82 protein-coding genes (1 of these 82 only partly in view) are annotated in these 53,952 nt (G+C 35.1%); 69 read left to right on the forward strand and 13 right to left on the reverse strand.

The annotated features are described in order from the left end of the window. Nucleotides 1–263 precede the first annotated feature (263 nt). Nucleotides 264–1,085, reverse strand: coding sequence for a squalene/phytoene synthase family protein (locus tag JOD29_RS03815; protein ID WP_124763226.1), 822 nt, complete (start codon nt 1,083–1,085; stop codon nt 264–266). Nucleotides 1,086–1,367: 282 nt separating this feature from the next. Here JOD29_RS03815 and JOD29_RS03820 point away from each other — a divergent pair, with 282 nt between their 5' ends. From JOD29_RS03820 to JOD29_RS03830, 3 genes are all read left to right on the forward strand, one after another. Next, complete coding sequence (locus JOD29_RS03820; RefSeq protein ID WP_124763224.1) at nt 1,368–2,432, forward strand: 3'-5' exonuclease; 1,065 nt, start codon at nt 1,368–1,370, stop codon at nt 2,430–2,432. Nucleotides 2,433–2,563: 131 nt separating this feature from the next. Next, the gene (gene coaW / locus JOD29_RS03825) at nt 2,564–3,415 is read left to right on the forward strand and encodes a type II pantothenate kinase (RefSeq protein WP_124763222.1); all 852 of its coding nucleotides are present in this window, start codon (nt 2,564–2,566) and stop codon (nt 3,413–3,415) included. Between the two features lie 146 nt (nt 3,416–3,561). Further along, the gene (locus tag JOD29_RS03830; protein WP_239585555.1) at nt 3,562–4,755 is read left to right on the forward strand and encodes an MFS transporter; all 1,194 of its coding nucleotides are present in this window, start codon (nt 3,562–3,564) and stop codon (nt 4,753–4,755) included. Between the two features lie 27 nt (nt 4,756–4,782). On the opposite strand, the gene JOD29_RS03835 is transcribed toward JOD29_RS03830, so the two are convergent. Further along, complete coding sequence (locus JOD29_RS03835; RefSeq protein WP_124763220.1) at nt 4,783–5,175, reverse strand: ribonuclease HI family protein; 393 nt, start codon at nt 5,173–5,175, stop codon at nt 4,783–4,785. A gap of 195 nt (nt 5,176–5,370) precedes the next feature. Between JOD29_RS03835 and JOD29_RS03840 the strand changes: the two genes are divergently transcribed. After that, complete coding sequence (locus JOD29_RS03840) at nt 5,371–5,565, forward strand: zinc-finger domain-containing protein (protein WP_124763218.1); 195 nt, start codon at nt 5,371–5,373, stop codon at nt 5,563–5,565. A gap of 297 nt (nt 5,566–5,862) precedes the next feature. On the opposite strand, the gene JOD29_RS03845 is transcribed toward JOD29_RS03840, so the two are convergent. Further along, nucleotides 5,863–7,023: a tyrosine-type recombinase/integrase gene (locus JOD29_RS03845; protein WP_124763216.1), complete on the reverse strand. Its 1,161-nt coding sequence runs from the start codon at nt 7,021–7,023 to the stop codon at nt 5,863–5,865. 96 nt (nt 7,024–7,119) lie between these two features. After that, entirely contained in the window at nt 7,120–7,560 is a 441-nt protein-coding gene (locus JOD29_RS03850) for an ImmA/IrrE family metallo-endopeptidase (RefSeq protein ID WP_420844540.1), read from the reverse strand. A 93-nt stretch (nt 7,561–7,653) separates the two neighbouring features. Between JOD29_RS03850 and JOD29_RS03855 the strand changes: the two genes are divergently transcribed. Then, a complete protein-coding gene (locus JOD29_RS03855) occupies nt 7,654–7,851 on the forward strand; it encodes a hypothetical protein (RefSeq protein WP_124763214.1) in 198 nt (65 codons plus the stop codon). Here JOD29_RS03855 and JOD29_RS03860 read toward each other — a convergent pair. Both JOD29_RS03860 and JOD29_RS03865 read right to left on the reverse strand, forming a co-directional pair. Beyond that, complete coding sequence (locus tag JOD29_RS03860; protein ID WP_124763212.1) at nt 7,835–8,794, reverse strand: DUF6414 family protein; 960 nt, start codon at nt 8,792–8,794, stop codon at nt 7,835–7,837. The genes JOD29_RS03855 and JOD29_RS03860 overlap by 17 nt on opposite strands. A gap of 24 nt (nt 8,795–8,818) precedes the next feature. Next, on the reverse strand, nt 8,819–9,235 hold the full coding sequence (locus JOD29_RS03865; RefSeq protein WP_124763210.1) for a helix-turn-helix domain-containing protein: 417 nt from the start codon (nt 9,233–9,235) through the stop codon (nt 8,819–8,821). Between the two features lie 166 nt (nt 9,236–9,401). On the opposite strand from JOD29_RS03865, the gene JOD29_RS03870 reads away from it, so the two are divergent. The 46 genes from JOD29_RS03870 to JOD29_RS04090 all read left to right on the forward strand — a co-directional run bounded on the left by JOD29_RS03870 (nt 9,402) and on the right by JOD29_RS04090 (nt 35,670). Continuing rightward, entirely contained in the window at nt 9,402–9,647 is a 246-nt protein-coding gene (locus JOD29_RS03870; protein ID WP_239585556.1) for a helix-turn-helix transcriptional regulator, read from the forward strand. Between the two features lie 74 nt (nt 9,648–9,721). Beyond that, the gene (locus JOD29_RS03875) at nt 9,722–10,036 is read left to right on the forward strand and encodes a hypothetical protein (RefSeq protein WP_124763208.1); all 315 of its coding nucleotides are present in this window, start codon (nt 9,722–9,724) and stop codon (nt 10,034–10,036) included. Nucleotides 10,037–10,211: 175 nt separating this feature from the next. Further along, nucleotides 10,212–10,472 carry a helix-turn-helix domain-containing protein gene (locus tag JOD29_RS20575; protein ID WP_275579632.1) on the forward strand — a complete coding sequence of 87 codons (261 nt, stop codon included), beginning with the start codon at nt 10,212–10,214 and terminating at the stop codon, nt 10,470–10,472. Next, complete coding sequence (locus JOD29_RS03885) at nt 10,463–10,717, forward strand: hypothetical protein (protein ID WP_124763204.1); 255 nt, start codon at nt 10,463–10,465, stop codon at nt 10,715–10,717. The genes JOD29_RS20575 and JOD29_RS03885 overlap by 10 nt, the downstream gene beginning before the upstream one ends. After that, nucleotides 10,698–10,856, forward strand: a complete 159-nt coding sequence (locus JOD29_RS03890) for a hypothetical protein (RefSeq protein WP_158610518.1) — start codon at nt 10,698–10,700, stop codon at nt 10,854–10,856. Before JOD29_RS03885 ends, JOD29_RS03890 begins: the two co-directional genes overlap by 20 nt. 111 nt (nt 10,857–10,967) lie before the next feature. Next, nucleotides 10,968–11,825 carry a phage replisome organizer N-terminal domain-containing protein gene (locus JOD29_RS03895; protein ID WP_124763202.1) on the forward strand — a complete coding sequence of 286 codons (858 nt, stop codon included), beginning with the start codon at nt 10,968–10,970 and terminating at the stop codon, nt 11,823–11,825. A 34-nt stretch (nt 11,826–11,859) separates the two neighbouring features. After that, the gene (locus tag JOD29_RS20380) at nt 11,860–12,570 is read left to right on the forward strand and encodes an AAA family ATPase (protein ID WP_205101627.1); all 711 of its coding nucleotides are present in this window, start codon (nt 11,860–11,862) and stop codon (nt 12,568–12,570) included. Between the two features lie 12 nt (nt 12,571–12,582). Next, a complete protein-coding gene (locus JOD29_RS03905; protein WP_124763198.1) occupies nt 12,583–12,852 on the forward strand; it encodes a hypothetical protein in 270 nt (89 codons plus the stop codon). Continuing rightward, nucleotides 12,852–13,040, forward strand: coding sequence for a hypothetical protein (locus tag JOD29_RS03910; RefSeq protein ID WP_124763196.1), 189 nt, complete (start codon nt 12,852–12,854; stop codon nt 13,038–13,040). The genes JOD29_RS03905 and JOD29_RS03910 overlap by 1 nt, the downstream gene beginning before the upstream one ends. Nucleotides 13,041–13,065: 25 nt before the next feature. Then, nucleotides 13,066–13,503: a hypothetical protein gene (locus tag JOD29_RS03915; RefSeq protein ID WP_124763194.1), complete on the forward strand. Its 438-nt coding sequence runs from the start codon at nt 13,066–13,068 to the stop codon at nt 13,501–13,503. Continuing rightward, nucleotides 13,500–13,730, forward strand: a complete 231-nt coding sequence (locus JOD29_RS03920; protein WP_205101628.1) for a hypothetical protein — start codon at nt 13,500–13,502, stop codon at nt 13,728–13,730. Before JOD29_RS03915 ends, JOD29_RS03920 begins: the two co-directional genes overlap by 4 nt. Continuing rightward, on the forward strand, nt 13,727–14,200 hold the full coding sequence (gene ssb, locus JOD29_RS03925) for a single-stranded DNA-binding protein (protein WP_124763190.1): 474 nt from the start codon (nt 13,727–13,729) through the stop codon (nt 14,198–14,200). Before JOD29_RS03920 ends, ssb begins: the two co-directional genes overlap by 4 nt. 13 nt (nt 14,201–14,213) lie before the next feature. Further along, nucleotides 14,214–14,594 (forward strand): helix-turn-helix domain-containing protein, encoded by a 381-nt coding sequence (locus tag JOD29_RS03930; protein WP_124763188.1) that lies wholly within the window; start codon nt 14,214–14,216, stop codon nt 14,592–14,594. After that, entirely contained in the window at nt 14,572–14,979 is a 408-nt protein-coding gene (locus JOD29_RS03935) for a dUTP diphosphatase (protein WP_338088271.1), read from the forward strand. Before JOD29_RS03930 ends, JOD29_RS03935 begins: the two co-directional genes overlap by 23 nt. Continuing rightward, a complete protein-coding gene (locus JOD29_RS20710) occupies nt 14,948–15,067 on the forward strand; it encodes a dUTP diphosphatase (RefSeq protein WP_338088272.1) in 120 nt (39 codons plus the stop codon). Before JOD29_RS03935 ends, JOD29_RS20710 begins: the two co-directional genes overlap by 32 nt. Before the next feature lie 10 nt (nt 15,068–15,077). Next, nucleotides 15,078–15,320 (forward strand): hypothetical protein, encoded by a 243-nt coding sequence (locus JOD29_RS03940; RefSeq protein ID WP_124763186.1) that lies wholly within the window; start codon nt 15,078–15,080, stop codon nt 15,318–15,320. A gap of 39 nt (nt 15,321–15,359) precedes the next feature. After that, nucleotides 15,360–15,557, forward strand: coding sequence for a hypothetical protein (locus tag JOD29_RS03945; RefSeq protein WP_124763184.1), 198 nt, complete (start codon nt 15,360–15,362; stop codon nt 15,555–15,557). A gap of 55 nt (nt 15,558–15,612) precedes the next feature. Continuing rightward, entirely contained in the window at nt 15,613–15,828 is a 216-nt protein-coding gene (locus JOD29_RS03950) for a hypothetical protein (RefSeq protein WP_124763182.1), read from the forward strand. A gap of 268 nt (nt 15,829–16,096) precedes the next feature. Then, on the forward strand, nt 16,097–16,258 hold the full coding sequence (locus JOD29_RS03955; protein WP_124763180.1) for a DUF3954 domain-containing protein: 162 nt from the start codon (nt 16,097–16,099) through the stop codon (nt 16,256–16,258). A gap of 91 nt (nt 16,259–16,349) precedes the next feature. Continuing rightward, the gene (locus JOD29_RS03960) at nt 16,350–16,535 is read left to right on the forward strand and encodes a hypothetical protein (protein ID WP_124763178.1); all 186 of its coding nucleotides are present in this window, start codon (nt 16,350–16,352) and stop codon (nt 16,533–16,535) included. 31 nt (nt 16,536–16,566) lie between these two features. Next, nucleotides 16,567–17,019 (forward strand): ArpU family phage packaging/lysis transcriptional regulator, encoded by a 453-nt coding sequence (locus tag JOD29_RS03965; protein ID WP_124763176.1) that lies wholly within the window; start codon nt 16,567–16,569, stop codon nt 17,017–17,019. A gap of 41 nt (nt 17,020–17,060) precedes the next feature. Beyond that, entirely contained in the window at nt 17,061–17,558 is a 498-nt protein-coding gene (locus JOD29_RS03970; RefSeq protein ID WP_239585572.1) for a tyrosine-type recombinase/integrase, read from the forward strand. Between the two features lie 616 nt (nt 17,559–18,174). Further along, nucleotides 18,175–18,444, forward strand: coding sequence for a hypothetical protein (locus JOD29_RS03975; protein ID WP_124763172.1), 270 nt, complete (start codon nt 18,175–18,177; stop codon nt 18,442–18,444). 2 nt (nt 18,445–18,446) lie between these two features. Then, entirely contained in the window at nt 18,447–18,722 is a 276-nt protein-coding gene (locus JOD29_RS03980; protein ID WP_124763170.1) for a hypothetical protein, read from the forward strand. Further along, nucleotides 18,722–19,021: an HNH endonuclease gene (locus JOD29_RS03985; RefSeq protein ID WP_124763168.1), complete on the forward strand. Its 300-nt coding sequence runs from the start codon at nt 18,722–18,724 to the stop codon at nt 19,019–19,021. The genes JOD29_RS03980 and JOD29_RS03985 overlap by 1 nt, the downstream gene beginning before the upstream one ends. 113 nt (nt 19,022–19,134) lie before the next feature. Continuing rightward, the gene (locus JOD29_RS03990) at nt 19,135–19,503 is read left to right on the forward strand and encodes a hypothetical protein (RefSeq protein WP_124763166.1); all 369 of its coding nucleotides are present in this window, start codon (nt 19,135–19,137) and stop codon (nt 19,501–19,503) included. Further along, nucleotides 19,500–21,155, forward strand: coding sequence for a terminase large subunit (locus JOD29_RS03995; protein WP_124763164.1), 1,656 nt, complete (start codon nt 19,500–19,502; stop codon nt 21,153–21,155). The genes JOD29_RS03990 and JOD29_RS03995 overlap by 4 nt, the downstream gene beginning before the upstream one ends. Nucleotides 21,156–21,170: 15 nt before the next feature. Then, a complete protein-coding gene (locus tag JOD29_RS04000) occupies nt 21,171–22,388 on the forward strand; it encodes a phage portal protein (protein WP_124763162.1) in 1,218 nt (405 codons plus the stop codon). Beyond that, the gene (locus JOD29_RS04005) at nt 22,348–22,935 is read left to right on the forward strand and encodes an HK97 family phage prohead protease (RefSeq protein ID WP_124763160.1); all 588 of its coding nucleotides are present in this window, start codon (nt 22,348–22,350) and stop codon (nt 22,933–22,935) included. Before JOD29_RS04000 ends, JOD29_RS04005 begins: the two co-directional genes overlap by 41 nt. Before the next feature lie 13 nt (nt 22,936–22,948). Then, nucleotides 22,949–24,112, forward strand: a complete 1,164-nt coding sequence (locus JOD29_RS04010) for a phage major capsid protein (protein ID WP_124763158.1) — start codon at nt 22,949–22,951, stop codon at nt 24,110–24,112. A 17-nt stretch (nt 24,113–24,129) separates the two neighbouring features. After that, a complete protein-coding gene (locus tag JOD29_RS04015; RefSeq protein WP_124763156.1) occupies nt 24,130–24,420 on the forward strand; it encodes a hypothetical protein in 291 nt (96 codons plus the stop codon). Between the two features lie 2 nt (nt 24,421–24,422). Then, entirely contained in the window at nt 24,423–24,707 is a 285-nt protein-coding gene (locus JOD29_RS04020; RefSeq protein WP_124763154.1) for a head-tail connector protein, read from the forward strand. Continuing rightward, nucleotides 24,704–25,030 (forward strand): phage head closure protein, encoded by a 327-nt coding sequence (locus JOD29_RS04025; RefSeq protein WP_124763152.1) that lies wholly within the window; start codon nt 24,704–24,706, stop codon nt 25,028–25,030. The genes JOD29_RS04020 and JOD29_RS04025 overlap by 4 nt, the downstream gene beginning before the upstream one ends. Beyond that, nucleotides 25,030–25,464 (forward strand): HK97 gp10 family phage protein, encoded by a 435-nt coding sequence (locus tag JOD29_RS04030; protein WP_124763150.1) that lies wholly within the window; start codon nt 25,030–25,032, stop codon nt 25,462–25,464. The genes JOD29_RS04025 and JOD29_RS04030 overlap by 1 nt, the downstream gene beginning before the upstream one ends. Next, nucleotides 25,461–25,889, forward strand: a complete 429-nt coding sequence (locus tag JOD29_RS04035; RefSeq protein ID WP_124763148.1) for a phage tail terminator family protein — start codon at nt 25,461–25,463, stop codon at nt 25,887–25,889. The genes JOD29_RS04030 and JOD29_RS04035 overlap by 4 nt, the downstream gene beginning before the upstream one ends. A 5-nt stretch (nt 25,890–25,894) precedes the next feature. Next, a complete protein-coding gene (locus tag JOD29_RS04040; protein WP_124763146.1) occupies nt 25,895–26,965 on the forward strand; it encodes a phage tail sheath C-terminal domain-containing protein in 1,071 nt (356 codons plus the stop codon). Between the two features lie 15 nt (nt 26,966–26,980). Continuing rightward, nucleotides 26,981–27,415: a phage tail tube protein gene (locus JOD29_RS04045; RefSeq protein ID WP_124763144.1), complete on the forward strand. Its 435-nt coding sequence runs from the start codon at nt 26,981–26,983 to the stop codon at nt 27,413–27,415. 16 nt (nt 27,416–27,431) lie between these two features. After that, nucleotides 27,432–27,806 (forward strand): phage tail assembly chaperone, encoded by a 375-nt coding sequence (locus tag JOD29_RS04050; RefSeq protein ID WP_124763142.1) that lies wholly within the window; start codon nt 27,432–27,434, stop codon nt 27,804–27,806. Nucleotides 27,807–27,995: 189 nt separating this feature from the next. After that, the gene (locus JOD29_RS04055) at nt 27,996–30,086 is read left to right on the forward strand and encodes a phage tail tape measure protein (protein WP_124763140.1); all 2,091 of its coding nucleotides are present in this window, start codon (nt 27,996–27,998) and stop codon (nt 30,084–30,086) included. A gap of 10 nt (nt 30,087–30,096) precedes the next feature. Further along, nucleotides 30,097–30,504 (forward strand): phage portal protein, encoded by a 408-nt coding sequence (locus JOD29_RS04060; protein WP_124763138.1) that lies wholly within the window; start codon nt 30,097–30,099, stop codon nt 30,502–30,504. 5 nt (nt 30,505–30,509) lie between these two features. After that, a complete protein-coding gene (locus JOD29_RS04065) occupies nt 30,510–31,430 on the forward strand; it encodes an XkdQ/YqbQ family protein (protein WP_124763136.1) in 921 nt (306 codons plus the stop codon). Continuing rightward, nucleotides 31,430–31,681 carry a DUF2577 family protein gene (locus tag JOD29_RS04070; RefSeq protein ID WP_124763134.1) on the forward strand — a complete coding sequence of 84 codons (252 nt, stop codon included), beginning with the start codon at nt 31,430–31,432 and terminating at the stop codon, nt 31,679–31,681. Before JOD29_RS04065 ends, JOD29_RS04070 begins: the two co-directional genes overlap by 1 nt. Nucleotides 31,682–31,685: 4 nt before the next feature. Further along, nucleotides 31,686–32,111 carry a DUF2634 domain-containing protein gene (locus JOD29_RS04075; protein ID WP_124763132.1) on the forward strand — a complete coding sequence of 142 codons (426 nt, stop codon included), beginning with the start codon at nt 31,686–31,688 and terminating at the stop codon, nt 32,109–32,111. Next, nucleotides 32,111–33,148, forward strand: a complete 1,038-nt coding sequence (locus JOD29_RS04080; protein ID WP_124763130.1) for a baseplate J/gp47 family protein — start codon at nt 32,111–32,113, stop codon at nt 33,146–33,148. The genes JOD29_RS04075 and JOD29_RS04080 overlap by 1 nt, the downstream gene beginning before the upstream one ends. Then, entirely contained in the window at nt 33,145–33,768 is a 624-nt protein-coding gene (locus JOD29_RS04085; RefSeq protein WP_124763128.1) for a putative phage tail protein, read from the forward strand. Before JOD29_RS04080 ends, JOD29_RS04085 begins: the two co-directional genes overlap by 4 nt. A gap of 24 nt (nt 33,769–33,792) precedes the next feature. Further along, complete coding sequence (locus tag JOD29_RS04090; protein ID WP_124763126.1) at nt 33,793–35,670, forward strand: phage tail protein; 1,878 nt, start codon at nt 33,793–33,795, stop codon at nt 35,668–35,670. 50 nt (nt 35,671–35,720) lie between these two features. On the opposite strand, the gene JOD29_RS04095 is transcribed toward JOD29_RS04090, so the two are convergent. Continuing rightward, on the reverse strand, nt 35,721–36,788 hold the full coding sequence (locus JOD29_RS04095; protein WP_124763124.1) for an EpsG family protein: 1,068 nt from the start codon (nt 36,786–36,788) through the stop codon (nt 35,721–35,723). Between the two features lie 24 nt (nt 36,789–36,812). On the opposite strand from JOD29_RS04095, the gene JOD29_RS04100 reads away from it, so the two are divergent. From JOD29_RS04100 to JOD29_RS04125, 6 genes are all read left to right on the forward strand, one after another. Further along, on the forward strand, nt 36,813–36,989 hold the full coding sequence (locus JOD29_RS04100; protein ID WP_205101629.1) for a hypothetical protein: 177 nt from the start codon (nt 36,813–36,815) through the stop codon (nt 36,987–36,989). Between the two features lie 166 nt (nt 36,990–37,155). After that, complete coding sequence (locus JOD29_RS04105) at nt 37,156–37,386, forward strand: hypothetical protein (RefSeq protein ID WP_124763120.1); 231 nt, start codon at nt 37,156–37,158, stop codon at nt 37,384–37,386. Between the two features lie 108 nt (nt 37,387–37,494). Next, nucleotides 37,495–37,938, forward strand: coding sequence for a phage holin family protein (locus JOD29_RS04110; protein ID WP_124763118.1), 444 nt, complete (start codon nt 37,495–37,497; stop codon nt 37,936–37,938). Then, nucleotides 37,925–38,680: an N-acetylmuramoyl-L-alanine amidase gene (locus JOD29_RS04115; protein ID WP_124763116.1), complete on the forward strand. Its 756-nt coding sequence runs from the start codon at nt 37,925–37,927 to the stop codon at nt 38,678–38,680. Before JOD29_RS04110 ends, JOD29_RS04115 begins: the two co-directional genes overlap by 14 nt. Before the next feature lie 197 nt (nt 38,681–38,877). Continuing rightward, a complete protein-coding gene (locus JOD29_RS04120; RefSeq protein ID WP_124763114.1) occupies nt 38,878–39,099 on the forward strand; it encodes a transcriptional regulator in 222 nt (73 codons plus the stop codon). After that, entirely contained in the window at nt 39,096–39,473 is a 378-nt protein-coding gene (locus JOD29_RS04125) for a YhjD family protein (RefSeq protein ID WP_124763112.1), read from the forward strand. The genes JOD29_RS04120 and JOD29_RS04125 overlap by 4 nt, the downstream gene beginning before the upstream one ends. A gap of 58 nt (nt 39,474–39,531) precedes the next feature. Here JOD29_RS04125 and JOD29_RS20580 read toward each other — a convergent pair whose 3' ends face one another. The 4 genes from JOD29_RS20580 to JOD29_RS04140 form a co-directional block, all read right to left on the reverse strand. Beyond that, on the reverse strand, nt 39,532–39,663 hold the full coding sequence (locus tag JOD29_RS20580; RefSeq protein ID WP_275579631.1) for a hypothetical protein: 132 nt from the start codon (nt 39,661–39,663) through the stop codon (nt 39,532–39,534). Between the two features lie 14 nt (nt 39,664–39,677). Continuing rightward, nucleotides 39,678–39,902, reverse strand: a complete 225-nt coding sequence (locus JOD29_RS04130; protein WP_124763110.1) for a hypothetical protein — start codon at nt 39,900–39,902, stop codon at nt 39,678–39,680. A 65-nt stretch (nt 39,903–39,967) separates the two neighbouring features. Then, nucleotides 39,968–40,186: a hypothetical protein gene (locus tag JOD29_RS04135; RefSeq protein ID WP_124763108.1), complete on the reverse strand. Its 219-nt coding sequence runs from the start codon at nt 40,184–40,186 to the stop codon at nt 39,968–39,970. Then, entirely contained in the window at nt 40,183–41,043 is an 861-nt protein-coding gene (locus JOD29_RS04140) for a ParM/StbA family protein (protein WP_124763106.1), read from the reverse strand. Before JOD29_RS04140 ends, JOD29_RS04135 begins: the two co-directional genes overlap by 4 nt. Before the next feature lie 207 nt (nt 41,044–41,250). Between JOD29_RS04140 and JOD29_RS04145 the strand changes: the two genes are divergently transcribed. Both JOD29_RS04145 and JOD29_RS04150 read left to right on the forward strand, forming a co-directional pair. Continuing rightward, on the forward strand, nt 41,251–41,748 hold the full coding sequence (locus JOD29_RS04145) for a hypothetical protein (protein ID WP_124763104.1): 498 nt from the start codon (nt 41,251–41,253) through the stop codon (nt 41,746–41,748). 14 nt (nt 41,749–41,762) lie between these two features. Then, nucleotides 41,763–42,011 (forward strand): hypothetical protein, encoded by a 249-nt coding sequence (locus JOD29_RS04150; RefSeq protein WP_124763102.1) that lies wholly within the window; start codon nt 41,763–41,765, stop codon nt 42,009–42,011. Between the two features lie 441 nt (nt 42,012–42,452). On the opposite strand, the gene JOD29_RS04155 is transcribed toward JOD29_RS04150, so the two are convergent. Further along, on the reverse strand, nt 42,453–43,442 hold the full coding sequence (locus JOD29_RS04155; protein ID WP_124763100.1) for an SEC-C metal-binding domain-containing protein: 990 nt from the start codon (nt 43,440–43,442) through the stop codon (nt 42,453–42,455). 404 nt (nt 43,443–43,846) lie between these two features. On the opposite strand from JOD29_RS04155, the gene JOD29_RS04160 reads away from it, so the two are divergent. The 5 genes from JOD29_RS04160 to JOD29_RS04180 all read left to right on the forward strand — a co-directional run bounded on the left by JOD29_RS04160 (nt 43,847) and on the right by JOD29_RS04180 (nt 47,618). Continuing rightward, nucleotides 43,847–44,047: a LysR family transcriptional regulator substrate-binding protein gene (locus JOD29_RS04160; protein WP_205101630.1), complete on the forward strand. Its 201-nt coding sequence runs from the start codon at nt 43,847–43,849 to the stop codon at nt 44,045–44,047. Nucleotides 44,048–44,177: 130 nt separating this feature from the next. Further along, nucleotides 44,178–44,855, forward strand: a complete 678-nt coding sequence (locus JOD29_RS04165; RefSeq protein ID WP_240033587.1) for a phosphopantothenoylcysteine decarboxylase domain-containing protein — start codon at nt 44,178–44,180, stop codon at nt 44,853–44,855. 211 nt (nt 44,856–45,066) lie between these two features. Then, nucleotides 45,067–45,588: a YbaK/EbsC family protein gene (locus JOD29_RS04170; RefSeq protein ID WP_124763094.1), complete on the forward strand. Its 522-nt coding sequence runs from the start codon at nt 45,067–45,069 to the stop codon at nt 45,586–45,588. Nucleotides 45,589–45,664: 76 nt separating this feature from the next. Then, nucleotides 45,665–46,426, forward strand: coding sequence for a VOC family protein (locus JOD29_RS04175; protein ID WP_124763092.1), 762 nt, complete (start codon nt 45,665–45,667; stop codon nt 46,424–46,426). A 22-nt stretch (nt 46,427–46,448) separates the two neighbouring features. Continuing rightward, nucleotides 46,449–47,618 carry a PstS family phosphate ABC transporter substrate-binding protein gene (locus JOD29_RS04180; protein WP_124763090.1) on the forward strand — a complete coding sequence of 390 codons (1,170 nt, stop codon included), beginning with the start codon at nt 46,449–46,451 and terminating at the stop codon, nt 47,616–47,618. 121 nt (nt 47,619–47,739) lie between these two features. Here JOD29_RS04180 and JOD29_RS04185 read toward each other — a convergent pair whose 3' ends face one another. After that, complete coding sequence (locus JOD29_RS04185) at nt 47,740–47,940, reverse strand: cold-shock protein (protein WP_124763088.1); 201 nt, start codon at nt 47,938–47,940, stop codon at nt 47,740–47,742. Nucleotides 47,941–48,135: 195 nt separating this feature from the next. Here JOD29_RS04185 and JOD29_RS04190 point away from each other — a divergent pair, with 195 nt between their 5' ends. From JOD29_RS04190 to JOD29_RS04210, 5 genes are all read left to right on the forward strand, one after another. Beyond that, nucleotides 48,136–49,809 carry a formate--tetrahydrofolate ligase gene (locus JOD29_RS04190; RefSeq protein ID WP_124763086.1) on the forward strand — a complete coding sequence of 558 codons (1,674 nt, stop codon included), beginning with the start codon at nt 48,136–48,138 and terminating at the stop codon, nt 49,807–49,809. Nucleotides 49,810–50,278: 469 nt separating this feature from the next. Next, nucleotides 50,279–51,262, forward strand: coding sequence for a LacI family DNA-binding transcriptional regulator (locus JOD29_RS04195; protein ID WP_124763084.1), 984 nt, complete (start codon nt 50,279–50,281; stop codon nt 51,260–51,262). Continuing rightward, entirely contained in the window at nt 51,259–52,134 is an 876-nt protein-coding gene (gene rbsK, locus JOD29_RS04200; protein WP_124763082.1) for a ribokinase, read from the forward strand. The genes JOD29_RS04195 and rbsK overlap by 4 nt, the downstream gene beginning before the upstream one ends. Continuing rightward, nucleotides 52,135–52,524, forward strand: coding sequence for a D-ribose pyranase (rbsD, locus tag JOD29_RS04205; RefSeq protein WP_124763080.1), 390 nt, complete (start codon nt 52,135–52,137; stop codon nt 52,522–52,524). Between the two features lie 100 nt (nt 52,525–52,624). After that, nucleotides 52,625–53,952, forward strand: the 5' portion of a protein-coding gene (locus JOD29_RS04210) for a sugar ABC transporter ATP-binding protein (protein WP_124763078.1). Its footprint extends 169 nt past the window's final position; 1,328 of the gene's 1,497 nt are visible here — the first part of the coding sequence; its start codon is at nt 52,625–52,627; its stop codon lies beyond the right edge, outside the window.

Consider the following 53,952-nt stretch of genomic DNA (forward strand, 5'->3'; position numbering starts at 1 on the left):
GTTTAAAATAAGACTGAAAAATACCCGGAAAATCTCAAAAAGACAAAAGGCCTTCAGAATGAAACCATTCTGAAGGCCTTTTGTCGACAATCTGAAATGCTCTTCATAATATAGAAGAGCATTTTTTAAACTATTTAGAGTGAAGCTTTATGAATCTTTTGTAAGTCTTTTACTCCTGGGCAAATTTTCTTGTGGAGATTGCATGTTAGCAGTTCCTAAAAGAGTTTTGGCCCACATCCTGTCCACGGCTTAAATAAGTGAATCTAATCGACTTGAATTTCTTTTACTGTTTCTTCTACTTCATCACGTGTCATTTTTTCCTTACCATCTTTTAATGCATTTAGCGTTTTGTGGGCTAAAGCAAGTGGTAAACGACAGAATAATAAAATGGTTTTTTTATTAATATCTTTCATATAGCGGTCTGCTTTGTCCAAGTTTTCCTCAGCATAAGCAAATAAATCTTCACGAGTCCAACCATCTGGTACGAAACTTACACCACGCTCAGCTAGATCTTCTTTTTGATTACGTAAAATATTGACTGCTTGTAATCCTCGGCCATATCCGATTGCCAAATCTCGATTAGTTTTCATGCCAGTATTCCATTCCCATAAATTTGATAACATGACTCCAACGAGACCTGCAACGTAATATGTATATTCGTCTAAGTCTTCACGAGTATGAACTTGCCAATTTGCTTTTGCCCATTTTGCCATTCCAAAAGCCATTTCACTCGTTGCATTCGTGACAATTTTCTCTGCACCATCTGGAATTAAGCGAATCCAATCGCCTAAACGAAGAGTTACTTCAGGTAGGATATCTTTAATAGGCTCAAGTATTTTTAAATATTCATTTTCATCAAAGCTCGATGCTTTTAGTAGATTGCTTACTTCAGTTAATATGTCGAATTTAACATCATTACTTAATGTATCATGATCTTCTATTTCATCAATTGCCCTCATGGCTAAATAAGCGGTTGAAACAGCCATTTTTAGTTCTTTTTGTAAAAAGGTTATGGGGATATAAAAAGTTCGGCTTGTTTCTTTAAGAACTCGCATAGCGTCTTTTTGGAGATCTTTATTACTCATTAAATTTCTTCCTCCATTCATTCCATTACATATAATCGTACCTTAATTTGCAAAAAAATTAAAATAGAAACTACAGAAATGATCGGGAAGAATTTTTTTTAGCATTCTTCAGCAAAGGTGCATTTGATAAACAGTTTACTGTTTTTATGACATTCACGTGTTAATTAAGTCTAAAATTCGTTACAATGAGAGTAGTAGATTAAGAATGTCAGTCAAAGGCATTATTTAAGGACCGGAGAAGTTGGTGCTAAGGCTCATTTGATTAGGAAAGTAGTGGTGAAGATGTTGGTACGTAAGAAAACGTATATTTTTATAGATGTTGAAGCTGCGTTAATTCGAGGAAAACAGCAAATTATTGAAATCGGGGCTGTAAAATTGTTTCCAAACGGAACGATTGAAACGTTTTCACAACTAGTACAGCCGTATAAATTTAAAAAATTGAGTTCATTTATACATGAATTAACAGGAATTACGACAGAAGAGCTACAAGAAGCAGCATCTTTTAAAGAAGTGATCGCGATGTTTAAAAAATGGTGTGGGCACGATTCAATTTTTATTACTTTTGGTGACTTCGATCGAAAAGTAATGGAGGATGAATGCGCTCGTTATCGAATAAATAGCGAATTTTTATACCCGATGATAGATTTTCAACAGAAATATATGATTGAGTATCAATTAAAAAATCATCCTAGCTTATTAGGTTTATTAACTGAATTAGAAATAACAGTGAATACGCAACACCGTGCCCTAGCCGATGCTATTAGCCTATTAAAGATCTTTGAGGTATTAAATGGCGAAGAACTTATTGAAAAGCAAAAAACGAATAAATTTATTCTTCTTTTAAGTGAGTTTCGTCAAAGGGACAATGATTTTGAATTGTGTATTACTTATTTGAATGGTACTGTTGAACCATCAAATCTTTCTATCCAATCTACAAAAACAATGTATAAGTGTTTACCATTTGAAGTGCGTGAGGAAAATAAGGTTGCAGAGAATGGAGAAGAACAAATCATACAAAAAATAGTGATTGAGTCAGATCCTGAAGTGGAGAAATTTATCAAAGAATATGTAAGTCAACTAAATGAAAAAGTATTAATTACACGTTCTGGAATGCGTCAATTATCACGAATCCATCGACTACATCATTGTGTTATACCAAAAATAGAAGCAATGACATTGCAAAAACTACTAAATAGTGAAGAAGCGGTAAGTCTATTTACTTTGAATGGACAATCGGTTAATAGATATGAATCAAAAATACGTAAACTTCTACAAGAATTTAAGCATGATATTGTTGTAGAATTCGACAAACGAAATCTTTTTATAAAAGAAGAAGTCGGAGTATAATAGTTAGTGCAGATTATATGAGTTTGTAAAGATTTCCAAGTTTTAATAGTTTCTAAACTGATAATTTCGAAGTTGGTATAAAGAGTGAGTAAGAAATTGAAGTTTAGAATGGTAGATAAAGGAGACAGTTTATGCAAAATGTTATTGGTATTGATGCAGGGGGCACATTAACAAAACTGGTTTATTTAAATGACCAACAGGAATTTGAATTTAAACTTTTCCCTTCTAATAACTTTAATTTAGTAAAAGATTGGATTGAAAGTAATCCCCAAATAGAGGAGATTGGCTTAACAGGTGGACGTACAGAGCAGTTATTATCTGTACTGAAAACGATGAAATCCATTGAATATGTTGTAGAATTCGAAGCAACATTTAAAGGTGTTTGTCATTTGTTAAAGAAAGAAGGGTTCGATCTTCAAAGGGGCATTATTACGAATATCGGATCAGGTACATCGATTCATTACATGGAAGGCGATTCCTACGTGCGAGTTGGGGGTACAGGTATTGGAGGAGGGACGTTAACGGGTCTTTCTGCATTAATTACAGGCATTTTGGACTTCAATGAAATTACCGCTAAAGCGGCTTCTGGAGATCGTAATTCTATCGATCTTTTTGTAAAAGACATTTTTGAAGGCATTGATGTACCTATTGAACTTGAACCACACTTAACAGCTAGTAATTTCGGAATGGTTAGTATTTTAAAGGATCCTAAGAGATATGAAACAAATGATTTATTAGCGACGATTCAAGCTTTGGTTGGGGAAGTGATTTCAACTTTAAGTATTCAATTTGCTGAACACAACAATGCGGATCATATCGTATATATTGGTTCAACATTAACAAATAATGAACATTTAAAGAAAGTGATTGGAAACTATACACACCTAAAGAAACATAAACCGATTTTCTTGAAAAATAGTGGATTTTCAGGAGCTATTGGAGCTTTATTAAATAAAGTTGAACAAACTGAAATAAAAAAATAATGGTAAAAGTTACTAAAATAAATTTAATTTTAGTAACTTTTTTTCATGCAACAGACATTTACAATATTATCTAAAAGGAATATAATGAATCGTTGTTCAAAGATTAATATTATTCTATTTGAATTTTACTAGAAAGGTGGAGCATCTTGGATACGCATAAACAAATCTTTACTAAACGGTTTAATTGTTTATTTCTTATGAACATGGCCGTTTTTCTTTCATTTTATAGTTTAATGACAACGCTCCCTCTTTATGCAATTGGAGCTTTAAAACAGTCGGATCAAGAAGCGGGACTGTTAGCGACAGTATTCTTACTATCTGCTATAATCGTTCGCCCATTTAGTGGGAAAATGCTTGATATGTATGGTAAAAAGAGGTTGCTAATCATCAGCCTTGTTTTTTACTTTTTATGTTCAATACTATACATAATTGATTTACCCTTTGAGTTGCTTTTAGTTTTACGATTTTTCCATGGAATTTGGTTTAGCATTATTACAACGGCTGGGGGATCGTTGGCGGCAGATATTGTTCCTGTAAATCGAAAAGGAACGGGGCTTGGATATTATACAATGTCAAATAACTTAGCTGTAGTACTTGGCCCTTTTATTGGTATTCTTCTCATTCAGCATTTAAGTTTTGATGTATTATTTTCAGTTTTATGTATTGCAGTTTTTGTAGGAGGCATACTAGCTACTACTATTAAAACAGATGATTTAACTAAACCTGAAAAGGTAGAGCGTTCTTTTAAGTTTACATTTAATGATTTATTTGAGAAAAAGGCTCTGCCTATTGCAGGTATTGCAGGATTAGTTGGAATTTCTTATGCGAGTATCTTATCATTTTTATCCATTTATGCAGAAGAGCAAGGTCTACTAACCACTGCTAGTTGGTTTTACGTAGTTTATGCTGCGGCAATGCTAATTACACGACCTCTAATTGGCAAATTGTATGACCAAAAGGGTTCACAATATGTGATTGTGCCCGGGTTTTTATTTTATATTTTAGGATTAATTTGTATTGCATTAGCTAATGGTTCAGCTATATTATTTTTAAGCTCTGCCGTTTTAGTGGGGGCTGGATATGGTGCATTGACTACAAGTTTCCAATCCTTGGCAGTACAATCTGCAGAACATGTCCGAAGTGGTTATGCAACAGCAACATATTTTACGTTGTTTGACTTGGGAGTTGCACTTGGTTCTTATGTTTTAGGATTATTAGTTATTTGGGTGGATTATGATTCTATCTATTCCATCTCTGCTTTATTAATGGCTGTAACTGCATGTATTTATTTTGTCTTGTTTAAGAAAAGTAAAAGAAAACACATACAAAGTACAATTTAATTCTTAAAAAAGGAGTTGTGATGAAGATCACAACCCCTTTTTTTGAATGGCTTCTCGGGCAAGGGCATCGGCAGCTTTATTTTGGCTATCGGGAATCCATTTTATAAAAAACAAACTGAATTCTTCAGCTAATTTTAAAGCTTGTTCCAGATACGGCTTATACTCTTCACTCTTGACATACTGCTTGTCAACCGAAGTAACTACAATTTTAGAGTCAGAACGTATAGAAATTAAATTCGTGCTAAGCTTTTTTGCTTCTTCCAATGCTCGAATTAATGCAGTAAATTCTGCAATATGGTTATTTGTTTCACCAATGTATTCACTGATTTTCACAGAGTGGCCTTCGCCTTTAATAAAAATTCCTATTCCGCTTGGTCCTGGATTACCTGCACTTGCGCCATCAATATATACTTCCAACAAATTGCATCCCTACTTTAAAATAAAATTTGGTAGTTGTAAGCATATTATAACGTAATAACTATTTAAAAAAAGACACTAGGCTTATGTGTAGCTAATTTTCTTAAGAAATGAATTTTAGAATATTAGATAAATCACTTTGACAAATGAAAAAACGCGATAGTAAAATAGATAGATGTTGCGAAAAGGGGGAGCTTTGTGAACAAGAATGCTGTCATAAAAGATATAGATGAACTGACTGACACTTATTGTACTGATTGTCCAATAAAAAAAGTATTACGCTCAAACCGTGGCAAATCAGGAGCTCATCGTTTTTGTATTGAATCCTGTTCTATAGGAGAAAAGTTGCAGTTTCTTGGGAATGAGTTAATGAAAATGCATGAAAGACGTTAAAATTGACTACGTTTCCATATAAAGGTCGTCGTAAATCACTTTGGAATAGTTGAAAAGTATCAATAATTTGATATACTAATAATGTGTTATTAATGCTCATGAATAAAGTTCTACTTAAATGAGTAAACATCGTATGTGAGCTTTTTATACGAGATAATATTCCGATGAGGATTAATATACGTTGGTTGGTTACCATAGAAAGGGTTCCTCTAAACCTTATAAAGATAGAGGTTAAAAGGGGTGCATGAAATCATGTACCCCTTTTTGTACCCCAAATTTCAAAATCAAAAAAATTTCTTATTTTAAATTTGCGATGTTCCCCAAAATTTCTATTGCTTCTTTTTCTTTTCTTTCAAGTGAGTGCGAATACACCTCATTGACTACATTAATGGTATCTCCTAATATTTTAGCAACAGTTGGAACTGGTACACCGTTTCCGACTAAAATACTGGCAACTGTATGTCTCAAGGTATGAATAGTAATCTCACGGAAATTGTGCTTTTCAATGATTTTATTTAAAGCCCAATTTGGATAGTGATCGCAAACTGGTTCACCTGAACGAGATATAAATACATAATCCGATTCTTTTAGTTTATACCCATGCGTTAATTTAATTTCGATGCACCAAGAACGATATCTCCTTAATACTTTAGCTAATTCGTCATTCATATCAATCGTACGGATACTGTTTTTTGTTTTAGCAGACCGTGTACTTTGATAATCGCGCGTTCTTGAAATCGATATTTGGTTATTTTCAAAGTCTATATCTTTCCAACACAAAGCCAAAGATTCGCCTTTACGCATTCCAGTTTGAGCAATGGTTAGAAGTATTGTGTATTGAGAAATATTGCAGGTCGTTTTAGCTAGGATAATTAACTGTTTTAATTCTTCTTCTGTTAAAGTATCCATTTTTCGTATTGGTTTAGCGCCCCGGTAATCTAAACTTGTAAAGCGGCGACGATCTAGAAATTCTTCTTCGACAGCTGCAATAAGCGACGAATTTAAAGTAGTAACAGTATTCCGAATAGTTTTTTCAGACAATCCTCTGTCAATCATTTCATCAACTAAATCATGCTGCACAACCATTTTAGTTAAATGTTTTAGTTTGTGATGGCCAATAAGGGGATTTAAGTAAAGTCTAAAAAAAGATTCATATTGTGAATATGTTGATACTTTAATTTTTTTCTTTTTTAATTCTAACCAAATAGAGAACCATTCTGATAGGGTGATTTGCATTTTATCAAGTTGAGTTATGTTGCCGTTTAATACTGTTGCTTTAACTTCAATTAATGCACGTTCACACTCTTCAATCGAATTGAAGTTTCTGGATGACTTTTCACTACGTTTGCCGTGTTGATCATAAAATTTGTAACGGTAAGCGTATTTCTTTTTGCCTTCGTTGTCCTTATACCAGTAGATGCTATCTTTTTTTGTTTTGTTGTATTTCTCTCTTGCCATTACAATTGCTCCTTTATACACGGGCAGGTGCTTATCTAAGCAATCGTTTTTGCATCACCCCCTTCAAAATGCGAATATACGTTCTTTTTTAGTGTGTTAAAAAAGCTTCTCACGTTTTAATTGAACCAGTTCAACTGGTACGTTATGTAAAGAAGCTATTTCGTAAATGTTGTTTAATTCTCTGAAACTTTCATCAGGAATTAATAGTTCAGCAGCAAAGCGGTTGGCTTCACGTTCCACCTTATCAACTGAAAATAATGTGTTCTGTTGCATGAATGGGGTATTCAACCTTGTATGTAAAATTGCGTGCCCTAACTCATGAGCACAAACTGTTTTTTTCCACTCATCATCTAATTTTTGATTGATAACTATATACTTGTTACGTCGGTCATATTTGTAATAACCGTTAATTTCTTGATGTAAATCCCATTCGATAACATTTATATTTAACTGAGAGCAGAGTTCGAATGGGTTATTGCTTTGATACTTAGTAATTAAGTTTGTTACTTTGTTCTTTAACCACAATAATTTCACCACATTTCAAAAACAAACATTTTTCCAGTTATTTTCGATTAAAAGCCCATATGTTAGAATAAACTAAACATAATAAAGATAAGGAGAGGATTTGCTATGTTTAAAAGAACAATAAACACTATCAAAGATTCGGAAAGAACACTCTCTAAATTCCAAGCTGAATACAATGAAATCGCAGCCAGAAATAGTGTTAGATCAAATCTGGTTAGAAGTAAAATGGCAGCAAAATCAGATGAATTCATTAATGAAAAAAGTAAAAGAAGTAAACATTTCGATATTATTCGTAATAAATAGCAATAGGAGTAACCAAAACATCGTTCTTTTCTAGGATCTTAAATGAACCTAGAATAATGTCTAACATAATATTCGGAAACATATCAATGTCGTTTTCAGCAAATTTCATGACACTGTTGCCATCGAAAATATTATTCTTTTTACCAATTACACGTAAAAGCATTTTAGCATTTCGCGAATTATCTGTTCTAAACGATAAAGATTCAGCAGACTCTCTTAAACAATCTTTTTTCAATAATCCTATATTTTTATCTGCCTTAATTAAAGATAAATCTGTTAGAAGTTCTGATGCAAAATGACCCAAAGAATTTAGTTGATCAAATACATTAATAATAGGCGAAATAATTTGATGTGCTGTTACTATCTTTCTAGCTTCATCTAGTTTTTGTCTTTCTTGAGCATTGTGATTCTTTTTTCCCGTTATTCTTTTGGCTTCTTCAATACTCATTTTATTTTCGGGTGAAATTCCAAACAACATAAATTTTTCAAAAAAATCTGCGCTTAATGATTTTTTCATTAATTCAAAATCATAAAATTTAAATTGGGAATCTAGTAGAAATAAATCCCCCTCGTTTACATTAGTACCTCTTATAAGTAATTCATTATCCTCCAATTTACTAATCAGAATGTTTAAAGCATGATCGTGGAATGCTTTATTTAAAATATCTTTTTGACCTTCGAGAAAAGTTGTAGTATAGCTTTCAGATTCATTTCCTCCAGCATCTGATTTCCCTCCAAGTTGAAATGAACCTCCAGGTAAAAAACCACTTGAAACTTTAACTCCTGCGGTTAAACCTCCGCTAGAATGTCTAGTTGACTGTGTTGCCTCTCCAGTTGTTTCTTGATTTGAGCTTTCCATGGAAAAGTTATTAACTAACCCCTGATCCAATTGAGCGAGCATTGAATTCATTATTTCGGTATCTAAATAAATTATTTCTTTCATAGTATCCCACCCTAAAATTTTTCGTTATTTCTCCTCATCCCGATACTTCTTAGGTGTATATTTCTTGTTGATCCGTTGGGTTTGTCTGAATATATGTTCCATTGATTCAATCAGAGATTCCTTTGCTTCATCACTAATCGGTTCACCATTGAACGCTAGACCATCACTATTTTCAATTTCTTGTTTAAAAGCTTCAAGGCGTTTAGCTATATCTCGTTCTTCTTTTGATTGCACTAACTCAGAAGTCTTGTTTCTTCCTAATAAATAATCGGTTGAAACTTCAAAAAAATCAGCAAATTTTTGTAGGGTCTCAAAATCAGGTTGCCGAGTACCTTGTTCGTAATTTGATATTTGTCCTCTTGAAAATCCCATTCTTTCAGCCAAATCATATTGGCTTAGTTTACGATCTTTCCTTAATTTAGCTAAAATATCACCAAACATTTGTTTCACCTCACTACAAATTATTATATAAGTAGAAACTCTGCGTTTCCATATTGAGTACACTAAGGAAACAAAAAGTTTCCTAAAACGGTTGACAGAAACATAATGTTTCCGCTAATATATGTTTAAGAGGAAACATTATGTTTCTGGGAAGGGGTGAAATTTTTTGAAATCCTCGCACAACAGTAGAAATACTCTGATTGAACTTAGAGGTGAAGAATCAAGAAGTGATGTAGCTTCTAAACTAAATATTACACCTCAAATGTTAGGGGCTATAGAAAGAGGGGACCGAACACCATCTTTAAATTTAGCTAAGAAAATTGCTGATTATTACAAAAAAACAGTAGATGAAATTTTTTTTAGCCACAAAGGACACAAATTGTGTCTGTTGGATGAAAAACAGTTAGCTTAGGAGGTACGAAATGAATCAATTACAAATGAAGAGGAAGGCTGTTGGGCAAACAGCCTTTTGAAAGGAGGGGCCTCATGATTCAGCAACAACCATCTGAAAGTGTAGTAATTAAAACACTTCTCGAAATGTCTGGAATCACAAAAGAAAAAGTGGAGCAACAAATCGTGGAACTTATTCAGGAATCTTCAAGACCAAAAATTCTATTCTGGGAAATTGATGATATTCAACGAGCTACTACATTTAAAAAATCATTTCTGGAAGAAAATATACTCTGCGATCCACGGATTAAACGTTATCAACGTCAATTCGGACCAAGAGGGAAACGTGTTTGGCTAGCCGAACCGACTGCAAAAGTAATTCAAGAAATCATAATGAACGAATGGAAATAACAATAAGCACGGGCAGGTGCATTGTCGGGTTAATCAACTTTAGGAGGTTAGGCATTACCTCTATTAATATCTTAATCTCATTCAAGTTAACTTGCTATTCCAAGACGGAATATATTCTAATTTGGAATATTTGAAAGGGGTGATAACAATGCAAATATCACAGGAATATCACAAGATGCTCAAGTTCTTTCGGAAAAAAGAAAAAATGACTCAAGAGGAGATAGCGGATAAATTAAACGTCACTCAATCATGCGTAAGCAAATTGGAGAGTGGAAGAAAATTAATTGATATTCAAACTTTTATGAACTGGGTTAGAGTCACAAATTCAGAAGTTCATGCAGCATCCATGATGTTTGGTATGGATTTAACTAATGTAGCAATGCAGGTATTGCAAACAGCACCAATGTATATCGGAGGATTTGGATTATGGATTTAACACAATTAAATAATGAAATTTTTCGCGAAAAATCTTGCATTGACGATCTTATCAAAATGATTTCGATGCACACGCAAGAAGGCAGATATCAGCAAGCTGCACGTTTAGGTCGCGACTTACAAAATTCAATCAATCACATACAAAAGCTAGAACAACGAAAGAAATTTTACATAACAACTGAGAACCTAGCTAAGAAAGGCATATTAGTGAAAGTGGTGAAACGATATGAAGAGTTGGTTAGATAGAACATTTCTTCTTACAGAAGATGAAATTAATGATGGGTACGAAGTAGATGGAAGTGATTACTGGTGGTTTATTTTTTGTATCTTAGGTGGATTATTCGGACTGTTTATCGCACTTCAATGGTGGATTACTTTCGCATAAAAAAACCGCTAATCGATGGCACGATTAACGGCTTAGCAAACTCAAACGTAGGATTATTATAACACAAACTATAAAAAGAAGCGAGTATATATCGTAGATTAGGAGGACACGATGGCTGAAATAACTTGGATTAAGCTCAAAACGGACATGTTCGAAAATGACAAAATTAAACTTATTGAGGCCCTGCCAGATGCTGACACAATCATCGTGATATGGATCAAGTTGTTAGCGTCTGCAGGCAAGGCGAATACTAATGGTTATATCATGTTAACCGAGAGCATTCCAATGAACATTGAAGAAATGTCTACAATATTTGGTAGACCACTTAACACCGTTCGTTTAGCGATTCAAACTTTTAAACGATACGGAATGATTGAAATAGATGAAAACGATGTTATTCGCATAAAGAATTGGGAAAATCATCAAAACATTGATGGAATGGAGCGTGTTAGAGAACAAAATAGGCTCCGAAAACAAAAACAACGTGCAAAAGAAAAACAATTGCAAATAGGTCACGCGATGTCACGTGACAGTCACGCAACAGAGAGAGAAGAAGATATAGATATAGATAAAGAAATAGATAAAGAAAAAGAAGAAGAGAAAGAAAAGAGTAGTCGTCAATCTTCTCCTTCTTCTCTAATAGATGTTCGATTTGTAAAAATTAGAACCTACTTTGATGAAAATATACGAACTTCTACTTTTGCAGAGCATCGAAAAATTGATGAATTACTAAAGTTCTATCCAGATCCACAGTTATTCATTGAAGCTATTAGAATCGCTAACGAAAACGGTAAAGCTAATTTTAAATATATTGAAGGTATTTTACGTAACTGGAAGACTGAAAAGGGAATCACCACTTACGAACATTACTTGAAGAAGGAGGCCAAAAACGATGCAAAGTCTAAAGGAAACTCTCCAAAAAGACAACGCACTGCAGAAAGTGAATTCGGCGTTAAATTGGACTTCTAATTCTTGTGAAATACACGAAATTTCAAAAATGATTGTGAATGAAAAAGAAGTTTGCCCTCGTTGCGAATGTGAAAGAATGAACGATGAATTTGCCGAAAGAGTAAACGCGGAAATTCACGGTAATTTAGAAAAACAAAAACAAAACAATCTTGAAACAAAGAGTCTTGTTCAAGACAAAACCTTATTAAAAGCTAGCCTCAAGAGTTTTGTGGTTAAAACGCAAGAAGAACATACGAACAAATCGGAAGCTATGAAATGTTTAGACAAATATAAAAAAGGTCAAAAGTTCAATCTCTGGTTTAACGGTAAACCAGGAGTCGGGAAGTCGCATTTAGCTATGAGCATCTTAAAAGAATTAAATGGTTTAGATACATCTTGTCTATTTATTGATATCGATGAAATGTTACGAAAAATACGTAATAGCTTCAGCAATAAAGAAAGCCCTTATACAGAGCAATATTTCATCGATTTGTTAAGTGAAGTCGACTTTTTGGTATTAGACGATTTAGGAGCTGAAACAGGGAACATTGATACAGATAAGCAAGCATCTGATTTCACAAGTCGGGTTTTAAGAGCTGTCATCAATGCCAGACAGGATAAAGCAACAATAATAACTACTAATCTAGCAAGCGAAAAATTGCTTAATATGTATGATCCAAAATTGATAAGCAGGATGATGAAAAATCTTCAATCAATTGTTTTTAAAGAAACAAAGGACAAGCGATTAAAAAACGTAGGCTTTTAGGGGAGGAACAGAATGGACCACACAAAAATGGTTGAAACATGGGCAATTCGGTTTGCGCAAACTGGCGATGACAAACACCAAGAATTATTGCAAAAATCAAAGCGTGCTTTAAACGAGATGATCCTTGTGTTTGAAGAGAACAATAAAAAGTTACGTGAAGAATACGCAAAACAGTTTGCAGCATTACAAGAAATTGCAGATATCACAGAAAACCTTGGGCAATTCAATCCAACATACGAGCGTATTCATAACATTGCTCGCAAGGGATTGGAGGCTGAATGATGAACGAAGAATTCATCATCAACATGCTGATTCTCAATCAGGTAAACTATCAAACTTACGGCGAACAACAATTCTACGATTCTTTCGAATTATGGATGAACAAGCTACAACAGCATAAGAATTTCAGCACCTTAGAAGATGCTTGCAATTATTACATCCTTTTGGGCGAAAAGGAACAGGTTGCATAACAATCTCTAAAAAGGGGCGAGGGCAATGAAACTAATCGAATTTAAAGTAGCAGAAATAAGCGAATCCAGTGAAAAAATTATCCTTAAATTTGAACCTAAAGCTGTGTTGTTAGCCAATGAAGCTGATGTTGAATTCTATAACGTAAAAGAATTCCAAATTAAAGTTAAAGAAACTAACGGTGAACATTATTTAATAACTAAAGATTTCGATTTAATGATGGCTCCTTGTCTTTATCACAATGCCCCAACGGTTTCTTTTAATATCATGAGTTTGGCGAAAATCGATACTTTCAAACGATTGGTACTAAACGAAGTGATTGAATATAAGAAAAATAGAGCAGGACAAGATATGACTAGTCTATTCATTTGTTTAGAAGATATGAATAAGCAACATGCTATTGATCTCGCATTAGACAAACGAGATTTCGAGGCGCTTAGAAAGTTGGTGCCACAATGCAAATGAATAAAAACGGTATACCAGTTGCCATGAGGAAGGTTTGCAAACGAATGAAACAACAAAAACGACAACTAGAAGTACATAAATTAGATTTCCACCATTTCGTTCAGTTTAGAAGATATGAATATGGTATCGAGGTGACTATTACTGTTCCAGCCTTCTCACCACTTACAAAAACACTTCAGAAAGATGGATGGAAATTTGTTTCTGTCACAAAAGGAGAAATTGCATGATCAATAGAGTTGTATTAGTTGGAAGACTTACGAAAGACCCGGAACTTCGCTATACACCAAGTGGAGTTCCGATGACAAGGTTTACTCTTGCAGTCAACAGAACATTTTCCAATCAACAAGGTGAACGAGAAGCTGACTTCATCAGTTGCCTTGCTTGGAGAAAACAGGCCGAAAATCTAGCAAACTACATGAAAAAAGGTAATTTGGTTGGACTAGAAGGTCGAATTCAGACCGGTAGCTTTGAACAAGATGGAAAGCGTGTTTATACAACAGATATAGTTTGCGATAGTATTCAATATTTAGAACGCAACACATCAAAAAGCGATAACACGCACGAAAATTACCAACCTACACAAAACAGTCCTGGTCAACCAGGTGGTTTTACTCAAACATCTGGGAATCCCGGACAGTTCAACAATTCAAATGTAAATAGTAACAACAATTTTGATCCAGACGATTTACCTTTTTAAAAGGAGGGATTACATGTCGGGTAAACGAGTGCTTAAACCATGGAGATTTAACGAAATAAACTTTTTATATGAAAATCATAAAGCAATGACATACTCAGAGATTGCTAAAAAGCTTAACCGCAGCAAACCATCGATTTTCAATAAATGCCATACATTAGGTATTAAATGCTTAAAAGAAAATAAGGATTTATCTTATTACTTTTTGTACCACGGTGAGGAAATCCGAGCAGAAGGAACTATCGCTCAAATTGCAGAGAAACTTAACTTATCACAAAAAACAATCAGATTTTATTCCAGGCCATCTGCAAGGAAATACAGTAAAAACGTTCTCGTAAAAGTTGGTACGATTAATGAATTCGAGGAGGAGAACGATGAATCTAACAAAGTTATTTGAAATACAAGCAGGACTGGATTATCACATTACCAAAGAACATCCAGAACAAAACGACGAAAATCGTTTGTCAAAGAAGGTCCTAGCATTACAAGTCGAATTAGGTGAATGTGCGAACGAATGGCGAGGATTTAAGTTTTGGAGTAATGACCAAGTAGCAAGGGAAAATCTTTTACTGGAAGAATACGTTGATTGCTTACACTTCTTATTATCGATTGGTAACACCCTGAACTTTAGGTACCTGTTACCTTATAAAAAGCCGCTAGAAACAGACGTGGTGGATCTATTCAATTTAATATTCGAGCATATTAGCTTTTTTACGAGACAAAGAGTGTCAAAGTCTCGAATTTTACTCAATGGTTTTCAAGGAATTCACCGTATTAGGTGAACAATTAGGATTCACTTGGGAACAAGTCGAAAATGCTTATTTAGAAAAAAATAAAATTAATCACGAACGACAATTATCAGGGTATTGAGGCGATAGACATGTCTAAGTACGTTTTATTTACACAAGACGAACATGAATCCATTGATTTTTCTTTTAGCAAAGCAAAAGTAGAAAAGTTCATTGAATTATGGAATGAAGGATACAGCATTGTGATTATTGCAAGAGTACTACAGCGAAAACAAATAGAGGTCACGATGTTGGCAATGGATTTGGATATAGTCGGAAAAATCCATCCTAGACCAGGTGGAATTTTTGGAACTATTAAAAAAGAAGCATCGTAATTGAACCATATTGTGCAGTAAATGAAAGGTGGAATAGTAATGAGTGTTAAACCATTAAAAGAAGGCGATAAGGTTGTAATGCACACTTGCATAGAAGCAGAAAAATACGATGGAATACTATGGACTTGTGCAACGGATGAATTTAAACACCATCCAAATCACGATTATACAGTAATTATGTTAAAAGGGTTTAGCGGTTCTTTTGCTACAAAATACCTTCAAAAAGTAAATATCTAACTCAACAATTCGAAGAAAAAGCTTAAGAAGTTGAAATAATTGAGGAGGTTTAAAATTGGGTGGACAAATGAATGTTTATGAAGTCATCGGAAGAGAAGACGATCCAGTCTATAACCTACTTACAAATCTGCAAGAAAACGATGAAATTCAAATAGATGAATTAAGAATTCGCAAGACAGATAAGTTTTACGAAGTGGAAAATGATGATTTACACGAGGGTTTCAAAACAATTGAAAGATGTTATGAGTTCATTAGTTCAAATGTTTTCTAAACTTACTCTAACTTAAAAGGGGTGATGCCAATGTAGATTAAATAGCAAGAAAGCTTACTTGGTATAAGGATGTGTGTAAATATTATTGTCTAAAATAACAAACACTTTCCTCAACCACAAAAGAAAACACAATATATTAGAAAGGGCTTAAATTGCTACTATAATATTTTTACCACAAAAAATAAAAGTCGCAGCTCTTAAATGCTACGACTAAGAAATACACTCTCTTAAATCTACGACATTATGATTATATCAGGAGAGTGATTGCATGGGCAAGCATGTAGCAGATTTGAAAGATGGGGTTTATGTCGTTAAGAATGGAGAAATGAAAGCAGTACAAGCACCTGCAACTGGTTTCGGCAAAACAATAATCAGCTGGGAGGCAAATAAGCCAACTCGAGCTATACATGAATATAGCGAAAAGTTATAAGTCTATCGGAACAACCGAGGACATTAAGTTTGAGAGAATGGGCACTCTCACGCTTGATGTCCTCTTTATTTTGCGCAAAGGGGCGATGGTTATGACAAGAACACTTCAAGAGCAATTGGTAGAGAAAGGCCTTTCGAAAAAGCCTTTAAAGAAAAGAAAGCAAAAGAGACGTTCAAGAAATAATGATTCGAAAATGAGCAGAAAAGATATAGAAGAATTAATGGGAATTCGTAGACCTACTTACAAGCGCAACAAAGGGGCAATACGTCAGAAGTAACTTAGCATTCAATTAGTCGGAGGGCGAAAAGATGAAAAAAATTATACCGAGAATCGATGAAAAAAGAACGAAACTATCTTTGGAAAAAGCGTTAGAAAAATATCGCAAGTACTTAGTAACTCTACCTGTCGATTCTATGCCGACAATCACACCAACATACTCAATAATTCCACCAAGTAATACGTATTCATTTAAGAGTCAAACAGAAAACATTGCAATCGAACGAGTTGAGTTTGAAACCGAACGCTTACACTACATGAATAAGATCTTCAAGGCATTAGAAACTTTAAAAACTGAAGAGAAAAAAATAATAGTTGAGCGTTTCTTAAAAGAAGAAGTAAGTTATGACATTGAAATCTGGACTGAATTAAACATTGCAAAAAACAAATATTACAAATTAAAATGGGAAGCTATGTTGAGAATGGCCTTCGCACTGAAAGTTGAAGTTTATTTCAATGATAACGAAAGTGGTGTTGCCGTGTGACCAGAGTACAACCAATTCGCGACAAAGATTTATTACAGGACATGAAACAGTACTATAAAGAAACGAATGAACGTAATTACATTCTATTTTTAATCGGCATTCATACTGGACTGAGAATTTCGGATATTCTGAAGTTGAGGGTACGCGATGTACAAGGGTGGAACATCATTCTTAAAGAAAAGAAGACTAAAAAATATCAAGAAGTGAAAATGCCAAGCGAACTAAAAAAAGCAATAAGACAATATGTCGAGGATAAACCAAAAGACGAGTTCTTAATTAAAAGTCGTAAAGGCATTAACAAACCCATTACTAGAAAAAGAGCTTACGAGATTTTACGCGAAGCAGCTGAATATTTCGAATTAGAACGCGTCGGTACTCACACATTAAGAAAGACATACGGTTATCATCATTATAAAAAATTCAAAGATATTGCAACACTTCAAAAAGCATTAAATCATTCAGATCCTGCAGTGACATTGATATATATTGGCATAGTTCAGGACGAATTAAACGCCTTACAATCTAAAATCGATTGGTAAACCTTCTAGAGATAGAGGGTTTTTTATTTTAATAACTATTTGACTACTCAATTACAATGTGCCATTTTTCTGTAAATTAACATTCACTATTAAAGGTGTCTAGAAGCCTATATTTTAAGCGGATTAGAGAGCATGGATGAAAGTGACATAATATCCGAATAGACACATTCAGAGGGCTAAAATAAGCATCAAAAGTTAGTAAAACATTAATCAAAACAACGATGAACTATTTAGGGAGGAAAACGGGAGGATATTGGGAGGATTTCAGGAGGATGAAGGGACACATTTTCAAAATCAAGGTGTTATATTGGTATTAGCCATAGAAAGATTTGGAATGCCGCATCCGGTTAGGGGTGTGGCTTTTTATTATGCATTGAAAAACTTTATGTATGTATTATTTTGTATTTCGTCTGTGACAACGTTTATTAGACGTTGCCTTACTCCTTTCATCTATTTATTTTTTTACTAAAGAACCTGTAAAAGTATTGCTATTAACAACAATGTGTTGAATGAAACTTTTAATTTCACTTCCAACATGATTATCACCTCCTTTATAGGGGGCTATTTGTATTTTATTAAAAGAAAAAATTTGCATCTAGGCTTTGGAGGGACAAACATGTTAACAAAACAAGATTTAATCAATATTTTTTCAGTAGCAAGAGAAGAACAATTACCATTCGTAGTTGTTGGAATTGAAGCAGAAGGAATTAAAGAAGCTATCGTTGTTCCATCTGAATCATTCGATGCAAAAGAACAATTCTATCTCAACACTTACAGTGATGATCTAGTTCACGTGATGAATAGTAAAGTGCGTATCTTCAATGTGATTGCAACTGGTGCAGAAGGAATTCCATATATCTTTAGCGATTTCGTTATGGAGGGATAACAGTGAAAAATAAATGTTTTGCAGATGGCTGCACAAATGAAACTACAACAGAGTTCTGTCGAGAATGTTTAGCGAATGGTGGCATGAAACCACTAAAACAAAAATCAAAGTGGCAATCACTTAATGGTAAAAGGTTGAAGGTGTACGTTACAGATAACAATACAGTTATTGGAATAGATGAAGAAACGGATGCTGCTTATGTTCTACATCAAGAAACACCAATGTTGTTACGTACAATAGATATTCCAGAACGACCAACAAAACGAGGTTGGTTCTAATGCTCGAACATACAGCCGAGGCCAAGAAGTTCTATAAGTCTAGAGCTTGGCAAAAGTGTAGAGCTACTTACATTCAATCAGTGTTCGGGTTATGCGAACGATGTAGTGAACCAGGAAAGATCGTTCACCACAAGAAGTACATTAATGCACAGAACGTTAACGATCCATACATCACATTAAACCATGACAACCTTGAGTTACTATGCCAAGACTGTCATAACAAAGAACACTTTGAGAAGTATTCACCATTAAGAGAAGGCTTTAAGTTCGACGATAAAGGAAACTTAGTTGAGGTATAGCCCCCCTATCAAAAACGTTGAGGGGCCACATATGTAGACCGTATGCCAACCTCAAATTTCCTCCGTCCGAATTTTGGCCATACCCCCACCCTGGAAAAAAGGAGGTTTTTGATTTGGAATCGGGAGTTTTTGCGAAGGATAAAGAAATTAAGAAAGAAATAACAAAACTTAAAAAAATCTTTGGGGATTTAGAAGGACGTAATAAAGAAGTCTCCTTGAAACTAATTGACGAAGCAGCCTTCCTTGTGGTGGAAATGAGAGGGCTAAAACAGCATGTAAAAGAATTCGGTTCAGTAGATGAAATGGAACAAGGCGAGTACACAATATTAAGAACTAGCCCATATTATAAAAACTATTTAGATGCTGCCAAAACATACACAACGATTTTTAAACAGCTATTAGATCTCTACCCTAAAGGTGAAGGTCCGAAAGTAAACGAAGTCGACGAGCTACAATCATTCCTGAAGAAGCATAGTAAATGAACAACTACATACTTGAGTATTACGAAAAGATTCAAAGTGGAGAAATAGTAGCTTGTCGTCGAATAAAGCAGCAGTATGGAAAATTAGTTGATCAAATAAATAACCCAGTTGAGCCTTACGAATTTGATATTGAACTTGCTACTAAGCCTATAGAATTTATCGAGACATTCTGTAGGCAAGCGCAAGGAAAGAACATGGGCAAACCTTTAAAACTAGATTTATTCCAAAAGGCTAAACTACAAGCCATTTACGGATTTGTAGAAAAAGAAAGTCGAATGCGACAATACAGAGAAGTAATTGATATACGAGGACGTAAAAACGGTAAAACGACTGAGAACTCTGCTATTTCTATTTTCATGCAAGTCGGCGATGGAGAAGGTTCTGCAGAATGCTATTTTATTGCAACTAAATTAGACCAAGCAAAAAAGGGGTTTAACGAAGCTTATAAAATGGTTTCTCAAAGCCCACTACTTTCTAAATACATCAAGAAACGTAAAACCGATTTGTATTTTTCACCTACTTATTCATCAATTCAACCTTTAGCTTCCGATTCAAATAGTTTGGATGGTTTGAACAGCCATTTCGTAACGGTAGATGAGTTGGCTGCCATTAAGGACCGTAATATTTATGACGTTATGAAACAATCAACTTCATCCCGGGACCAAGCACTGGTTAGTAGCATCTCAACAAACGGTTTTATTCGGGATTCCATCTATGACTCTCAATATGCTTATGCTTGCGATGTACTAGATGGCAAGATTCAGGACAATCGATTCCTAGCATTTATTTACGAACTAGATCATCGTGACGAGTGGTTAGATGAATCATGTTGGATTAAAGCCAATCCAGGACTAGGAACAATCAAAAAGTTTGATGAATTACGTTCATTCGTTGAAAAAGCGAAAGTGGATGCTTCATTCAGACCCACTGTAATGGTAAAAGACTTTAACATGGTTGAAAATAGTTCAACAGCATGGTTATCTATGGAGAAATTAGAGAACAAAGAAACATTTGACATTGGAAATATGGAGTTTGGTTATGGCATAGGTGGTTTTGATATGTCAGAAACAACAGACTTAACTGCTGCAGGTGTTTTATGTCGTAGAAGAGACGATGAAAACATTTATTTCGCATCAATGTTCTGGTTGCCTTCGAGAACAATTGAACAAAGAGCTAATAATGACAAAATTCCTTATGATCTATTCGAACGCCAGGGTCTATTACGAGCTAGTGGTGAATTTAAAGTTGATATGCGAGATGTTCTAAAGTGGTTTGTTGAGTTGAGGGAAGACTACGACATTTATATACCATGGATTGGGTATGACCCTTGGCACGTTGATGATTCCTTATTAGAAGAATTCCAAGGTCAATTCGGTAAAGACTCTATGATTAAAGTAAGGCAAGGGGCAGTTACGTTAAGTACACCTATGAAAAACTTAGAAGCCGACTTGGATGCTAAATTAATTAATTACAACAACAACAATTTATTGAAAATGTGTCTAGCAAACACTGAAATTAAAGTCGATACAAACGGTAATATAGCACCTGTAAAAGGTCGGGATATGAGGAAACGTATTGACGGTACGATTGCATTACTGAATGCATATACAATCTATTTAGATAAAAAGAACGAATATTTAAACATGATTTAAGGAGGTGAGAACAAGATGGGGTTATTCGAAAAAATGTTTGGCAAAAAGACTTCGCCTAGTACAACACACTTTGAACTCATTAACGATTCAGGAGGCGGTTTCTATAGTTGGGAAGGAAAATTATATAAATCCGATGTTATTCGTGCAGCTATTCGTCCTAAAGCTACCGCCATAGGGAAATTGGTTGCAAAACATGTTCGAGATAACGCTGAAGAGTTTAAAATCAACCCAAATGTCCAAATTAAATTTTTACTAGAAGAACCGAACCTTTTAATGAGTGGACAGGTCATGCAAGAAAAGTTAGCAGTTCAACTTGAATTGAATAACAATGCATTCGCTTATATAAAGCGTGATGATTTTGGGTTTGCAAATGAAATATACCCTTTACCTGCTTCATCAGTCGAAGTTGTAGAGGGGGCTTTTGGGGATGTGTTTCTAAAATTCAATTTTAACAACGGAAAGTCAATGACTATTCCATACGTTGATGTTATACACCTTAGAAAAGATTTTAATAATCACGATTTCTTCGGTGAACACCCCGGAGAAGCATTAATGAATCTAATGGAAGTTGTGAATACAACTGACCAAGGTATTGTTAAAGCAATCAAAAATAGCGCAATAATCAAATGGATACTTAAATTCACTTCTGTGTTGAAACCAACGGACATGAGAAAAGCCGTGGATGAATTCACAGAAAATTATTTATCAATAAACAGTACTGTTGGTGGCGCTGCAGCTGCTGATGGTCGTTATGATTTACAACAAGTGAAGAATGAAGCTTTCGTACCTGACGATAAGCAATTAACGAATACCATTCAACGTGTGTATTCGTTTTTTAATACCAACGAAAAGATTGTTCAATCCAGATACACGGAAGATGAATGGAATGCTTATTATGAAGCACAAATCGAACCTGTCGCTATGCAATTGGCGAACGAGTTTACTAGAAAACTATTTACTCGTCGCGAAAGAGGTTTTGGAAACAAAATCATCTTTGAAGCTGCAAGCCTTCAATATGCTTCCATGTCTACAAAAATGAATCTAGTACAGATGGTTGACCGTGGAGCGTTAACACCAAACGAATGGCGCTCTATTCTATCACTCGGACCAATTGAAAATGGAGATAAACCAATTCGTCGTTTAGATACGGCCGAGGTAAACAAAGGCAAGGTAGTAGAAGGAGGTGAGAAAGATGACAACGAAAACGGAAACACGAAATCTGACAACGAATGATATTGAAATTCGAGAATCAGAGGACGGACAGCGAATGATAAGCGGTTATGCAGTTAAATGGGAAATGAAATCACATACAATGGGCTATTTTAAACGTTTTAAAGAGCAGTTTAAAAGAGGCGCATTCACAGAATCGCTAACGAATGACGATCAATTAGCATTATGGTCTCATGACACATCAAAGGTCTTAGGACGTACTAAAAACGGTACATTACGTTTGTTTGAGGATGAAATTGGTTTGCGATTTGAACTGGATTTACCGAATAATACACTCGGTAATGATACTTACGAAACAATTAAGCGTGGTGATGTTGACGGGGTTTCATTCGGCTTTGCAATGCAAAAACAAGAATGGGATGAAAATGATGTTGATAACATTACACGTTCAATTTTAAAAGCGAAGTTGTTTGAAATCTCACCAGTAGCATTTCCTGCTTATCCAGATTCACAAGTTTCTGCACGTTCTTACGATCCGTATAAAGAACATTTAGAAGAACGAGAACAAGAAGTACTAAGAAAAAAATTAATATTAAAAACTTATTTATAAAGGAGACAACAATATGAATCGTTTACAAGAAATTTTAAAACGCAAAGCAGAAATCCGTACATCATTAGAAGGTAATGAAAAAGTAGATCTAGCAGCATTAGAAACTGAACTTCGTGAATTAGATGAAGAACAAAAAGAAATCGAAACTCGCCAACGTTTAATTAAAGAAGCTGGTGAGATTAATCAAGGCACAGCAATAGAAACACGTACTATCGAAACATTTTCGTCAAATCCAGAACAAAGAGATTCAGAAGTTGTAGAAGCTGAAAAACGTGGTAAAGACTTAATTGAAAATCGCTCTGTAACAGTTGCAAGTGGTGATTTGTTACTTGCTAACCACCAAGCATCTGACATTAAAGGTACTTTCAACGAAGTTTCAACTTTAGTTGATAGAGTTAAACACGTACCATTACAAGGTGGAGAAAGTTACGAACGAGCATACGAAAAAGGCACAGGTGAAGGTGGTTACACTGGTGAAGGTGCAGATTACACTGAATCAGATGTTCAATTCGGATATGCAACAATCAATAAAACAAAAATTACTGCTTATAGTGAAGAATCTGAAGAAGTTCAAAAGCTTCCTGCAGCTAATTACAGCCGTGTAATTGTTGGTGGTGTAAATAAATCACTTCGCAAGAAGATTACAAAAGAAATCCTCATTGGTGACGGTGGAGCTGGACACTTAGTTGGTATTTTCTCTGCTCAAGCAACAGCAATTGATCCAACTACGGATTTAGAAATCTCTACAATCGATGCAGATACATTAGATGAGATTATTTTCTCTTATGGTGGAGATGAAGATGTTGAAGATACATCTGTACTAATCCTAAGCAAGAAAGATTTAAAAGCATTTGCTACACTTCGAGATGGACAAGATAAAAAAGTATACGATGTAAAAACAAATGGAAACACAGGTACTATCGATGGTGTACCATACATCATTAATAGTGCATGTAAAGCTGTATCAGATACAGCAACTACTTCAGGTTCGTATGTATTGGCTTATGGTCCATTATCAAACTATGAATTAGCTACATTCTCACCAACTGACATTCAACGTTCTACAGACTTCAAATTCAAACAAGGTATGATTGCCCACCGTGGTTCTGTATTCGTTGGTGGTAACGTTGCAGCACATAACGGTTTCTTACGTGTTAAAAAAGCTCCAACAGTTTAATGGAAGGGTGATTAATAATGAAGTATAAAGTATTAAAATCATTTATTGATAGTGTTACAGGAATTGGATTTAACATTGGAAACACGTTCGAGTCTACGGATTCTGAACGTGTTTCTTACTTAGCATCTAAAGGATATATTTATAAACCTGAGGAACAGAAACAAACAAAAGAAAATCAAGACGAAATTGTTTTAGATGAATTAAAAGCTAAAGCGAAAGAATTAAGTATTAAAGGGTACACAAAAATGTCAGAAGAGGAACTTACTGCTGCAATCGATGCTGCTGAAGCTGAGAAAGCGAGTGAGTAACGATGCTTGAAAAAGTAAAAGGTTCATTGCGAATTGATGGTCCAGAACACGATGATGAGTTAACAGGGTTAATCGAAACAGCCAAAGCCTTATTAAAAGAAGCTGGTGTGACACAAACGAAAGTAAATGATGATACAGATCCTTTAATTCGTAAAGCTGTGATTACGTATTGCAAAGCTGAGTTCGGTACCGATGAAAAAGCTGGAGAAAAATTCGCTTGGTCGTTTGAAGAAATGAAAAAACTTCTCTCATTACTGGCAACTTATACAACGGAGCCTGTCTTATGAGTATAGATTATCGTCATCGCATTGATATTCTCGAAAACATAAAAACGACTAACGAATTAGAAGAAACAATCTACAAATTCGAAAAAACAAAATCGATTTGGGCTGCTATCGTTCCACAAACGGGAGCTTTACAACGTCAACAAGCTGATACGATTCTAACCAATGTTACTCATAAAATCATCGTTCGTTATAATGCTGGCAAGGACATTACGAAAGATATGCAAATTCAATTTCGTGATCATAAGTTCGAGATTAAGTACATTTTAAATCCATACTTCTCCAACGAAACGCTTGAAATCTTTGTCCAGGAGGTGCTGAGCTGATGGAACTGAAAGGATTAACCGATTTTCAGAAAGATTTACTTACTGTCGCTCAACGTAAATTGCCAAAGGAAACGACAAAAATCATGCGTAAAGTCGGAAGTAAGGCACGTACTGTTGTTGCACGCAAAGCTCGTCAGTTAGTGCGTCACCAAGTTGATGAAAATGACAAGAGCGATTATCACCGAAAATGGAAACGAGGCAAAGTGTTCAGAGGTGAAAATGGCGAGTGGGTAGTGCGAGTGATTAATTCTGCACCACACGCTCATCTCATCGAAGAAGGACACAGGCAAGTAACCAAAGACGGCCGTGAAGTCGGATTTACGAATGGAAAATTCCCGTTAGATAAAGGAATGCGTGAATTTGACGGCAGCGGTCAATACGAGCATATGCTTTCTGAATGGCTTGACGACATGTTGGAGAGTGGGAAGCTATGATTACCTACAAGAAAATAAAAACTGCTGTTAATCGTAAACTCAAGGAAACATTTGGGCTTGAGATTAACAGCAAAGACATTTCAGAAGGTTTTAAAAGACCTTCTTTTTTTATTGAATTCGATGAAGTAAAGCGAGATGGATCCGTATCACAAGTTGAAAAGTCGATGATTATTCGAATCTACTATTTTCCTAAAACAATTAAAGAATCATCAATTGAAATCCTAGAAATTCAGGAACAACTAGGTGATGTTTTTGACATGAAGTTAATTGTGGAAGACCGACAGCTAAATATTACAGAACCAAACTTTAACGTTACTGACGGCGTGCTTCAATTCGAATTCGACATCGCATTTGAAGATGGTCGAATTGTTAGTGAAGAATACGAACTTATGGAAGAACTTGATATTGATATTCAGAAAGGGTGATTTATGTGGGCCTTCCACAAATTGATGTCTTGTTTAAGACAAAAGCAGCAACAGCAATCAAGCGAAGCGCACTTGGTATTGTTGCGTTAATCCTACGAGATGATACAAACATCGGCACATTAGCAAGTAATGTCTTAACTTATAAGAGCGTCGAGGATATTAACGTAGCTGACTGGGATGCAACAAGCTTAGATTATATCAACAAAGCATTCTTAGGCACTCCTTCGAAAGTTATTTGCTTTAAGTACGATGATTTAAAAGTAATTAACGAAATCCTAGTGCAAGTAGGAAAAACACGCTTCAATTATTTAGCAATGCCACAAGCAACAGCAGATGAAGTTGAAGCGATTGCTACTTGGATTAAATCAAAACGTGCAAACGAAAAGAAAACGTTTAAAGCAGTATTACCGAACGTTGTAGTTGCAGATGATGAAGGAATTATCAATTTCACAACATCTGATATCGTAGTGGGCGATACAACTTATACTGCAGCACAATATACACCTCGTTTAGCAGGTATCTTTGCCGGCTTACCGTTCACTCAATCATCAACTTACTTTGTATTACCTGAAGTTGAATCAATCACTGCAAGCGATACACCAGATGATGATATTGATAGTGGTCAACTAATCCTTATTCACGATGGTGAAAAAGTAAAAATCGGTCGCGGCGTTAACAGTTTAGTAACACTTGGTAGCACGAAAAAAGCCGACTATCAAAAAATTAAAATCATTGAAATCATGGATATGATTGCAGATGATATTCGCTCTACTTTCGAAGACGGGTATGTTGGTAAATATCCAAACATTTACGACAACCAAGCACTATTTATCACAGCAATTAACGCCTATTTCAAAGGCTTACAAGGTGATGAAATTCTAGATCCAAATACAACAAATAAAGCTGAAGTCAACGTTGATAAACAACGTCTAGCATGGGAAGGCATCGGTACTGATACAACTGATTGGGATGACCAAAGAGTTAAGAATATGACATTTGGAGCGAATGTATTCTTAGGCGGTACTGTTAAACCAGTCGACGCTATGGAAGACCTAAGCTTTGAAATTACGGTGTAAGGAGGTACTTAAACAATGGCAAAATTACGTTCAAATAAACAGATTAACGGTTCATTTGGTACTTTGTGGGTGAATAAAGAAAAATGGATGGATGTTGAATCTTTCGAAGCAACAGTCAACTTAAATTTCGAAGATGTAAACATGTCTGAGGATTTAGCGACACATAAAAAACTTATGGGTTGGAGCGGTGAAGGTTCAATCGTTGTGAAGAAAGTTTACTCTCGAGGAGCTGCATTAATGGCAGATGCTGCAAAAACAGGCGTTGTACCTGATATTGAACTAATCGGTAAATTAGAAGATCCAGATGCATACGGTGCAGAACGTGTTGCAATTTCAGAAGTAACATTTAATTCATTTACATTATTGAAGTTTGAACAAAAAACACTTCAACAAGAAGAGTTACCGTTCAACTTCGCTGATTATGAATTCCTAGATCAAATTTCAGCCTAATTGGGGAGGTAATTGTATGAGTAAACGTTTAACGGTAACAGATTTATTAAAAGAAAAAGAAAAGTATGTTATGAAGGATAATGTAACAGAAGAATTGTATATCGAACGCTTGGATGCAACAATTACAATTCAAAAACCTTCACGTTCTCTTGTATTAGAAGCACACGGTATCGAAGAAGAAGGTGGTTCGGATATCTTTTTAATTTACAACAGCGTAACTGAACCCAACTTAAAAGATGCAGAATTGCAAAAAGCATTCGATTGCAAAGAACCAACAGATATTGTAGAAAAAGTATTTAGTCCTGGCGAAATCGTAACTATTGCACAATACGGCTTAAGTTTAGCTGGCTATTCAGATAGCGTTAAAAGAGTAAAAGACTTAAAAAACTAATAGATAGTGATGATGATTTTTACTTTCTTCATCACTATTTACAACACGGTTTCACATTAGATTATTTATTAAATTTAAGATACGATGAAAAGTTATTTATGACTGCAAGTATCGAAAAGCATTTCGAAGAATTGAAGGCTACAACTCCACGGTTGTAGTCTTTTTCTTTTGTAAGAAGGCGGTGAGGACATGGCAAAAAGGGTAATATCCGCAATATTAACATTAAAGGACCAAAACTTTTCTAGTGGATTAAAAAAGGCAGCAACTAATACTGATGACTTTAACAGGATTGTGTTAAGAGCTCGAAATCAAATTGATGGTTTCGCTTCATCTGCATTAAGAAGCTTCAAAAAAGTTAGTTTAGCGGCAGGTACATTGGCCACAACAGGTATTTCAGCTGTAGCAACAGCATTAGCCACAACTGCTTCAGAAATGGATAGTGCATTTAGCAAATTAGAAGCGAGCACAGGCGTATCAGGTGCAGAGCTAGAAGGCCTTGAAGAAATAGCAAAAAACGTCTATAAAAATGGATTTGGCGAAACTTTGCCACAAGTAGTTAATGATTTAGGGATCCTAAAGCAAACATTGGGAACGGTGGACAATAAAACTTTAGAATCTACCCAGATTTTAAGTGCGCTATCTGAAAATATGGATGTTGATTCTGTCGCTAGGGCGTTACGCTCAATGACATCATCTTTCCCAGGCGCTACACAACAAAAGTCATTAGATTTAATCACTAAGACATTGCAAGTTGGTGGCGATGCATCTGGTGACTTGTTAGACACATTCAACGAATATTCAGGGGTAGTAGCTTCAGCTGGAATTGGTATGGATAGTTTTGCGAACATCATGGTAAATGGCGCAAAAGCTGGCGCGAGGAATTACGACGTAGTAGCCGACACGTTGAAGGAATTCAACATTTTAACGAAAACCGGTTCTGACGATACAAAAGCTGCATTTAAAACTTTAGGTTTAGATGCTAACAAAGTTGCGAGTGATCTAGCTGCAGGTGGTGAACGTGGCGAAAAAGCGTACTACAAAACAATGCAAGCTTTATCAAAACTAGACGACGAATCGAAATATTCAGTTGGTGTTGCGTTGATGGGTACGAAATTTGAAGATTTAGAAGCAAAAACTATTGAAGCAATGGGAACTGGAATTGATCTATTAGGTAATTTCGAAGGTGCGACTGCAAAGGCTGGAGCAGCGTTGCAAGATAATTTTGGAACTAGGATGAATAAAGTTTGGCGTGAAATTAAGGTTGGTGCCGTTGATGCATTTAGAGATGCTGGTGGTGGCGAAGTACTAGACAAAATAGCTATAAAAGCAGAAGAATTGGTACCAAAAATTAACGATATGGTTACTGCAGGTGTAGGATTTGCAAAAGCAATCCAAGACAATTGGGGAACAATCGTAAAGGTTATTACTCCAATAGGTTCGGCAATCGGAGCGGTTTATCTAACACTAGGCGCTGTCGGAGTATGGAACGCTGCTGTCGGAGCAATGAACATGTATAAAGCATCTGCATTTGCAACTACCGTAGCCCAACATGGATTTAATGCTGCATTAAAGGCAAATCCAATTGGTGTTGTTATCACTGTCATCGGTTTATTAGTTGCTGCAGGTGTAGCACTTTATCAAAACTGGGATACGGTGAAAACAAAAGGCACTGAACTATGGGGAATGATTAGGTCAAACCCTATCACAGCCTTCCTAACACAACCAATTCAGAACGCTATTAATATGGGGGTTTTCCTATATCAAAACTGGGATACGATTAGAGCAAAGGGCGGAGAATTGTACACGAAAGTAAAAGAGGTTTTTGGTGGGATTTACGATTGGGGTCAAACCAAAATCCAACCTGTCGTATCATTCTTCCAAGGTTTATCGGATAAGGTCGATAGATTCAAAGGCTCTCTTAGTAACTTCAAGCTTCCAGATTGGGTCTCTAAGGTAGGTAGTGTTGTAGGTGGTGGAGTATTCAAAGGTGTCTTCGATGGCTCTCACGCAAACGGCTTAAACTATGTTCCTTACGACGGCTATGTTGCAGAACTTCACAAAGGCGAAATGGTCATTCCAGCTCGTCAATCTGAACGCTTACGTCAAAGCGGTGCAAACATCGGCAATGTAGATCGTGTAGCAACTACAAGCAATGTAACAACGAACAATAGTAATAGCTCAAACAATATCAATATCACTATAAACGCACAAGGCACTACAGCTCGTGAAGTCCTAAATGAAGTCGTTCCACAATTAAAATTAGTTTTAGCAAATATGTAGGAGGTGCGACATGGATATAACATTTTCTTCTGAAGATAGAAAAGAAGTGCTGAAACTACCCATTGTGCCTCCCGATTTGCAATGGGATAGACCAAACAATAATGTCACTCTGGAAACGATTAACGGAGAAATTAGACTAATCGGCAAAAAGAAACTAATGTCACTAAGCATAAGCTCTTTTTTCCCGAACAAAGAATACAATTTTGCTAGAAGTAATGTAAGAGGTAGATATGCAGTCGGTTTCTTTGCAAAGTGGAAGAATTCAGGTAAACCAATTCGAATGGCTATCACCAACGACAATCGCGAAACATTGCTTAGCATTTTGGTTAGTATCGACAACTTTAACCATGGTTTTGACAGAGCTGGCGATACTACATATACATTAGATTTAACAGAATACATCAAGTTGAAAGTGTGATGATCATGCATAAAATTTATGTGAATAACAACGAAATCACACCAATCTGTGGAGGGCTCGAATGGTCGAGTAACGTTGATACATTAGGGGTACAACTTTCATTTATCGTTGCATATTACGAGGGTAAAGAATATGTGAAGCCGGGTGATATTGTTCTTGTAAGAGAAAACCAGAATACGATTTTTGTAGGCGTCGCAGTTACTGTTGATATTGATGGTCGTACATCTAGAAGCGTTAAATGCTTTGATTTCGCCTTTTATTTAAATAAGAGCGAAACAATCATACAATTTAAAAATCAAACAGTAAGTAGCGCTATACAAGAACTGTGCAAACGATTTAATGTTAAGTCCAATGTTGTCTCAATCCCGTTGAAGGTCAAGAAAATCTATAAAGATGAAAAGGTAAGCGACATAATAAAGGATTTACTTGAACAGGCAAGTAAGAAAACGGGCATTAAATATCGAATGGAAATGCGTAGTAGTACACTGTTTATCGAAAAACAAACGAATTTAGTTGTAAAGGCTGCAACTGATTACATTATGAATCCACAAAGAAGTTTATCTATCGAGAACATGATTAACAGCGTCATGGTTGTTTCAGATAAATCGGATGTAATTAAAGTATCGGCAACAGCATCTTCTTCCACAAACATTAAAAAGTATGGTCTTTTGCAAATGGTTGAATCATCCGATGCAAAAAATAAAGCACAAGCACAGAATTTAGCAAATCAACTGTTGAAGCAGTTTAACAAAGTAGCCGAGACCGGAAGTGTGGAGTTGCTAGGCAATGCAAATGTAAGAGCCGGCCGAATATTAAAGTTAGTTGAGCCAGTAACAGGATTTAAAGGCAATTACTTAATTAAAAGCGCAAACCATAAATCAAGTGGTGGTATTTACACAATGCAGTTGAATTTAGAGGTGATTTAATGAATGATCCATTAGTTGAATTTGCTTCATTGTTCAAGGAACGTGAAAATAAAACTCAGGAGCCGTTCGTTATCGGTACAGTTATCGATTTATCTCCACTAACCATTAACGATGGAGAAAACATACTTTTAACAAGCGAAGATTTAATCATGGCTTCTGGATTGCAAGCCTCATTAATAGTTGGTAATAAAGTGATTATGATTCCATCAAACAGCTTGAATTTGTACGCAGTTATTTGCAAAGTGGGGTGATTAGATGTTCCCAGAACTAACAACTTTAGAAGAAGAGATTGTAGAGACTGACCGTGTGTTTAACGGGAGGTCTTTTTTATTTGATTTCCAAAAAAACGATTTTGTTTACCGTAATGGAAGTTTGGTAGAAGTCGAAGGGAAAGAAGCCTTAAAAGTGTGGATTGAAAAAGTAATTCGCACTGAAAAATTCAGATTTTCAATCTATGAAGATATCGATTATGGTGTAACGATTGAAGATCTATTCGGTAACAACCTTCCACAAGAATTTGTTGAATCAGAACTAAAACGTGAATTGACAGAAGCGATTATAGTTAATCCGTATATTGAAGATTTAACAGATTGGAATTTAATTAAAGAAGGCAGTAGATGGACAATAGGATTTACGGTAGTAACTTCCGACGAGGCCTTTGAAATGGAGGTGGCGGCTTAATGGCAGTAGAAACAATTCACAATGAAATGTTAACCAATATCGATAATAAATACGATAAATCGAACGGCTCATTTGCCTACGATATTACAAAGTCTGTTGCTGTTGTAGTTAATAAACAAGAAGAAAAGATTGATAGCGTTCTAAATAAAGTTGATGTTGAGAAATTAAATGGCGAAGAATTAGAGAAATTTATCTTCCAACGTACAGGCATTGAACGTAAACAAGCAACATTTGCTACCACAACTGTAACAGTGACAGGTGTACCATTTGCACGAATAAATACTGGAGATTTGTTCGCAGCAAATAATTTGTTTTACCAAGCAACACAAACTGTTGATTTGGATGCAAGTGGTAAAGCGAATGTGGAAGTACAATGCCAAGTAGCTGGAACCGTTGGGAATGTACCATCAGGAGCAATTAATTCATTTCCAATCACATTATCAAATATCCATACGGTTACAAATCCATCCACGGTTTCAAATGGTTACGATAAAGAAATTGATGCGGATCTAAGAAACCGTTACTACGAAAAATTAAGGTATCCGGGGAAATCTGGAAATAAACATCATTATCGTGAATGGGCCTTGTCTGTACCTGGTGTCGGTAAAGTAAAAGTGTTTCCTTTATGGAATGGACCATTAACAGTGAAAGTATCGGTTGTGGATGCAAACAACAATCCTGCACCTCAGGAATTATTAAATGATGTTTTTGCCTTCATAGAAGAAGAAAGACCATTCGGGGCAATCGTCATTGTGGAAGCCCCAGTACAGATAAGCGTTAATATAACAGCCACTTTAACATTGGCAAATGGTTATGGTGTCACTAATGCATTAGAATCCATCTCACAAAAAGTAGACAGTTATTTAAAATCACTTATTTTTGAATCTGATTATGTGAGCTATTCGCAAATTGGTAAATTGATATTAGAAGCGGAAGGGGTTGTGGATTATAGCAATCTATTAATTAATGACTCCGAGACTCATTTAACAATTGGAGAAAATGAAATTGCAGTTCTAGGGGAAGTGTCGGCATCATGACGACTAAACAAGAAATTATTAATAAACTTCCTAGTTACGAGAGGAATTCAGTACTTCTTAATGAAATCTCGGGTTCGGTTGCTAAAAAGATTGACGATATATCTTCGAAAGTTGACCGACAAGAGAACGAATTATTTATTGATTCTGCATCCACAGCATTAGCCTTGCACGAAAGAGACTTAGGCATTGTTAATAATCCTTTAATGTCGAACTCACTTCGTAGATCGTTAATCCAGGGGAAATACAAGGCAACCTTACAACCCGTTACAGAGCAATCATTTAAGAACGTTGCTGCATCATTTTCGACAGCAGAAGTAACGGTCAAAGACACTGATACGGTTGGTGTTTATGAAATTGAATTTTTAGGAAGAGAAGGATTGCCGAACGATACGGACAGCTTATTGAATACATTAGATGATTTCATTCCAGCGCATTTAGATTATCAAATTCAAATGATTATGTTAATGGCTTCTGAAGAAACAAGATACATTACTAACGCTAGTACAGGTGAAGTTGTTACGGTTTATCCTTATTCGCCAACAGAAATCAATGTTTCCTCTTATTCAGCTATGAAAACCTCTATAGTTGATGGTGAAGAAATTACTGTATATCCAATATAGATTTAGAGAGGGAGTAATAACACAATGGCAGAATTTTATACAATATTAACCTCAATCGGTTTAACTAAATTAGTAAATGCCCAGTTAACGGCTGATAAGTTAAACATTACGCAAATTGCAGTAGGGGATAGCTTAGGATCATATTATGAACCAACACAAAATTTAACTAAACTTAAAAATGAAAAATGGCGTGGTAACGTAACGAACGTATCACAAGACCAAACTAATCCTAATTGGATTGTGGCCGAAGTCGCGATTCCTTCTACTGTTGGTGGATGGATGATTCGCGAAGTCGGCCTTTTTGATGAAGTTGGAGATTTAATTGCGGTTGGTAAATATCCTGAGACTTACAAACCTATCGCTGCTAACGGTAGTGTAAAGGATTTAATCATTCGGATGATTGTGGAAGTGAATAATGCTAGCAGTGTGGAATTGAAAGTTGACCCGACTATTATTACAGCTAGTCGGAAGTATGTTGATGATAAAGTGGCAGTAAGTAGTCAGCAAATAGAAATATTGAAAAGTTTGCGTATTAATGTTTTGGATTTCAATGCAAAAACAGATGGAAGCGACAACTTAACAGCATTTCAGTCACTTTCAGATTATGTAAATAATTTGCCGGTATTAGTTTCGTCTGTAGAAATCGAATTCCCTAGAGGTGAGTTTACTTATTCGGGTGGTCTAGTCTTTAAACGACCTACGAAGCTAGTGGGAGTACTAGGTACTGTACTTAATTACACTGGTACGGCAAAAGCAGTTGAGTTTGGTAAACCAGATTTAACTATATCTACTTACGATAACGGTATTTATGCTATACAAGACATAGCATTTACTGGTGGACTCACTATGACGCATGGTATCTACTTTAATAATTTCCTTACGATGACACGCTTAAATAACGTTCGATTGGTTAACTTTGGGAATCCTAACGCTTTCGGAATTTGGTATAACGGGAACAACTGGGATTCAGTTATGTTCGCTTGTGAATGGTACAGTGATATTTCTACGAAACAAAATTGGGTACGTGTATACAATAACGGAATTAATTCAACAAGACTGCGTGTGCTGTACTGTTTAGGAACCAATCAAAGCACAGACAGAGGTTTTGGAATTTGGTTAGATGGTGCTTGTAGTGAAGTTGCACATAGTAAAATCGAAGGTTTCGCTCCAAATATTCGTGTTGGAGCACTATCGCCACAGACACGTATATTAGACACATATTTCGAAACAACAAATAATGGCGGTTGTATCCAATATGGCGGATCTGTAGATGAAAGTGGAGCTGGAAACTATGTGGTTGGATTACAAATAGTGGGTTGTTATGCAAATATGCATAATACAGATTTTATTGCTACAACAAGCCATTTCCTTGAGCCGACAACTGATCAAACAGGTTTACAATATGCAAAAGTTGAAAGGAATCATATAGTAGGAGCCGACAGGGAAATAGTAAAACAAAACTCTCTGGGTAGTCAAATTGGGAATGAAGCTAGTGGAAACACAGGAGATTTTACTGCTATTAATATAAATGGAAGTGGATGGTCAGGTAATCAGGGGAGTGCACCGACTTTTGAAAATAAGAAAGACGGTTCTTTATATTTAAACTTAAAATCTGGATTAACAGCTAGTCAGTACATCGGGTTAACAGCAAAAAACTACGATAACAGTCAGTTATTTAAAGTTGAAAGTAGCTCGGTTATTAATAGGGTTGACCACTATGTTAAAGATGACAGAATCATGGCTTTAAGACGTGACGAAGGAATAGAAAGTGTAAAAGGATTGTTTAGAATAGCGAAACAAAATACTGCATCTGTAGTTGCAACAGGAACAATATTTGAAGACACAGACGGTAAATTGAAATATAAAAACTTGGCTGGGACTGTTGTGGATTTAACGTTGTAATTGTCAGAATGCGATTTGAAAAATAAAAACCCTACATTAATTTGTAGGGTTTAAAATAAAAATAAATTGTAATATTTAATCGTACCTGTTAAAAATCCTAACACGATAAAGGATACTAATGCACATGTAGTAATCGGCCAAAAATATTCTTTTCTTTTTAATATAGGGTACCAAATGATTATTGGAATTAAGAACCAAGAGTATCCAGCAATCCTATCAGAATAAGCAACAAATCCCATTAATAAATAAACGGAATTAAACGCAATGTAGTATTTTATAAGATTTTTATAGTTATCGTCTTTATAATAAAAATAATATGCTAAAAGGCTTAACACTAAAAAGATAAAGCTATATAGTAAAAAGTCCGTTCTATTCCCTGAATATACCGATAATGCAGAGGAAGATGCGTATACATCAATTTTTGGCACAAAATTTAAAAACGGAGTAAGGATGTAAGTTTGCAGATTCAGTATAAAAGCGAACGCAAGCACAAACCAAGTCACGACTAAAAATTTAAGGCTCAAGTTATACTTTGTTAAAACAAAAACTATTACAGCAAAAGGAATGGCTGTCCAATGGAAAAGAGATGCGGCAATTAAAAAAAGAATTGATCTAAATTTCACTTTACCGTCAAAAAATGAGAACGTTAACGCTAAGAAAAGGAATGAAATCGATAAGCCCTGTCTCAAAGCCATAGTAGTATAACTATAAAAGAATACGTATGTTGTATAAGAAAACAAAACAATTACAACTTGCCATGGTAAAAACAGTTTGTTTAAAAATTTCATAAATCCGAATAAGAATAAAAACCAAATAATAGCCAAATACAAATATGATGAATCTGTAAAGATGGCTACACACCATTGAAGAATAGTCCAAAAAATATCGAATGGAGAGTTTTCTAGAAGGTAACTTAACTCTGTACCAGTTGACCGTTTAAAACTTAAAATGTACATTGAAGTGTCGTGAATCTGCTCGCGAAAAATTATATTGCGAGAAACAAAAAATAAAATAATGAAAGTTAACACTTTCGCATTAATGTCATTATTTAATATCGTATTAGGTTTGGAGATAGACATTAAAATGAGTAAGAAAATTAGGACAAGGTAAAACGTCATAAGTTAACTCCTTTGTTAAGAAACATGAAAAAAATAACAACTGTTAATAAAGCAAGAAAAAGTGAGCAAGAAATAGCTAAGTATTTCATTGGTTTTGATTTTTTTGATAAACGCTCAAGTTGTTTAAGAACAATACCAATTAATAAAGAAAAGATTAATATCAATAATAAATTCATTTGTATGCCTCCTTGGACAATCTAATTATATACAATTAGAAAGTGAGAGGGAAGGGTGGGTTTATTTTGCCATAAGTAATGAATATTAGTCCCGTATTGTTGAGTAACTATGAAAATAGTAAAATAGCAAAAACTTATTAAAGGTAAGTCCTTCCCTTTGTCGAATTAAGTAGATGAAAGGAGGGGTTATAATGTTTGATAATGTAGATATTTATTTGTATCCGGTTCAAGTAGAACAATCAAGCGGTATTGAAGTTACCTATTTTTGGGAAATTAAAGTTTCTGACATAAATGGAGAAATATATGTATCTGCTGAAGAAAAAAGTTTTGGTATTAATATCCCTTGGGTAAAGAGTGAAGAGCCGAATAAAGAAAGAGCGGTATTTGCACTCTCTGGCATTTGTCATAACAGAAGTAAATAAACTAACTTTTAAAGAAGCACTCTCAAATGAGGGTGCTTTTTATATTTCAATAAGACCTAAGAAATGCACTGTGCCGAGCAGTGATATAAACATTGGGTAGGTGTACAAATGGAAAATAAAATAGCATTAGTAACTGGAATTTTAGGTGCAATTGTATCGTATATGTTTGATTTAGTGGGGGTAGCTGTGTCTATCCTCATTTTATTTATGCTTGCAGACTATATAACTGGGTTAGTAGCCGCGGGCATAAATAAAGAGTTAAATAGTCGAGTAGGATTAACAGGTTTTGCTAGAAAAATGTACATTTTAGTGTTGATCGGAATGATTTATGCATTAGAATTTACAGCTAGCCATTATGCGGAATTTGATATTTTTGGTGGTTACATAGGTGATGGTGCAGCTTTTGCTTATATTGCCATCGAATTCATTTCAATCGCAGAGAATGGCGTGAAAATGGGTGCTCCTATGCCTCCTTTTGTGAAAAACATATTAAAAATTGTAAAAGAAAAAGCTGGATTGAAAGAAGAAGGTGATCAAAATGAAAACAACTGAAATCGAACTTCATCCTGGGCATTGGGAAAATGAAAACAGTGGGGCAACTGGCATTATTAAAGAGGTGGAAGAAGCTCGAAAGGTCACTAAACGAGTTTATGAAATATTAAAGGCATCGAAAGTTCCAACAACTTACTTCGAAGATAATACATCCACCAACCAATCACAGAACTTAAATACGCTTGTTAAGGAGCATAACAAGGACCAAAACGGATTAGTAGTTTCAATTCATTTTAATGCATCTGGCGGAACAAGTGATAAAGGTATTGGAACCGAGGTTCTATACTACGATCAAAAAGAATTAGCGGAGAATGTAGCGAAAGCCATTTCGAATGTAAGTGGGTTGAAAAATCGAGGAGCTAAACAACATAAAAATTTAGCTGTATTAACTCAAACTTATGAACCAGCGATACTAATCGAAGTTTGCTTTGTTAACGACAGCACAGACGTAGCACTTTATCGCAGGGACTTTGAGAAAATCTGCTACGCAATCGCAAAGGAATTAGCTGTTTACCTAGGTGTAAACATCGAAGAAGGTGAAAAAGAATTGCAATTCACTAGCCCAACATTACGAAAAATGTATGAAGAACGTTTAGCTTCACCAGGTACGGCAAAGTTATTGGATGATGCAGCTGTGGAAGTACTGGGGTATAAATCGAAGTTAATTAACGGACGATTATCTGATGGCGATCTAAACGCTATGGCCATTGAATTAGCCGTACATTTTGCAAAGAAGTGTTAAGTTTATGTAAATCGTCTTGAAAATTAATACAGAATTTGTAATATGTTAATTAGATACGAATGCCATACACGTATTGTGAACTAAATGAGGAAGACCGCATTTCACTTAATTGTGAGTGCGGTCTTTTATTATTTGCTAAAACAGGAACATTTGTTCTATAATCATTTCATATAATAGGAACGGTTGGAGGTGTCGGGATGAAAGGTCAATTACTGAAAGCGCAAGAACGAAAGCAACTTGTTGATATTATGTACATATCCAAAACGGGCGAAATCACTAAAAGACGCATTAAAATTTCAAAAGTCATAGGAGATAAATTTACTGCTTATTGTTTCACCAAACATTCGTCTCGAACTTTTATTATTGAAAACGTACTCGCATTGGTCCCATTAGTTCGAAAAGAGCGTGAAGTGATATGATTGATTTCCAAGTAGAAGAGTTGATACATAGACAAATTATTATTAATTTAACCATTCGAACATTAGAACGCGAGCGGAAACATCTTGATGATCTAAAGATGAAAAACGCTTTTAATCTTTGGATAGATAAGCAAGTGAAAGAACTGCAACAACTGTTACGTGAGATAAAATCGGATTTGGGGAAAAAAGGAGTTAAAATCCAATCCGAAGAAATTGATGGAGTATTTACTGTTTATACTATCCTTGATAAAGGGAAGGATTATGAACGAAGATATTCTAATGTTGCTTTACGAAATTGGTGTGAAGAGGAAGTTAAAAGGGTGCTTGGATTAGAGCATCGAGATACTGAAGACGGAATGAAATCGCCAGGTTGATAATCTGGCGGTTTTTTTACAAACAAAAAGCCACTCAAAAGAGTGACTTACTTTTATTTTAGTCTTCCATTTCTTCAAGTATTTCATCTAACCCGTATTCGATGCCATGCTGATAACCACGTTTATAGAAAAATACGCACGTAGCCCCAAATATTCCGATTAAAATGAAATCCCCAATGCCTAAAAGCATTTATCCACTCCTTTTTATAATTCGATTTCAAAATCTTTCGGATCGTATTTCTTTTCTTTCTTCACTTTTTCTATTATAGATAAATCCTCCAGAGCACCACCAGTTAATTGGTCAGCTTGTATTAAGCGTTTAACATAAACACTAAAACTTTTTTTCGTTTCTGCGTATGCTAATAATTGCATTTCAACTTCATCTGATAAATCGAAACTAATTGATTTTATTTTGCGATTTTCCTTCATTTAGTGCCACCCCTTCACAAACCATATAAAAATAGTTCGTGAAGAGGGAGATGATTTCCTTTATATTACAAGAAACTCTCCATTGCTTCTGCATCATTGAAATCAATATCATCCACTTGTACAGTTGTTGTAATTAAATTTCCAACTTGCATTAAATCATCGTAGATCAATCTCTTTAAATAACGACTGCGATTACCTTTTTTATTTAGATGTTCGAATAACTTACTTTCTGTTTCATCTTCTAAGTTCAGTGAAATTGGAACAATTTTTCTGATATTACTCACTTAAATGCCCCCTTACCAAGAGTGTAAAACCCAACTGCGTTTGCAAATGTTGCAGGAACGGTCATAAAATCGTACTCTCTACGTAGTTTCGGTTGGACGGCTTGCGCATTAGGGAATTGTTTTTGAATGTAAGGAAGAATTGTGTCTGTTACACCACCACACACGTAGACTTCACTATCTTTTTTCCATTTAAGTTTTGTTGCGTGTTGATAGATTGCTCTGGCTACCGCATCTAGATCCTTCTGATTTTTAAGTGTTTCCATTCCAACGCTCATAGTTCCTGAAGTGTGGTGAATGTAGTGCTTTTCAAAAACGGTTGCCATGTTAACTGTACCTGAACCTATGTCAATGATTTTAGCGGAGTGCATTGAAGGATTTGACCAAAATGCTGCAGAACCTTCCATTGCAACTTTGGCATCTTTTATTTCAAATTTGATACGTTGCCTATTCACAGTAAAGTCGTGTTCTCCAATAATCATGTCGATGATTTTTATTTTTTCTCCAGCTTTGTGCATGACAATCGGTTGACCTACAACAACGTAGATGGAACTTATATCTAATGAATATTTAGTGATGTACCTATAGATAGCGAGTAGTATACGAATCTTTGAATCCTCATGAGCTTTTGTATCCCCGTAAGTTGCCCCTGTTCCAAACTCATTCTCATAAATAGCGATGGTACCAGCGTAACCTTTGCGTCCGTCAATCTCGAATTCCATATCATCTTGGCCAAAAGTTTCTTCAACATCCCTTTCAAACCAATCGCAAATGTTTGTTCGGAAAGTGTCGACACCGTGAACTCCAGCAACCTTCGCTTTGTAATTGCCCGCATCAATACCAAGAATCAATTTATCCATTTCATTCTCCTTTCGTAATACGAATGTAATACATGTTATGGTTGAAAATAATAATATATTACACTCGTAATACAGAATATTTCGGTGGGGGAGTACATAAAATGAATCATCCTTGGGAATCTTCAGGGAACGTCTAGGGAATGTAAAGGTAATCTATAAGTCTAGGAATCATTCCTTAAGAAAAGTTGGGCGAGGGAGGTAAGAGAGGTGCAAAAAGAGGAGCGAAAAGTTCGGTCTGATAAAAAAATTGATGTTAAGCCGACAGTATCCATCATTTTGAAAAATCAACTATTCACACTTTCTCAGTTGTTCGACGAACCAGTCAAAGACGTTGCAGAACATATTTGTAAAGAAGCTGCAAATTCAAAATTTATAATAGAAGATATTTGTAAATGGTTCAGACGAAATTACTTTTATAGAAATACGGTTGCACTTGGAGATCCAAATAGGCCAAAGCTAAAAATAAAGTCGAGAGGGGAAACAAGCAAAGTAACTATTCGATTCAAGCGAAACGACTACGATGTATTATGTAATTTAGCACACGCATTAGATATCACCCCAACATCCACAGCTGGAGTTTTAATAAGGATGTCCATAAGAAATCCTAAATTCATGTCAGAGTTTGTCCAAATGTATTTTTCCCATTTGGGTGAAGATAGAAAAAGGAAAATTGATTTATTTTTGAAGGGCATTCATGAAAATTAAAAAGGAGTGTAAAATTGGGCCTAATTAGCGTTGTAGGTACTGTATTTGTTGGAGGATATATTGTATGCGTACTGGCTGGAAAGAGAGGAATTTTAACCGACATCATAAGTTTAGGAATTGATGTAGCGAATGGAATGGTCGATAAGTATGTTCATGATCACGATATCAATGTAAAAGAAAAGGTTAAACAGATTGAAATGAAACGAGTGAAAGTTGAACAAGTAAAAGATGAAGAACCGGGGAAATACGAATTGTATCTTTAAAGAAAAAAGTCACTCGAATTTGAGTGACTTTCTTCATTATTATAAAGATAATAAAATACACCTGCCCGTACATTTTCTTTTGTACCTCATTAGTACCCCAAATGTACCCCGATTAATAAAACTAGAATAAGTTTAAATGGAAAGTATATAATGCTAAATGTTTTAATAAATACTGATTACATCAACTTCTACCTACTTTATAAGTCTAAAATAAATAAGATATACAATAATTGGTTACCATAGAAAGACAGCTCCTATTTATTAAGGGCTGTTTTTTCATTTATATTAAGAAAGCACCGTTTATATTTATTGTTCATTAACGTTTTGGTACGAGAATTATTTGTAAACTGATAAAATTAACATGTTAGCAATTACGAAAAAAGAGTGAGAATCAAGTCATTATTGACTTGAACCTCACTCTTTTTTTAATTAGCTTTTAAATTAAACTGTAACTGTTTCGAATTCTAATAACTCTTGATAATATTTATTCAATGATGAAGCAGATACACTAAAGTTCTCCGCTATTTCTTTCACAGTAAATGTAATACCTTCAAATAAATCGCGTTCTTGACCAAAACGAATAGCACCTGCAGCGATAGCAGAAGCTTTTCTTGCTTTTGGTTGTTTCTCTACTAGGTAATCTTGCACAATTTCAATTACTCGTTCAGTTGGTAGATTTCGTTCTTGTAAGAATTCTTTTATTTCATCAAGAACTTGTGATTCAAAAGAAGTGAACTCTTCACCACTATAGCCTGACTCTACTAGATGCACCCAGAAATCTAAATGATGATTTTGTAAAAATTCTTCAACAGATTCAATAGAAGAATCCTTATATTGTTTAGCGAATGTATCAAAGGCTTGCTTGTATTGCAGAGGGAAGAAAATTAGCGTAGATACAGCTAAATAATGGCCTACTTTCCCTGAACCATCTGGTAAGACAAAGGCAAATATTTGCATGCCATCTGGAATCGCCTTTTTTGATTCGCGACGTATATAGATGACTTCACCAGTTATTGAATGTTTTGCAGTGAAATAAGTTTCTTCAATGTGCTCTACTTGTCCGATAAACATAATGGGTTGATCCCAACTTTTTAAAACGTCAATCGTTGCTGGACGAATCATTTTTTTCATCGTACGTTTTAAATAGTTAGTCCAAATATCCTTACGTTGATGGAAGAAAAAGTCGTCAAGGGCAACAGATTCAACTAATTCACGTTGTAAATGATTTTGAAGTTTTGGTAGCCATTGTTGTACGAGCTCAAAAAACTCTCGTACATCTTTTCTTTCAGGGTATCCATTATAGAATGTTTGAAGAACTGATTCAATCTCCTCGAAATATACCTCTTCAATTGATATTTGCTGTTTTCCTTCACAGCATTTTTTGTACTTTTTGCCACTGCCGCATGGACATGGTTCATTACGACCTATCAATAAAAACACTTCCTTCTACATATTTTAGTGCAATAATTACGCCGACGCGTAATGGATTACATTAAATACTGTGTACTAATAATAATAACTACTGTCATAACAGATGAAAAATGATTGTTTATTTCGAAGAATTTGAAATATCCGACAAAAAATATTTACATAGTTCAATTTATCATTTTAGAACTAAAAAATCAGCCTTAAAAGAAAAAATTAGGCTGTTTTTTCAGGTTGTATTTTTTAATGTAAATTTGAAGGAGATGAAACTCAATTTTTTGAGCAATCAGATTTCCTCCAAAAATTGATAAACCACCAAAGATCAATCTAATGTGAGATCTTCTCCTAAGAAAATTACCGCGAATAAACTGCAAAGATTGGTTCTAACGAAAATATTAATCCTGTATGTGTTGCGGATTAACGATATTGAGGCTCATGGGATCAAACCAAATATACGGTTTCAACTCTCAGATGAGGAAGGTATTTTATCGATGGTCGAACATAATTTAGGAATTACTATTTTACCAAAGCTCGTCTTAAATCATCTTCCGCAAAATGTACAGGCCATACCGATAAAACAAGAAAGCTACCTTACAATTGGTTTATGTTAAAGCAACAAAAATCACCAGCTACAAAGAAATTTGTCGAAGTCTTAATAGATTGGCTTTCAATTAATGAAAATCTTACCAAGTTAGAGTAAACTATAATTAATAAAGATAATTTAAACTAATGGGTGATTGTGTGGCAAATTTAGCAAATAAAAAAATATTAATTACTAGTGGAGGAACACTAGAGAAATGGGATCGTGTACGCGGTCATACAAACTTATCAAAAGGAACAATGGGCTGTTATTTAGCTGAAGAGGCACTTGCGTCAGGTGCAGAAGTAATCTATTTACACGGTTATTTCGCTCAATTACCAGAACATAAAGATTCCATGAGATTGGTTATGTTTGAAGGGATAGAAGATTTGGGGAACAAAGTAAAATCAATCGTACAATCTGAACACATTGATTTCGTAATTATGGCAGCAGCTGGATCGGATTGGGTAATTGATCAGGTTTATGACCAGTCGGGAAATTTAATGACGGAAAAAGGGAAAATGCCATCTGATGAGCCCCCAATTATCCATTTTAAAAAGGCACCTAAAGTATTAGGCCAAATTAAAGGGTGGGCACCAGAAACCACACTTGTAGGATTTAAATTAGAAGCTACGGATAACATTGATTACTTAATTGACCGAGCAAAATTGCGAATGAATTCATCCGATGCACATTTTATGGTAGCAAACAGTTCGAATTCACTATATGGTGTCAATGAACCACATTTCATTGTATCGTCCACTGGTGAAGTGGTACGTGTAGAAGGGAAACTAGATACGGCAGTTATGTTAATGAAATTACTTGCAGAAGCAAAATAACTTTTGTAATTGAAGGACAATAGAAATTAAATATCCTTCATATTTATTGAATTCCAAATCTTCTGTATATTATAGGGAATAATAAAAGAATTCATCATGACTTCTTAATAGGAAAATTTAAATTCCTCTTAATGACATAATTAAGGACAACCGTTGACTTAACCGTGATTTGTAGTGAACTGTGTCTTTCTAAAAGGAAAGGAATGTTGAAATGTCTATACTAAGTGTACGTGAACATTTAAAAAATTTTAATCGAGAACAAGATATTTTAGAATACGAACAAAGCAGTGCAACAGTAGAACAAGCAGCTGTAGCATTAAAAGTAATTCCTGCTCGTATTGCCAAAACATTATCTTTTAAAGATCCAGACGGTAATGCTTTTTTAGTTGTGACAGCAGGTGATGCAAAAGTAGATAACAAGAAGTTTCGCGCACAATTCGAAATAAAAGCAAAGATGTTAAATGCAGACGAAGTTGTAGAACAAACAGGGCATGTTATTGGTGGGGTATGTCCTTTTGGATTAACAAAAAATTTAGATGTATTTCTAGATATTTCATTAAGAAGATTCCAAACGGTGTTCCCTGCATGTGGAAGCATCAATTCTGCAATTCAACTAACTTGTGATGAGTTAATGGAATATTCAGGTGCGAAATCTTGGGTAGATGTCAGTAAAGATTGGGATGAACTATTAACTGAAACATCAACTGAAGAAGAGAAAACGGTAACGAACTAACAGTTGTTTAGTTCGTTCCTAATCAAACCTAATGTTAATAATAATTTAAGAGTGCTAGATTGAGAGGGAAATTACTATGTATAAATTAGATCACATTGTTCATTTTGTTGACAAACCTGAACAACTTGTTGAAGAAACAAAAAAAATCGGCCTTCACACAGTGGAAGGTGGGAAACATGAAATTTGGGGAACCTATAATTCATTATGCTACTTTGGTCTATCTTACATTGAATTTATAGGGATTTTTGATAAGGAGTTAGTTGAGAAATCTGCTTTAGAACCTTACACATTACATGCGTCATTCATAAAAAGGAATCAACAAAATGGGTTTACACGGCTGGCGATCAGAACAAATGAAATTGAGAAGGATGCAGAGAAATTTCGTGCTGCAGGACTTGAAGTATATGGACCTGATACATTTTCGAGAACTCGACCAGATGGTACGGTTTTGACATGGAAACTTCTCCATTTTGGTAAAAAGATTCTTCCTTTAGATTATCCTTTTTTTATTCAATGGGAAGGTGCTGATGAAGAGCGTTATAATGAATTAGAGAAAAGTGGGACTATTGCTGAACATTCACTTGGAAATCTAAAAGTGGAGGAAATCTCCTATGCAGTTGAAGATTTATCAGTTGCAAAAGAATGGGCAGAATTGTTTCATTTTGAGTTTGAAGAGGGCGACTCGTTTATTAAATTAAATGCGCCAAATTGTATTTTTGGATTTTATCAAAATCAGAAAGAAAAACAACAAAACGAAATTTTCGAAGTTACGATTTCTGGAGCGAATGAAGAAAAAGTAGTAGTAATTGAAAAAGCATATTATAAATTTATCAAATAAAATAATGAATTAGGGGGATCTCTTGAATTTTAAAACTTACATTATACCTATAATTTATTCGATTTTGATATTGGTTGTCTTATGTTTTTTTACTTTCTTCTTATTATTTTTCTTTACTTTGTTTGGTCAAATCCATTATATAAGCTTGATTATAACCATAGCCATCTTAATATATGCTCTACTACTGGCTAAAGTTTTTCAATTTTTGAATACAAAAAAACGTAAAAAGGCGTTTGGAGTTGTAGCAATTGTAGCCATTCTTCTCGCTTCAATTCTACCAATCTATCATACATTGGACGCAAAAATCCCAACTGTTGAAGCAGAGGTGAGTATCTATGATTATATTCCATACACTCACGATTCAAAAGTTGTAACATTAGATGAAAAATCGACTTTGCAACTATCTGGAACTTTACCGAAAATTGATGGGGCAACCGCACTTTATCCGCTGTACTCTGCTATTGTTCAAGCAACTTATCCAGAAAAGCAATATGAACCGTACGATAGTGAAATCATGGTAAATACTACGCCGAATGCATATGACAACTTATTTAACGGTACTGTTGATATGATTTTTGTTGCTGCTCCATCAAACTCACAAATGAATAGAGCAGAGCAACTGGGTCTTGAGCTTGAACTAACTCCAATAGGTAGGGAAGCGTTTGTATTTTTTGTACATCAAAAAAATTTGATTGATGGGTTAACGATGGGGCAAATTAAAGATATTTATTCTGGAAAAGTAAGTAATTGGAAAGATGTTGGTGGAGCTAATGATTCCATACGTGCATTTCAACGTCCTGAAGAAAGTGGTTCACAAACAGCCCTTCAAACTCTGATGGGAGATACACCAATTATGGAAGCGCCAACTGAAGATATAGCCTCGGGAATGGGTGGCATTATTAATCAAGTTGCTCAATATAAAAATTATAAGAATGCCATTGGATTTACTTTCCGGTTCTATTCCACTGAAATGGTAAGAAATGACCAAATAAAATTGTTGAAAATCAATGGTGTTGAACCAACAAAAGAAACAATACGAAATGATGATTATCCAATTTCTTCTGAATTTTACATCGTAACAGCTGGAACAAAAAATCCAAACGTGGAGAGATTAATCGATTGGGTGCTTTCGCAACAAGGACAACAATTAATAGAAAAAGTTGGTTATGTGCCTGTAGGAAAAACTGATTGATCTAACTTACTCAAACAATAAATAGAGCTAGCCATTTATTTTCAAAATTGTTGGCTAGCTCTGTATTTATAATTTATCTTCATAAAAAAACCAGCCTTGCAAATTGTGACTGGATGGTAATTTATAATTTCAATACGTTGGTGGCTTGTGGACCGCGATTTCCTTCTACTAGATTGAACGAAACTGCCTGTCCCTCTTCTAGTGTTTTGAATCCTTCTTCTCTGATACCAGTGAAATGAACGAAAACGTCTTCGCCATCATTGCTTTCTATAAAACCATAGCCCTTCTCATTACTGAACCATTTGACTTTTCCTTGGTGCATAGAGGCGTTTTCCTCCTATTCGTATTAAAATGGCATCCGATGAATTGAGAAAATTAGACAATTACGTATAAATTATACATCGGTTATCTAATGTTGTCAACATTTTGACAATTATAAAAATGTGGATAATGAAATCCATTAAAAGTGTTAAGCTATTAGAGTAACAAGAAATAATTGAAAGTAGGTAATTACTTCATGACAACCTTAAAACCACTCTCAGATTTAGAAATTGCGCGAAATGCCAATATGAAACCAATAACTGAAATAGCGGAAAAAGCACAAATACCGCTTGATGCAATAGAACAATATGGACGCTATAAGGCTAAAATAGATACAAATCAAATCAATCTAGATCCAACTGGTAAAATCGTTCTAGTCACAGCAACGAGTCCAACTCCTGCAGGTGAAGGTAAATCAACAGTGACTGTAGGATTAGCAGATGCACTAAAACGACTTGAACAAAAAGTGATTGTAGCATTAAGAGAGCCATCATTAGGACCTGTAATGGGCATTAAGGGTGGAGCCACTGGTGGGGGCTATGCGCAAGTTTTACCTATGGATGATATAAATTTGCATTTTACAGGAGATTTGCATGCTATAACAACGGCAAATAATGCCTTAGCAGCTCTCATTGATAATCATATACATCAGGGGAATGAATTAAACATTGACCCTAGAAGAATTATTTGGAAAAGGGTAATGGATTTAAATGATCGTGCCCTTCGAAATGTATTAGTTGGATTAGGGGGACCGACACAAGGTGTTCCTAGAGAAGACGGTTTTGATATTACTGTTGCATCTGAAATTATGGCTATTTTTTGTTTAGCCACAAGTATTGAAGATTTAAAGTTACGGTTAGCGAACGTCCTAATTGGCTACACATATGCGAAAGAACCAGTATTTGTAAGAGATTTAGGTGTTGAGGGTGCGCTTACTCTATTACTAAAAGATGCTTTTAAGCCAAATTTGGTGCAAACAATTGAAGGGACTCCAGCTATAATTCACGGTGGTCCATTTGCAAACATTGCCCATGGATGTAACTCAATTGCGGCAACTCAAACTGCACGCAAGCTAGCAGAAATCGTTGTGACAGAAGCTGGTTTTGGTGCAGATTTAGGTGCAGAAAAATTTATGGATATTAAGTCTCGACAAGGTGGTTTTGGACCTGATGCGGTCGTGATTGTAGCGACAATTCGTGCACTAAAAATGCATGGTGGTGTGGCCAAAAATAATTTGGTTGAAGAAAATGTACCAGCATTAACGGTTGGAATCGGGAACTTAGAAAAACATATTGAGACAGTCCGACAGTTTGGAGTTGAACCTATTGTTGCTTTAAACCGCTTTATTACGGACACGGAGGAAGAAATTCAAACAGTTTTACACTGGGCACAAAAACACCAAATTCGTATTGCTCGTACAAATGTGTGGGAAGAAGGAGGAGCAGGTGGAATCGAACTTGCGAACCATGTTTTGGAGGTACTTGCACAGCCTCAAAATTTTGCACCTTTATATAACTTAACGGATTCGATCGAACAAAAAATTAACACAATTGTACAAAAAGTATACGGTGGTAAAGGTGTACAATTTACAGATCGTGCTCGGAAACAACTAGAACAAATTGAAAAATTCGGTTGGGACGGACTACCTATATGTATGGCGAAAACACAATATTCCTTATCCGACCAACCAAATTTATTAGGAAGACCTGAAGGATTCACCATTAATGTTCGTGAAATCATTCCAAAGTTGGGTGCAGGATTCCTCGTTTGCTTAACAGGAGAAATTATGACGATGCCTGGTTTACCAAAACAACCTGCAGCACTAAGAATGGACGTAGCAGAAGATGGAAGTGCAATTGGATTATTCTAATAAATTTATTATGTAAAGTAAAAAATCTGGCCACAGTTGGCCAGAATTTTTTTGATTTTGTGGCTAAAAGGGGATAATAAAGACGTAAATGGATTGATTTTTTATTAGTGTATTGAAGCTCAAAATCAGATAAATTAACTTGTGAAAAATAGAAAAAACATGTTGGTGAAATGTAGTTGGAAAACTCTGGCACACAGTATTTTACATATTAGCTTATATAAATTTCTGAAAAATAAAACTTTAATAAAACTCATATTTAGTATAGCCTGAAAGAATGAATTATGTCATACTATAAAAGGTTTTTAACAACAAAGCTTGATAGATTAACAACTTTATATTTTTTTAGCAATGTGGAACCGGTTTCATAAAAAATATATTCCTCAATTAATCAATGTAAGAGAGGCATTTAACACTAATGTGGAACCGGTTCCATATTAGTATGGCATATTGTTTCGAAATGAGTGAATACATGGCGACTATAAGTGATGTTGCAAAATATGCAAATGTATCAGTATCTACAGTGTCTAGATATTTAAATGGGAAAGGTTATGTCGGAGAAAAATCTCGTAAAGCAATTGAACATGCTATTCAAGATTTAAATTACGTACCTAATGAAGTGGCTAGATCTTTATCAACTAGGCAGTCAGATTTAATTGGGTTAATTATTCCGGATATTAAAAATCCTTTCTTTCCAGAGTTGGCTAGAGCAGTAGAGGACACAGCTTTTAAATATGGGTATACAGTTATTCTTTGTAACTCTGACGAACAATTAGAAAAAGAGCGGCATTACATGCAAGCATTAACAAAAAAATATGTAGCAGGAATTATAATAACTTCTCTTTTTCAATATGAATCGAATCCGATTTCAAACATTCCAGTAGTAGCATTGGACCGTCCGATTAATATGGACATTCCAACAGTTACAACTAACAATATTGAAGGTGCAAAAATTGGAGCCAATCATTTAATTGATTGTGGAGCTACTAAACTGCTTTATATGAAAGGTCCTGTAAATATTACTTCATCAGAGGAAAGACTTGAAGGGTATTTACAAGCAATACAAGGAAAAGGAATAGAATCTCATCTTATTGAAAGTCCATTTGAATTTGATGCTGCGGAGGCTATTGCATTTGAATATTTACAAAAAAACCCCTCGATTAATGGGATTTTTGCAAGTAGTGATGCATCAGCCATTGGAGCGATGAAAGCAGCCCTTCGGTTAAATAAAAAAGTACCAGAAGATCTTCAAATTGTTGGTTTTGATGGGATTCAAATTGGTAATGTTGTTACACCTACTTTAACAACTGTAGCTCAAAATATTTATGAACTTGGAGAAACAGCTACAGAGATGTTGATACAACAAATTGAGGGGAAAACATTACCTTGTACCTCAGTACATATCAATCCTCAACTAATAGAGAGAGATACAACGAAAAAGGAGCATAAAAGGTGATTACAGTTATTGGGAGTATCAATATGGATATTGTAGTTCAAACAAACATTTTTCCGAAACAAGGAGAAACTGTACTTGGAGAATTATTTACAACAATTCCAGGTGGAAAAGGTGCAAACCAAGCAATTGCAGCCTCTAGATTAGGAAGTAATGTGCAGATGATTGGGGCAGTAGGGCAAGATAGTTTTGGTACAGAATTATATGAGAACTTAATAAATGAAAACATTAATGTAATAGGCATTACAAAAACAAAGAACACTACTGGGATTGCAAATATTTTATTACACGAAAATGATAATCGAATTATCGTCGTGCCTGGTGCAAACTTTGACGTTAGTAAAGAAATGGTTGATGCCAATTTAGAAATGATTAAACAAAGCAAACTAGTTATGCTTCAATTAGAAATACCGGTTGAAACGATTGAATACGTATTAAGTTTGTGTGAAGACTATCAGGTTCCAGTTCTATTGAATCCAGCTCCTGCAGGAAATTTCAAAAAGGAATGGATTGAAAAAGTTACATATTTAACTCCTAATGAAACAGAATGTGAAGAAATTTTTGGAGCCAATTTTGAAACGGTATTATCACAATATCCAAATAAAATCATTGTGACATTGGGTAGTGAAGGTGCGGCTTACAGTGACGGAAAAAATATTGTTCGTGTCCCTGGCTTTAAAACAACCGCCGTGGATACGACAGGAGCAGGTGATACATTTAACGGTGCACTTGCGTATGCCATTTGCTCAGGTATTAATTTGAAAGACTCTGTTCGATTCGCGAATATTGCTGCATCAATATCTGTTGAAAAGTTTGGTGCACAGGGCGGAATGCCTAATCTTGAAGCAGTAAAAATGCGCCTAGGAGGAAATTAAATGAAAAAGCATGGCATTCTAAATAGAGAACTAGCTGGCCGCTTTGCAAAATTAGGTCATACAGATCGGATTGTTATTGCAGATTGCGGTTTACCCATCCCTGATGGTGTTCCATGTGTTGATTTAGCTTATAAATTAGGTGAACCTTCATTTCTTTCAATTTTAGAAGTGGTGTTAGAAGACTTAGTTGTAGAAGCATCTGTCGTTGCGGAAGAAGTTAAAACAAAAAATGAAAGGGTATCTTCTTATCTAGAAGAGAAACTTTCATCCATTGAATATGTCACACATGAAGAATTCAAAAAATTAACGAAGGAAGCAAAATTAATTATTCGTACTGGTGAAACAACTCCTTATGCTAATGTGATTTTACAATGTGGTGTCATTTTTTAACTTAATCAGAGAGAATAACTTTCGGAGTGTGAACAGTGTCTAGCTACAGGCGCCTTGCGCTTTTCTTATACGGAAATGAAAATAGAAGGTGAATGAAACAATGATAGAAATGTCGGGAATCTCAAAAGCATTTAGCGGCAATGTCGTCTTGGACAAAGTAGAGTTCAAATTAGCTGATGGTGAAATTCATGCATTAATGGGGGAAAATGGTGCTGGAAAATCTACTATGATGAAAATCTTGAGTGGTATTTATACAAAAGATTCAGGAAATATCAAAGTGGATGGACAACTAGTTAACTTTAAATCTCCAAAAGATGCGGAAAAACTGGGTATTCATGTGATTCACCAAGAGTTAAATATATTGCCAGATTTAACAGTAGTACAGAACTTGTTTTTAGGAAAAGAAAAAACCTATGGCAAAACAGGAATTTTAAAAAATCGTGAAATGGAAAAGGAAGCTGCGAAACTGCTTTCAAAATTAGGGTTTAATATTAATCCTAAAAAACGTGCAGGAGATTTATCTGTTGGGCAGCAACAAATTATTGAAATTGCTAAAGCTATTGCTAGTGAAGCCAAATATATTGTAATGGACGAGCCAACAGCTGCATTAACTGATCGGGAAATTGAAACATTATTTAAAACGGTTCGTGAACTAAAAGAAAAAGGCATTTCTTTTGTATATATTTCTCACAGAATGGAAGAGATTTTTGCAATATGTGATCGAATTACAATTTTACGAGATGGCCAGTATATCGGTGTTCGTAATATTCCAGAAACAACTTTTGACGAAATAGTAGAAATGATGGTTGGCCGTGAACTTGGTGAACGTTTCCCTACACGTCAGTGTGAAATTGGGGTTACGAAACTTCAAGTCCGTAACTTAAGTGTAAATGGATTATTTGAAAATATTTCATTTACAGTTAATAAAGGCGAGGTGCTTGGTGTAGCAGGATTAATGGGAGCAGGTCGTACGGAAGTTGCTCAAACCATTTTCGGATATCGTAAAGCAAGTAATGGTGAAGTGTTCATCGATGGAAAGAAAGTTTCCATTAAATCACCAATCGATGCCATGAAATATGGTATTGGTTTTGTGACAGAAGACAGAAAAACACAAGGATTAGTTCTCGATTTTTCAATTCAAGAAAATATCGCATTAGCAAATCTTGAAAAATGCTCGTCTTCTGGTGTGATTAACAAATCGAAACAACAGTCAATGGTCACAAAGTATATTGAAGAGTTAAAAATTCGTACTTCGGGACCAGAACAAGCGGCGAAATCATTAAGTGGTGGAAATCAGCAAAAAGTCGTTATTGCGAAATGGTTAGGAACTGAACCAGAAATTCTAATTTTAGATGAACCAACGCGAGGCGTAGACATCGGAGCCAAAAAAGAAATCTATCACATTATTAATAAGTTAGCAGAATCAGG

Origin of the sequence: Lysinibacillus composti, from assembly GCF_016908465.1 — a bacterium.
In the GTDB taxonomy this organism is placed as follows: domain Bacteria; phylum Bacillota; class Bacilli; order Bacillales_A; family Planococcaceae; genus Ureibacillus; species Ureibacillus composti_A.

Coding starts and splice junctions, on each gene's coding strand:
- JOD29_RS03815 (WP_124763226.1), bottom strand. CDS start 1,085: ATGAGTAATAAAGATCTCCAAAAAGACGCTATGCGAGTTCTTAAAGAA.
- JOD29_RS03820 (WP_124763224.1), top strand. CDS start 1,368: ATGTTGGTACGTAAGAAAACGTATATTTTTATAGATGTTGAAGCTGCG.
- coaW (WP_124763222.1), top strand. CDS start 2,564: ATGCAAAATGTTATTGGTATTGATGCAGGGGGCACATTAACAAAACTG.
- JOD29_RS03845 (WP_124763216.1), bottom strand. CDS start 7,023: ATGGCAAGAGAGAAATACAACAAAACAAAAAAAGATAGCATCTACTGG.
- JOD29_RS03855 (WP_124763214.1), top strand. CDS start 7,654: ATGTTTAAAAGAACAATAAACACTATCAAAGATTCGGAAAGAACACTC.
- JOD29_RS03860 (WP_124763212.1), bottom strand. CDS start 8,794: ATGAAAGAAATAATTTATTTAGATACCGAAATAATGAATTCAATGCTC.
- JOD29_RS03865 (WP_124763210.1), bottom strand. CDS start 9,235: ATGTTTGGTGATATTTTAGCTAAATTAAGGAAAGATCGTAAACTAAGC.
- JOD29_RS03875 (WP_124763208.1), top strand. CDS start 9,722: ATGATTCAGCAACAACCATCTGAAAGTGTAGTAATTAAAACACTTCTC.
- JOD29_RS20575 (WP_275579632.1), top strand. CDS start 10,212: ATGCTCAAGTTCTTTCGGAAAAAAGAAAAAATGACTCAAGAGGAGATA.
- JOD29_RS03885 (WP_124763204.1), top strand. CDS start 10,463: ATGGATTTAACACAATTAAATAATGAAATTTTTCGCGAAAAATCTTGC.
- JOD29_RS03890 (WP_158610518.1), top strand. CDS start 10,698: ATGAAGAGTTGGTTAGATAGAACATTTCTTCTTACAGAAGATGAAATT.
- JOD29_RS03895 (WP_124763202.1), top strand. CDS start 10,968: ATGGCTGAAATAACTTGGATTAAGCTCAAAACGGACATGTTCGAAAAT.
- JOD29_RS03905 (WP_124763198.1), top strand. CDS start 12,583: ATGGACCACACAAAAATGGTTGAAACATGGGCAATTCGGTTTGCGCAA.
- JOD29_RS03910 (WP_124763196.1), top strand. CDS start 12,852: ATGAACGAAGAATTCATCATCAACATGCTGATTCTCAATCAGGTAAAC.
- JOD29_RS03915 (WP_124763194.1), top strand. CDS start 13,066: ATGAAACTAATCGAATTTAAAGTAGCAGAAATAAGCGAATCCAGTGAA.
- JOD29_RS03920 (WP_205101628.1), top strand. CDS start 13,500: ATGAATAAAAACGGTATACCAGTTGCCATGAGGAAGGTTTGCAAACGA.
- ssb (WP_124763190.1), top strand. CDS start 13,727: ATGATCAATAGAGTTGTATTAGTTGGAAGACTTACGAAAGACCCGGAA.
- JOD29_RS03930 (WP_124763188.1), top strand. CDS start 14,214: ATGTCGGGTAAACGAGTGCTTAAACCATGGAGATTTAACGAAATAAAC.
- JOD29_RS03935 (WP_338088271.1), top strand. CDS start 14,572: ATGAATCTAACAAAGTTATTTGAAATACAAGCAGGACTGGATTATCAC.
- JOD29_RS20710 (WP_338088272.1), top strand. CDS start 14,948: ATGGTTTTCAAGGAATTCACCGTATTAGGTGAACAATTAGGATTCACT.
- JOD29_RS03940 (WP_124763186.1), top strand. CDS start 15,078: ATGTCTAAGTACGTTTTATTTACACAAGACGAACATGAATCCATTGAT.
- JOD29_RS03945 (WP_124763184.1), top strand. CDS start 15,360: ATGAGTGTTAAACCATTAAAAGAAGGCGATAAGGTTGTAATGCACACT.
- JOD29_RS03955 (WP_124763180.1), top strand. CDS start 16,097: ATGGGCAAGCATGTAGCAGATTTGAAAGATGGGGTTTATGTCGTTAAG.
- JOD29_RS03960 (WP_124763178.1), top strand. CDS start 16,350: ATGACAAGAACACTTCAAGAGCAATTGGTAGAGAAAGGCCTTTCGAAA.
- JOD29_RS03965 (WP_124763176.1), top strand. CDS start 16,567: ATGAAAAAAATTATACCGAGAATCGATGAAAAAAGAACGAAACTATCT.
- JOD29_RS03970 (WP_239585572.1), top strand. CDS start 17,061: ATGAAACAGTACTATAAAGAAACGAATGAACGTAATTACATTCTATTT.
- JOD29_RS03975 (WP_124763172.1), top strand. CDS start 18,175: ATGTTAACAAAACAAGATTTAATCAATATTTTTTCAGTAGCAAGAGAA.
- JOD29_RS03985 (WP_124763168.1), top strand. CDS start 18,722: ATGCTCGAACATACAGCCGAGGCCAAGAAGTTCTATAAGTCTAGAGCT.
- JOD29_RS03995 (WP_124763164.1), top strand. CDS start 19,500: ATGAACAACTACATACTTGAGTATTACGAAAAGATTCAAAGTGGAGAA.
- JOD29_RS04000 (WP_124763162.1), top strand. CDS start 21,171: ATGGGGTTATTCGAAAAAATGTTTGGCAAAAAGACTTCGCCTAGTACA.
- JOD29_RS04005 (WP_124763160.1), top strand. CDS start 22,348: ATGACAACGAAAACGGAAACACGAAATCTGACAACGAATGATATTGAA.
- JOD29_RS04010 (WP_124763158.1), top strand. CDS start 22,949: ATGAATCGTTTACAAGAAATTTTAAAACGCAAAGCAGAAATCCGTACA.
- JOD29_RS04015 (WP_124763156.1), top strand. CDS start 24,130: ATGAAGTATAAAGTATTAAAATCATTTATTGATAGTGTTACAGGAATT.
- JOD29_RS04020 (WP_124763154.1), top strand. CDS start 24,423: ATGCTTGAAAAAGTAAAAGGTTCATTGCGAATTGATGGTCCAGAACAC.
- JOD29_RS04025 (WP_124763152.1), top strand. CDS start 24,704: ATGAGTATAGATTATCGTCATCGCATTGATATTCTCGAAAACATAAAA.
- JOD29_RS04030 (WP_124763150.1), top strand. CDS start 25,030: ATGGAACTGAAAGGATTAACCGATTTTCAGAAAGATTTACTTACTGTC.
- JOD29_RS04035 (WP_124763148.1), top strand. CDS start 25,461: ATGATTACCTACAAGAAAATAAAAACTGCTGTTAATCGTAAACTCAAG.
- JOD29_RS04045 (WP_124763144.1), top strand. CDS start 26,981: ATGGCAAAATTACGTTCAAATAAACAGATTAACGGTTCATTTGGTACT.
- JOD29_RS04050 (WP_124763142.1), top strand. CDS start 27,432: ATGAGTAAACGTTTAACGGTAACAGATTTATTAAAAGAAAAAGAAAAG.
- JOD29_RS04055 (WP_124763140.1), top strand. CDS start 27,996: ATGGCAAAAAGGGTAATATCCGCAATATTAACATTAAAGGACCAAAAC.
- JOD29_RS04060 (WP_124763138.1), top strand. CDS start 30,097: ATGGATATAACATTTTCTTCTGAAGATAGAAAAGAAGTGCTGAAACTA.
- JOD29_RS04065 (WP_124763136.1), top strand. CDS start 30,510: ATGCATAAAATTTATGTGAATAACAACGAAATCACACCAATCTGTGGA.
- JOD29_RS04070 (WP_124763134.1), top strand. CDS start 31,430: ATGAATGATCCATTAGTTGAATTTGCTTCATTGTTCAAGGAACGTGAA.
- JOD29_RS04075 (WP_124763132.1), top strand. CDS start 31,686: ATGTTCCCAGAACTAACAACTTTAGAAGAAGAGATTGTAGAGACTGAC.
- JOD29_RS04080 (WP_124763130.1), top strand. CDS start 32,111: ATGGCAGTAGAAACAATTCACAATGAAATGTTAACCAATATCGATAAT.
- JOD29_RS04085 (WP_124763128.1), top strand. CDS start 33,145: ATGACGACTAAACAAGAAATTATTAATAAACTTCCTAGTTACGAGAGG.
- JOD29_RS04090 (WP_124763126.1), top strand. CDS start 33,793: ATGGCAGAATTTTATACAATATTAACCTCAATCGGTTTAACTAAATTA.
- JOD29_RS04095 (WP_124763124.1), bottom strand. CDS start 36,788: ATGACGTTTTACCTTGTCCTAATTTTCTTACTCATTTTAATGTCTATC.
- JOD29_RS04100 (WP_205101629.1), top strand. CDS start 36,813: ATGAAAAAAATAACAACTGTTAATAAAGCAAGAAAAAGTGAGCAAGAA.
- JOD29_RS04105 (WP_124763120.1), top strand. CDS start 37,156: ATGTTTGATAATGTAGATATTTATTTGTATCCGGTTCAAGTAGAACAA.
- JOD29_RS04110 (WP_124763118.1), top strand. CDS start 37,495: ATGGAAAATAAAATAGCATTAGTAACTGGAATTTTAGGTGCAATTGTA.
- JOD29_RS04115 (WP_124763116.1), top strand. CDS start 37,925: ATGAAAACAACTGAAATCGAACTTCATCCTGGGCATTGGGAAAATGAA.
- JOD29_RS04120 (WP_124763114.1), top strand. CDS start 38,878: ATGAAAGGTCAATTACTGAAAGCGCAAGAACGAAAGCAACTTGTTGAT.
- JOD29_RS04125 (WP_124763112.1), top strand. CDS start 39,096: ATGATTGATTTCCAAGTAGAAGAGTTGATACATAGACAAATTATTATT.
- JOD29_RS20580 (WP_275579631.1), bottom strand. CDS start 39,663: ATGCTTTTAGGCATTGGGGATTTCATTTTAATCGGAATATTTGGGGCT.
- JOD29_RS04130 (WP_124763110.1), bottom strand. CDS start 39,902: ATGAAGGAAAATCGCAAAATAAAATCAATTAGTTTCGATTTATCAGAT.
- JOD29_RS04140 (WP_124763106.1), bottom strand. CDS start 41,043: ATGGATAAATTGATTCTTGGTATTGATGCGGGCAATTACAAAGCGAAG.
- JOD29_RS04170 (WP_124763094.1), top strand. CDS start 45,067: ATGTCTATACTAAGTGTACGTGAACATTTAAAAAATTTTAATCGAGAA.
- JOD29_RS04175 (WP_124763092.1), top strand. CDS start 45,665: ATGTATAAATTAGATCACATTGTTCATTTTGTTGACAAACCTGAACAA.
- JOD29_RS04185 (WP_124763088.1), bottom strand. CDS start 47,940: ATGCACCAAGGAAAAGTCAAATGGTTCAGTAATGAGAAGGGCTATGGT.
- JOD29_RS04190 (WP_124763086.1), top strand. CDS start 48,136: ATGACAACCTTAAAACCACTCTCAGATTTAGAAATTGCGCGAAATGCC.
- JOD29_RS04195 (WP_124763084.1), top strand. CDS start 50,279: ATGGCGACTATAAGTGATGTTGCAAAATATGCAAATGTATCAGTATCT.
- rbsD (WP_124763080.1), top strand. CDS start 52,135: ATGAAAAAGCATGGCATTCTAAATAGAGAACTAGCTGGCCGCTTTGCA.